Annotated in this window: 58 protein-coding genes and 1 pseudogene (2 of these 59 cut by a window edge); 38 read left to right on the forward strand and 21 right to left on the reverse strand. The window is 58.8% G+C overall.

Annotation, left to right across the window (positions count from 1 at the left end):
• Positions 1-400 carry the final stretch of an HlyD family secretion protein gene (locus CLM58_RS05300; protein WP_095594900.1) on the forward strand. Its footprint begins 842 nt before the window's first position, so the window shows 400 of its 1,242 coding nt (coding positions 843-1,242); its start codon lies beyond the left edge, outside the window; its stop codon occupies positions 398-400.
• An 8-nt stretch (positions 401-408) separates the two neighbouring features.
• On the opposite strand, the gene CLM58_RS05305 is transcribed toward CLM58_RS05300, so the two are convergent.
• Positions 409-948, reverse strand: a complete 540-nt coding sequence (locus CLM58_RS05305) for an adenine phosphoribosyltransferase (RefSeq protein WP_095595207.1) — start codon at positions 946-948, stop codon at positions 409-411.
• A 391-nt stretch (positions 949-1,339) separates the two neighbouring features.
• Between CLM58_RS05305 and CLM58_RS05310 the strand changes: the two genes are divergently transcribed.
• From CLM58_RS05310 to CLM58_RS05325, 4 genes are all read left to right on the forward strand, one after another.
• Positions 1,340-2,926 carry a SulP family inorganic anion transporter gene (locus CLM58_RS05310; protein ID WP_095594901.1) on the forward strand — a complete coding sequence of 529 codons (1,587 nt, stop codon included), beginning with the start codon at positions 1,340-1,342 and terminating at the stop codon, positions 2,924-2,926.
• Positions 2,927-3,056: 130 nt separating this feature from the next.
• Positions 3,057-3,971 carry a DMT family transporter gene (locus CLM58_RS05315; protein ID WP_095594902.1) on the forward strand — a complete coding sequence of 305 codons (915 nt, stop codon included), beginning with the start codon at positions 3,057-3,059 and terminating at the stop codon, positions 3,969-3,971.
• A complete protein-coding gene (locus CLM58_RS05320; RefSeq protein ID WP_095594903.1) occupies positions 3,955-5,088 on the forward strand; it encodes an alpha-D-ribose 1-methylphosphonate 5-triphosphate diphosphatase in 1,134 nt (377 codons plus the stop codon). The genes CLM58_RS05315 and CLM58_RS05320 overlap by 17 nt, the downstream gene beginning before the upstream one ends.
• The gene (locus CLM58_RS05325) at positions 5,085-5,942 is read left to right on the forward strand and encodes a DMT family transporter (RefSeq protein ID WP_095594904.1); all 858 of its coding nucleotides are present in this window, start codon (positions 5,085-5,087) and stop codon (positions 5,940-5,942) included. Before CLM58_RS05320 ends, CLM58_RS05325 begins: the two co-directional genes overlap by 4 nt.
• Here CLM58_RS05325 and CLM58_RS05330 read toward each other — a convergent pair.
• Positions 5,912-6,358, reverse strand: coding sequence for an NUDIX domain-containing protein (locus CLM58_RS05330; RefSeq protein WP_095594905.1), 447 nt, complete (start codon positions 6,356-6,358; stop codon positions 5,912-5,914). The two genes, CLM58_RS05325 and CLM58_RS05330, sit on opposite strands and share 31 nt — an antisense overlap.
• A gap of 89 nt (positions 6,359-6,447) precedes the next feature.
• Here CLM58_RS05330 and CLM58_RS05335 point away from each other — a divergent pair, with 89 nt between their 5' ends.
• Entirely contained in the window at positions 6,448-7,167 is a 720-nt protein-coding gene (locus tag CLM58_RS05335) for an alpha/beta fold hydrolase (RefSeq protein ID WP_095594906.1), read from the forward strand.
• Positions 7,168-7,379: 212 nt separating this feature from the next.
• On the opposite strand, the gene CLM58_RS05345 is transcribed toward CLM58_RS05335, so the two are convergent.
• Positions 7,380-8,123: a DUF1013 domain-containing protein gene (locus CLM58_RS05345; protein WP_095594908.1), complete on the reverse strand. Its 744-nt coding sequence runs from the start codon at positions 8,121-8,123 to the stop codon at positions 7,380-7,382.
• Positions 8,124-8,247: 124 nt separating this feature from the next.
• Here CLM58_RS05345 and CLM58_RS05350 point away from each other — a divergent pair, with 124 nt between their 5' ends.
• Positions 8,248-8,871 (forward strand): ribonuclease T2 family protein, encoded by a 624-nt coding sequence (locus CLM58_RS05350; protein WP_095594909.1) that lies wholly within the window; start codon positions 8,248-8,250, stop codon positions 8,869-8,871.
• Between the two features lie 96 nt (positions 8,872-8,967).
• Here CLM58_RS05350 and CLM58_RS05355 read toward each other — a convergent pair whose 3' ends face one another.
• From CLM58_RS05355 to CLM58_RS05365, 3 genes are all read right to left on the reverse strand, one after another.
• A complete protein-coding gene (locus CLM58_RS05355; RefSeq protein WP_095594910.1) occupies positions 8,968-9,645 on the reverse strand; it encodes a hypothetical protein in 678 nt (225 codons plus the stop codon).
• Positions 9,646-9,949: 304 nt separating this feature from the next.
• Positions 9,950-10,933 (reverse strand): NAD(P)H-quinone oxidoreductase, encoded by a 984-nt coding sequence (locus tag CLM58_RS05360; protein ID WP_095595208.1) that lies wholly within the window; start codon positions 10,931-10,933, stop codon positions 9,950-9,952.
• 8 nt (positions 10,934-10,941) lie between these two features.
• Complete coding sequence (locus CLM58_RS05365; RefSeq protein WP_095594911.1) at positions 10,942-11,643, reverse strand: COQ9 family protein; 702 nt, start codon at positions 11,641-11,643, stop codon at positions 10,942-10,944.
• A 110-nt stretch (positions 11,644-11,753) separates the two neighbouring features.
• On the opposite strand from CLM58_RS05365, the gene rpsU reads away from it, so the two are divergent.
• Together rpsU and CLM58_RS05375 are read left to right on the forward strand one after the other, a co-directional pair.
• Positions 11,754-11,960, forward strand: coding sequence for a 30S ribosomal protein S21 (gene rpsU / locus CLM58_RS05370; protein ID WP_036556662.1), 207 nt, complete (start codon positions 11,754-11,756; stop codon positions 11,958-11,960).
• 100 nt (positions 11,961-12,060) lie between these two features.
• Positions 12,061-12,702 (forward strand): LysE family translocator, encoded by a 642-nt coding sequence (locus CLM58_RS05375; protein WP_095595209.1) that lies wholly within the window; start codon positions 12,061-12,063, stop codon positions 12,700-12,702.
• Here CLM58_RS05375 and CLM58_RS05380 read toward each other — a convergent pair.
• Genes CLM58_RS05380 through CLM58_RS05390 form a run of 3 tightly spaced genes read right to left on the reverse strand, consistent with a single transcriptional unit; the run spans position 12,699 to position 15,000 of the window.
• The gene (locus tag CLM58_RS05380; RefSeq protein ID WP_095594912.1) at positions 12,699-13,439 is read right to left on the reverse strand and encodes a lysophospholipid acyltransferase family protein; all 741 of its coding nucleotides are present in this window, start codon (positions 13,437-13,439) and stop codon (positions 12,699-12,701) included. The genes CLM58_RS05375 and CLM58_RS05380 overlap by 4 nt on opposite strands.
• The gene (locus CLM58_RS05385) at positions 13,436-14,326 is read right to left on the reverse strand and encodes a cell division protein FtsX (RefSeq protein WP_095594913.1); all 891 of its coding nucleotides are present in this window, start codon (positions 14,324-14,326) and stop codon (positions 13,436-13,438) included. The genes CLM58_RS05380 and CLM58_RS05385 overlap by 4 nt, the downstream gene beginning before the upstream one ends.
• Positions 14,323-15,000 (reverse strand): cell division ATP-binding protein FtsE, encoded by a 678-nt coding sequence (locus tag CLM58_RS05390; protein ID WP_095594914.1) that lies wholly within the window; start codon positions 14,998-15,000, stop codon positions 14,323-14,325. The genes CLM58_RS05385 and CLM58_RS05390 overlap by 4 nt, the downstream gene beginning before the upstream one ends.
• 156 nt (positions 15,001-15,156) lie before the next feature.
• Between CLM58_RS05390 and CLM58_RS17465 the strand changes: the two are divergent.
• Positions 15,157-15,252, forward strand: a pseudogene (locus CLM58_RS17465) (DUF7836 family putative zinc-binding protein); the annotation flags it as partial.
• Positions 15,253-15,282: 30 nt separating this feature from the next.
• Positions 15,283-15,927, forward strand: a complete 645-nt coding sequence (locus tag CLM58_RS05395; RefSeq protein WP_233132993.1) for a hypothetical protein — start codon at positions 15,283-15,285, stop codon at positions 15,925-15,927.
• 9 nt (positions 15,928-15,936) lie between these two features.
• Here CLM58_RS05395 and CLM58_RS05400 read toward each other — a convergent pair whose 3' ends face one another.
• From CLM58_RS05400 to argH, 4 genes are all read right to left on the reverse strand, one after another.
• A complete protein-coding gene (locus CLM58_RS05400) occupies positions 15,937-18,426 on the reverse strand; it encodes a DUF4175 domain-containing protein (protein WP_095594916.1) in 2,490 nt (829 codons plus the stop codon).
• A gap of 36 nt (positions 18,427-18,462) precedes the next feature.
• The gene (gene lysA, locus CLM58_RS05405) at positions 18,463-19,728 is read right to left on the reverse strand and encodes a diaminopimelate decarboxylase (protein WP_095594917.1); all 1,266 of its coding nucleotides are present in this window, start codon (positions 19,726-19,728) and stop codon (positions 18,463-18,465) included.
• A 177-nt stretch (positions 19,729-19,905) separates the two neighbouring features.
• On the reverse strand, positions 19,906-20,223 hold the full coding sequence (locus CLM58_RS05410; RefSeq protein WP_095594918.1) for a DUF2834 domain-containing protein: 318 nt from the start codon (positions 20,221-20,223) through the stop codon (positions 19,906-19,908).
• Between the two features lie 97 nt (positions 20,224-20,320).
• Positions 20,321-21,712, reverse strand: coding sequence for an argininosuccinate lyase (gene argH / locus CLM58_RS05415; RefSeq protein ID WP_095595210.1), 1,392 nt, complete (start codon positions 21,710-21,712; stop codon positions 20,321-20,323).
• A 22-nt stretch (positions 21,713-21,734) separates the two neighbouring features.
• Between argH and CLM58_RS05420 the strand changes: the two genes are divergently transcribed.
• From CLM58_RS05420 to phbB, 4 genes are all read left to right on the forward strand, one after another.
• On the forward strand, positions 21,735-22,292 hold the full coding sequence (locus CLM58_RS05420; RefSeq protein ID WP_095594919.1) for a TlpA disulfide reductase family protein: 558 nt from the start codon (positions 21,735-21,737) through the stop codon (positions 22,290-22,292).
• A 91-nt stretch (positions 22,293-22,383) separates the two neighbouring features.
• Positions 22,384-23,214, forward strand: a complete 831-nt coding sequence (locus CLM58_RS05425) for an EAL domain-containing protein (protein WP_095594920.1) — start codon at positions 22,384-22,386, stop codon at positions 23,212-23,214.
• A 150-nt stretch (positions 23,215-23,364) separates the two neighbouring features.
• Positions 23,365-24,540, forward strand: a complete 1,176-nt coding sequence (locus CLM58_RS05430) for an acetyl-CoA C-acetyltransferase (protein WP_095594921.1) — start codon at positions 23,365-23,367, stop codon at positions 24,538-24,540.
• Between the two features lie 173 nt (positions 24,541-24,713).
• Positions 24,714-25,439, forward strand: coding sequence for an acetoacetyl-CoA reductase (gene phbB, locus CLM58_RS05435; protein WP_095594922.1), 726 nt, complete (start codon positions 24,714-24,716; stop codon positions 25,437-25,439).
• 81 nt (positions 25,440-25,520) lie between these two features.
• On the opposite strand, the gene CLM58_RS17115 is transcribed toward phbB, so the two are convergent.
• On the reverse strand, positions 25,521-25,691 hold the full coding sequence (locus CLM58_RS17115; protein WP_158221858.1) for a hypothetical protein: 171 nt from the start codon (positions 25,689-25,691) through the stop codon (positions 25,521-25,523).
• Positions 25,692-25,800: 109 nt separating this feature from the next.
• Between CLM58_RS17115 and CLM58_RS05440 the strand changes: the two genes are divergently transcribed.
• Positions 25,801-26,739 (forward strand): transcriptional regulator GcvA, encoded by a 939-nt coding sequence (locus tag CLM58_RS05440; protein WP_095594923.1) that lies wholly within the window; start codon positions 25,801-25,803, stop codon positions 26,737-26,739.
• Between the two features lie 17 nt (positions 26,740-26,756).
• Here CLM58_RS05440 and CLM58_RS05445 read toward each other — a convergent pair whose 3' ends face one another.
• Together CLM58_RS05445 and CLM58_RS05450 are read right to left on the reverse strand one after the other, a co-directional pair.
• A complete protein-coding gene (locus CLM58_RS05445) occupies positions 26,757-26,984 on the reverse strand; it encodes a DUF1150 family protein (protein WP_095594924.1) in 228 nt (75 codons plus the stop codon).
• A 7-nt stretch (positions 26,985-26,991) separates the two neighbouring features.
• The gene (locus CLM58_RS05450) at positions 26,992-27,405 is read right to left on the reverse strand and encodes an Hsp20 family protein (protein ID WP_095594925.1); all 414 of its coding nucleotides are present in this window, start codon (positions 27,403-27,405) and stop codon (positions 26,992-26,994) included.
• Between the two features lie 191 nt (positions 27,406-27,596).
• Between CLM58_RS05450 and CLM58_RS05455 the strand changes: the two genes are divergently transcribed.
• From CLM58_RS05455 to CLM58_RS05465, 3 genes are read left to right on the forward strand one after another with little or no spacing between them, the layout of a single operon-like run.
• Entirely contained in the window at positions 27,597-27,800 is a 204-nt protein-coding gene (locus CLM58_RS05455) for a YdcH family protein (protein WP_373286808.1), read from the forward strand.
• Between the two features lie 47 nt (positions 27,801-27,847).
• Positions 27,848-28,336 (forward strand): 5-(carboxyamino)imidazole ribonucleotide mutase, encoded by a 489-nt coding sequence (purE, locus tag CLM58_RS05460; RefSeq protein WP_095594927.1) that lies wholly within the window; start codon positions 27,848-27,850, stop codon positions 28,334-28,336.
• Positions 28,329-29,405 (forward strand): 5-(carboxyamino)imidazole ribonucleotide synthase, encoded by a 1,077-nt coding sequence (locus CLM58_RS05465; protein WP_095594928.1) that lies wholly within the window; start codon positions 28,329-28,331, stop codon positions 29,403-29,405. The genes purE and CLM58_RS05465 overlap by 8 nt, the downstream gene beginning before the upstream one ends.
• A 47-nt stretch (positions 29,406-29,452) precedes the next feature.
• On the opposite strand, the gene CLM58_RS05470 is transcribed toward CLM58_RS05465, so the two are convergent.
• Entirely contained in the window at positions 29,453-29,854 is a 402-nt protein-coding gene (locus CLM58_RS05470; RefSeq protein WP_095594929.1) for a DUF6524 family protein, read from the reverse strand.
• A 134-nt stretch (positions 29,855-29,988) separates the two neighbouring features.
• On the opposite strand from CLM58_RS05470, the gene CLM58_RS05475 reads away from it, so the two are divergent.
• On the forward strand, positions 29,989-31,284 hold the full coding sequence (locus CLM58_RS05475; RefSeq protein ID WP_095594930.1) for an adenylosuccinate synthase: 1,296 nt from the start codon (positions 29,989-29,991) through the stop codon (positions 31,282-31,284).
• Entirely contained in the window at positions 31,284-31,517 is a 234-nt protein-coding gene (locus tag CLM58_RS05480) for a DUF2842 domain-containing protein (RefSeq protein ID WP_095594931.1), read from the forward strand. Before CLM58_RS05475 ends, CLM58_RS05480 begins: the two co-directional genes overlap by 1 nt.
• A 9-nt stretch (positions 31,518-31,526) precedes the next feature.
• Here CLM58_RS05480 and CLM58_RS05485 read toward each other — a convergent pair whose 3' ends face one another.
• Positions 31,527-33,032 (reverse strand): hypothetical protein, encoded by a 1,506-nt coding sequence (locus CLM58_RS05485; protein ID WP_158221859.1) that lies wholly within the window; start codon positions 33,030-33,032, stop codon positions 31,527-31,529.
• A gap of 222 nt (positions 33,033-33,254) precedes the next feature.
• Between CLM58_RS05485 and CLM58_RS05490 the strand changes: the two genes are divergently transcribed.
• Positions 33,255-33,923 (forward strand): thiamine diphosphokinase, encoded by a 669-nt coding sequence (locus CLM58_RS05490; RefSeq protein WP_095594933.1) that lies wholly within the window; start codon positions 33,255-33,257, stop codon positions 33,921-33,923.
• A gap of 76 nt (positions 33,924-33,999) precedes the next feature.
• Here CLM58_RS05490 and CLM58_RS05495 read toward each other — a convergent pair whose 3' ends face one another.
• Positions 34,000-35,379: an L-serine ammonia-lyase gene (locus CLM58_RS05495; protein ID WP_095594934.1), complete on the reverse strand. Its 1,380-nt coding sequence runs from the start codon at positions 35,377-35,379 to the stop codon at positions 34,000-34,002.
• Positions 35,380-35,521: 142 nt separating this feature from the next.
• Here CLM58_RS05495 and rpiA point away from each other — a divergent pair, with 142 nt between their 5' ends.
• The 6 genes from rpiA to CLM58_RS05525 all read left to right on the forward strand — a co-directional run bounded on the left by rpiA (position 35,522) and on the right by CLM58_RS05525 (position 41,571).
• On the forward strand, positions 35,522-36,301 hold the full coding sequence (gene rpiA / locus CLM58_RS05500; RefSeq protein ID WP_095594935.1) for a ribose-5-phosphate isomerase RpiA: 780 nt from the start codon (positions 35,522-35,524) through the stop codon (positions 36,299-36,301).
• Positions 36,302-36,316: 15 nt separating this feature from the next.
• Positions 36,317-37,675, forward strand: a complete 1,359-nt coding sequence (gor, locus tag CLM58_RS05505; RefSeq protein WP_095594936.1) for a glutathione-disulfide reductase — start codon at positions 36,317-36,319, stop codon at positions 37,673-37,675.
• Between the two features lie 64 nt (positions 37,676-37,739).
• Positions 37,740-38,867: an FtsH protease activity modulator HflK gene (hflK, locus tag CLM58_RS05510; RefSeq protein ID WP_095594937.1), complete on the forward strand. Its 1,128-nt coding sequence runs from the start codon at positions 37,740-37,742 to the stop codon at positions 38,865-38,867.
• 3 nt (positions 38,868-38,870) lie between these two features.
• Positions 38,871-39,749: a protease modulator HflC gene (gene hflC / locus CLM58_RS05515; protein ID WP_095594938.1), complete on the forward strand. Its 879-nt coding sequence runs from the start codon at positions 38,871-38,873 to the stop codon at positions 39,747-39,749.
• A 1-nt stretch (position 39,750) separates the two neighbouring features.
• The gene (locus CLM58_RS05520) at positions 39,751-39,945 is read left to right on the forward strand and encodes a DUF2065 domain-containing protein (RefSeq protein WP_095594939.1); all 195 of its coding nucleotides are present in this window, start codon (positions 39,751-39,753) and stop codon (positions 39,943-39,945) included.
• A 150-nt stretch (positions 39,946-40,095) separates the two neighbouring features.
• The gene (locus tag CLM58_RS05525) at positions 40,096-41,571 is read left to right on the forward strand and encodes a Do family serine endopeptidase (protein WP_229666157.1); all 1,476 of its coding nucleotides are present in this window, start codon (positions 40,096-40,098) and stop codon (positions 41,569-41,571) included.
• A gap of 36 nt (positions 41,572-41,607) precedes the next feature.
• On the opposite strand, the gene CLM58_RS05530 is transcribed toward CLM58_RS05525, so the two are convergent.
• Entirely contained in the window at positions 41,608-43,080 is a 1,473-nt protein-coding gene (locus CLM58_RS05530) for a hypothetical protein (protein WP_095594940.1), read from the reverse strand.
• Between the two features lie 114 nt (positions 43,081-43,194).
• Here CLM58_RS05530 and CLM58_RS05535 point away from each other — a divergent pair, with 114 nt between their 5' ends.
• The 3 genes from CLM58_RS05535 to CLM58_RS05545 all read left to right on the forward strand — a co-directional run bounded on the left by CLM58_RS05535 (position 43,195) and on the right by CLM58_RS05545 (position 44,814).
• Positions 43,195-43,518, forward strand: coding sequence for a 2Fe-2S iron-sulfur cluster-binding protein (locus CLM58_RS05535; protein WP_095594941.1), 324 nt, complete (start codon positions 43,195-43,197; stop codon positions 43,516-43,518).
• A 107-nt stretch (positions 43,519-43,625) separates the two neighbouring features.
• Entirely contained in the window at positions 43,626-44,393 is a 768-nt protein-coding gene (locus CLM58_RS05540; protein ID WP_229666156.1) for an FG-GAP repeat domain-containing protein, read from the forward strand.
• Between the two features lie 55 nt (positions 44,394-44,448).
• Positions 44,449-44,814, forward strand: a complete 366-nt coding sequence (locus CLM58_RS05545; protein WP_095594942.1) for a cupin domain-containing protein — start codon at positions 44,449-44,451, stop codon at positions 44,812-44,814.
• Between the two features lie 60 nt (positions 44,815-44,874).
• On the opposite strand, the gene purD is transcribed toward CLM58_RS05545, so the two are convergent.
• A complete protein-coding gene (purD, locus tag CLM58_RS05550) occupies positions 44,875-46,137 on the reverse strand; it encodes a phosphoribosylamine--glycine ligase (protein WP_095594943.1) in 1,263 nt (420 codons plus the stop codon).
• A 71-nt stretch (positions 46,138-46,208) separates the two neighbouring features.
• Here purD and xseA point away from each other — a divergent pair, with 71 nt between their 5' ends.
• The 7 genes from xseA to nirB form a co-directional block, all read left to right on the forward strand.
• Complete coding sequence (gene xseA / locus CLM58_RS05555) at positions 46,209-47,687, forward strand: exodeoxyribonuclease VII large subunit (protein WP_095594944.1); 1,479 nt, start codon at positions 46,209-46,211, stop codon at positions 47,685-47,687.
• 148 nt (positions 47,688-47,835) lie between these two features.
• Complete coding sequence (locus tag CLM58_RS05560; RefSeq protein ID WP_095594945.1) at positions 47,836-48,420, forward strand: ANTAR domain-containing response regulator; 585 nt, start codon at positions 47,836-47,838, stop codon at positions 48,418-48,420.
• Complete coding sequence (locus CLM58_RS05565; RefSeq protein WP_095594946.1) at positions 48,417-49,592, forward strand: CmpA/NrtA family ABC transporter substrate-binding protein; 1,176 nt, start codon at positions 48,417-48,419, stop codon at positions 49,590-49,592. The genes CLM58_RS05560 and CLM58_RS05565 overlap by 4 nt, the downstream gene beginning before the upstream one ends.
• Positions 49,593-49,839: 247 nt before the next feature.
• Positions 49,840-51,207 (forward strand): CmpA/NrtA family ABC transporter substrate-binding protein, encoded by a 1,368-nt coding sequence (locus CLM58_RS05570; RefSeq protein ID WP_095594947.1) that lies wholly within the window; start codon positions 49,840-49,842, stop codon positions 51,205-51,207.
• Positions 51,208-51,312: 105 nt separating this feature from the next.
• On the forward strand, positions 51,313-52,398 hold the full coding sequence (locus CLM58_RS05575; protein WP_095594948.1) for an ABC transporter permease: 1,086 nt from the start codon (positions 51,313-51,315) through the stop codon (positions 52,396-52,398).
• Between the two features lie 5 nt (positions 52,399-52,403).
• Entirely contained in the window at positions 52,404-54,080 is a 1,677-nt protein-coding gene (locus CLM58_RS05580) for an ABC transporter ATP-binding protein (protein ID WP_095595213.1), read from the forward strand.
• A gap of 4 nt (positions 54,081-54,084) precedes the next feature.
• A protein-coding gene (gene nirB / locus CLM58_RS05585; RefSeq protein ID WP_095594949.1) for a nitrite reductase large subunit NirB crosses the window boundary here: on the forward strand, positions 54,085-54,622 show its 5' portion. Its footprint extends 1,901 nt past the window's final position; 538 of the gene's 2,439 nt are visible here — the first part of the coding sequence; it begins with the start codon at positions 54,085-54,087; its stop codon lies off the right edge, out of view.

The following is a 54,622-nucleotide window of genomic DNA, read 5'->3' on the forward strand; positions in this document are numbered from 1 at the left end:
TTCGATGACCTTTGCATTTCCCATTCGCCATAGAGATCAAATCGGTCTGGGGGCAAAAGTCAGGGCCTCGTTGTCGGGGTGGGCTGGGCCGGGGCCCGGCCCAGAATTGCAAGGACAAGTGACGGGAATTCTGCCACCGGTTTCGACGCAATCGTCAGACCATCTGATTGCCGAGGTCACGTTAGTTCCCGCCTCGGTTCAGGCGATCGAGGCGGTTGGCCCTCGTTTGGCGTTAGACGGTCCCGGCATGGCGTCTTTGCTTAGGGTTTCCCTTGAGGAAGAAACCCTTGGTCAGGCGCTTGAACGCGTCGTGGCGCAAGACTTTGGGAACGGCGACGGCGTCATTCACCGGATATTCAAAGAGTTTGGCAGGATGCCTTCCGACTTGGAAGAGGGCTAAGCGGGAGCTTAGGTGCCATCGAAGGCGCAGAGCGCGTGTACGTCCATTCCCAAGGCCTCGATGTGTTTGCGCCCGCCCAATTCGGGCAGATCGACAACAAATGCGCAGCCGACGATTTCGCCACCTAGCCGCTCAACCAGTTTGATCCCGGCTTCAGCGGTGCCACCGGTCGCCAAAAGGTCGTCCACGATCAGGATGCGCTCGCCGGGTTGGATTGCGTCGTCATGAATCTCGACAACCGCTTCGCCATATTCCAGTTGGTATTCTTCGCTGATAGTCGTGCCCGGCAGTTTGCCTTTCTTGCGAACTGGCACGAAGCCAACCGTCAACTGATGCGCGATGGCGCCACCGAGGATGAATCCCCGCGCTTCCAGTCCCACGACTTTGTCGATCTGGAGGCCAGCGTAGGGATGCAACAATTGATCAATCGCCATGCGGAACCCGCGAGGATCGGCAAAAAGCGTCGTCACATCGCGAAACATGATCCCTTCATGGGGAAAGTCCACGATGGTTCGGATGTAGTCTTTGACAGAGTTGGAGCGGGTCATCGGCACAGCCTGTTGTTGAAAGCGTGCCTTTTGTGGCTGAACTACCATGTGACCTCAAGAGTGGATCAGGAATATTTGTGGCTGAAAGGGTTCGATGAAGCAGCTTTAGCAACCACGGCGGGTTGGACTTGTCAAAATTCATCCGATCCCACACGTGAAATTCGGGTCTCCACCCGAGAGTTCGAGAAAGAACACCCCGTGATGAAACGGTCATAGCGGTCCAAAACGGTTGTTTCTGGCGTATTTATGCGTCTTTTCCCGTCTTCTTGGGCAATCTCGGGTTACGTTCGGCTGACATTCATGTTAGCGCGCGACAACCCTCGATACCTGATCAAACGCGCGTGGTGCCAAAGTGTCCCAGAACCCCTATTCCGCATTTGCCAAAGGCCTGATGTCGAACGTGACGGGTTTTAACCCTCCGAAGATGACACCGGCCATCTGGAAGACAGAGCTTCTTTCTGGACTGACTGTGGCGCTGGCCTTGGTGCCCGAAGCCGTTGCCTTTGCTTTTGTCGCCGGTGTGCACCCGCTAGTTGGTCTTTATGCGGCCTTTATGGTCGGGCTTATCACCGCGCTGATCGGTGGCCGGCCGGGGATGATCTCGGGCGCAACCGGGGCTTTGGCGGTAGTCATGGTCGCGCTGGTGGCAGAGCACGGCGTTGAATACTTGTTCGCGACGGTCGTTCTTATGGGGATCTTGCAAATTCTGGCCGGGATTTTCCGTTTGGGTCGGTTTATCCGGCTGGTGCCGCACGCGGTTATGCTGGGCTTTGTGAACGGTCTGGCAATCGTAATTTTCCTTGCTCAATTGGGGCAATTCAAGGTGCAGGGCACAGCGGAACCGGGACACGGTTTGGGTGGCGGAGAGTGGCTGTCAGGCGCACCCCTTTACACCATGCTGGGTCTGGTGGTGCTGACCATGGCGATCATCTGGCTGCTGCCGAAGGTCACCAACGTGATCCCGGCGCCCTTGGCTGGTATCGTCGTTGTCGCGCTGATTGTGATCGGGTTGAACCTTGATGTCCCGCGCGTTGGCGACATGGCCGAGATCGCTGGCGGCCTGCCGGCCTTCCATATCCCGATGGTGCCGCTTAACTGGGCCACTTTCGAGATCATCCTGCCCTATGCCTTGATCCTTGCTGCAATCGGCTTGATTGAAAGTCTGCTGACCCTGAACCTAGTTGGTCAGATGACAGACCAGCGCGGCGGAGCGAGCCAGGAGTGCATCGCCCAAGGTGTCGCGAACACCGTGACCGGATTCTTCGGCGGTATGGGTGGTTGCGCGATGATCGGTCAGTCGATGATCAACGTAAAGTCAGGCGGCCGGACCCGTATCGCCGGGATTGCGGCTGCGCTATTCCTGCTAAGCTTCATCCTGTTTGCCTCGCCGCTGATCGAGCAAATCCCGCTGGCAGCGCTTGTTGGTGTGATGTTCATGGTGGTGATCGGGACATTCGCTTGGAACACCTTCCGGATCATGCGTGTGTCGACCAAGTTCGCCAGCTTTGTGACGATCCTTGTGACAGTTGTGACCGTCATGGAAGACCTTGCAATCGCGGTTGTCGTCGGTGTGATTGTCTCGGCCCTGCAATACGCTTGGGTCAACGCGTCACGGATTTCGGCCAAGGCCTATACCACGCCCGAAGGTGGCAAAGTCTATCAGGTACAAGGGCCGCTGTTCTTCGGCTCCGCCGCCGGATTTGGTGAGCTGTTTGATGTCAAAAACGACCCTGCGCTGGTCATTGTCGACTTTGCTGACAGCCGCGTTGCGGATCAGTCCGCCCTGAACGCGATCGAAGAACTGGCGACCAAGTATCACGAGGTCGACAAAGAGATCGAACTGCGACACCTGTCTGCCGACTGCAGAGGCCTGCTGGAACAAACTGGGTTGATTGTCACGGAAAGCGACGACGATCCGGACTACCAGCTGGCCGCGAACTATAAGGTTCAGACCGGTCTGTTTGCTGGCGGACACTAGGTTAAAGTAGGGGCAGGGACCTTCCTTGTCCCGCAAACACTTAGGTGTACCGCGACAAGCCTGATCGGCGCACAGAAGCAGTGCAGCAAGACGTCTTTACTTTTTGAACAGCGCGTGGTCATTCGATCGGATGAAGTTGCCTTTGTCCAAATTCCAGATCGCCATGATGCTTGCGCTGCTTGCCGCTCTTTGCTGGGCAGGAAACCAGGTCATGGGCCGGTTCGTGCGTGACACCATTCCGCCGATCGGGCTGACATTTTGGCGCTGGACCATGTGTGCGACCCTTCTGACGCCGTTTGCCTTGCCGAAACTGCTGAAAGAGTGGCCCATCGTGCGCCGCAACTGGAAGCTTCTTTTTGGACTGGGGTTGTTGGGTAGCGCGATGTTTCAGGCGATGGTTTACATCGGCCTGCATACGACGACTGCGATCAACGGGCTATTGCTGAACTCTACTGGGCCAGTATTCACGCTTTTCATCGCCATGATCGTCTTGAAGGAAAAGGCGACCCTTCGCCAGTTTATCGGTATCGCGGTATCCTTCTGCGGTGTCGCGTGGCTGGTTCTGCGCGGCGATCTGGGTTCTTTGGGGGCTTTGCAATTTACGGTTGGCGACATCTGGATCGTGGGCGCGATGTTCGTCTGGGGCCTGTATTCGGTGCTTTTGCGGTTCCGTCCTAGCGGCCTGTCTGACCTGACGCTCGTCTATATCGTCGCCTTGGTGGCAGCGTTCATGCTGTCGCCGCTGATGGTCTGGGAAGTGTCGCGCGGACAGGTTGTTCCGCTGAATATGCAAGGCATTCTGGCGGTGGGCTATGTCGCTGTTTTCGCCTCGATCGTCGCATTCCTAAGCTTCAATGCAGCGGTCGCGCGTATTGGTCCGACAAAGGCGGTGACCTTCCTGCATTTCATTCCGGTTTTCGGCACAATTCTGGCGATTGTTTTTCTGGGCGAAAGGCTGGCTTCCTATCACCTGACCGGATTTGCCGTTGTCATGGTCGGCGTATATCTTGCGACCATGGGGAAGACGAATGCACCTGACGCTTGAGAACGCCGAGGCGCTGTTGCCCGGCGGGTTGCAACCCACATCGGTCTCTATTGAAAATGGATTGATCGTTATGGGTAAAGGCCGTTCGGTTGATCTGACCGGCTGCCGTATATTTCCCGGAATTGTCGATCTGCATGGCGATGGATTTGAGCGCCATCTTGCCCCGCGTCGTGGCGCGATGATGGATATGTCCGAAGGCCTGTTCGCCGTGGATGCAGAGCTGGCGGCCAACGGGATCACCACGGCGGTTTTGGCGCAGTTCTGGTCCTATGAAGGCGGGATGCGACGGCCAGAGTTTGCGCAGAAACTGGTTAATGCGCTTTTGCAGGTTGGCGATGATCTGTTGACGGATATGCCGCTGCAATTGCGTTTGGAAACCCATCTGATTGATGAATACCCCGACGCCGAGGCTTTGATTGATCGGGCCGGGATCAAATACGTGGTCTTCAACGATCACCTGCCGCACGATGCGCTTGAGAAGGGCAAACGTCCCCCGCGGCTGACCGGGCAGGCGCTGAAAAGCCGCCGGTCGCCAGAGGCGCATTGGGCGCTGCTGCAAGAGCTGCACAATCGCGGGCCAGAGGTTCCAAAGGCCCTAGCCGCTTTGGCCGCGCGTCTGCGTGACAAGGGCGTTCAATTGGGCAGCCATGATGACGCCACGCCGGAAGAGCGCTCTGCCTTCCGCGAGATGGGCGCGCGGATTGCCGAGTTCCCCGAGACCCGAGAGGCAGCAGAGGCGGCGCAGTCTGCTGGCGATCCAATTGTGCTTGGGGCACCAAATGTGATGCGCGGCGGGTCGCATGCGGGCAATGTCGCAGCAGCAGAGCTGATCAAGGATGGGCTATGCGACGCCATCGTCTCGGATTACCATTACCCGTCAGTTCGCCGTGCAGCGGTGCAACTGGCGGATACTCTCGGGTTGGAAGCGGCTTGGCGGTTGGTGTCCGAACGCCCTGCCGAGATTCTGGGCCTGACCGACCGTGGCCGGATTGAGCCGGGGCTGCGGGCGGATCTGGTGGTGCTGGACCCGAAGGGGCGTGTTGGCGCAACATTCAGTGCGGGCCAGCTTGCATTTGCGCGCGGGGCAATCGCGGCTCGGATCATGGGGACAGGGTGAAAGTATTCCTTCTAACAGCGCTGACGATGGTGGCCTTTTCTGCCAACTCGCTGTTGAACCGGGCTGCTTTGACCGACGGTGACATTGGTCCCGGGGCCTTCGCCCTTATCCGCGTGGCTGCCGGGGCGATCGTGCTTATCCTGTTGGTAGCTCTGCGGGACAAAGCACTGCGGGCACCTAAGTTTGATTGGGCCGCTGTCGCTGGGCTGTCGGCCTATATGCTTGGCTTCTCTTACGCCTATATTCAGCTGGATGCAGGTCTGGGCGCATTGATCCTGTTCGCAGGTGTTCAGGTTACCATGTTCGCGGGTGCCGTTCTGGGCGGTGAACGCCCGCACATCGCGCGCTGGGCCGGAATGGTCTTGGCGCTGGCAGGGCTTGCACTGCTTGTTTGGCCCGACGGTCAGATCAACCTGCCCCCGCAAAGCGTGGCTTTGATGTCCGTGGCGGCGATTGGGTGGGGCGTGTATTCGCTGATCGGGCGCGGTATCGCGGACCCGCTGGCCGCGACGGCGGCGAATTTCCTTTATACCTTGCCAGCGGTCTTGCTGATCCCGCTGGTGGCCGGGGGGCTGCTTGAGGCCAACACCAAGGGTGTTCTGCTGGCGATCCTGTCGGGTGGCGTGACCTCTGGGCTGGGTTATGCGCTGTGGTACAGTCTTTTGCCGAAACTGGGTGCAACCCGCGCGGCGCTGGCGCAACTTTCGGCCCCGGTAATTGCCGTGGTGGCAGGCGCGATCCTGTTAGGAGAGGCCGTAACACTGAAGGCTGTTCTGGCCTCGGGCCTGATCCTTGGCGGGATTGCGTTGGGCGTGGTCTGGCCTCAGCTGACGATACGCTCCAAAGGGTCGTAATAGATGCCGTCGCCCCAGGCGATGTCGATCAAGCTGGAAGGTTTGAAGCGGAGAACCGAAAGCTCTTCCCGTGTCACGAATTGGCGATTGTGAACGATGGCTTCGGGGTCCTGCCATTCAGAAGAAAGCTGACCCGATTGCAGGGTACAGCGAAAGAAGACCTCTACCTGATGGAAGCCATGATCGGGTGAATGAAACTCGTTCACCAGACAGGGCAGGCCGACCTTGATGGTCAGGCCGGTTTCCTCGAACACTTCGCGCGCAAGGTTTTCTGGCAGCGAGGATCCGGGTTCAGCCCCGCCTCCGGGGACACACCACAGGTCGCTTTTGTTGCCGGGGTAGGCATTGACGACCAAAAGGCGGTCATCCTGCATCAGTACGGCGCGGGCGGCCAGTCGGATCGGGCGATAGGGCATAGGCGCAGCCTGTCGCAAGCGGTCGGGCCGGGCAAGGGAATTGTATCTGGGGTGTTCCACTGTGGGTGCGGGACGACTATGTCAGAAGGATGCGTCGGATTTTAAGCGTCACTCTCTTGGCTGTCCCCGGTCTTGCACAGGCAGACTGCGTGGTTCTTCTGCACGGCCTTGCCCGGACCGAAGCCTCTTGGACTGTGATGGGCGAGGTGCTGGAGGCGCGTGGATACGATGTCGTACGACAAGGCTATCCGTCGACTGAGAAGACCATACAGGAGCTTGCAAAGTCCGTGGATGATGGGCTGAAGGCATGCGATGGGCCTGCTCATCTGGTCACCCATTCGATGGGAGGCATTCTCGTCCGGCAATGGATGGCTGAAACCAATGACCCACGCGTGCAGCGTGTGGTCATGTTGGGGCCGCCCAATCAGGGCTCTGAACTTGTCGATGAGCTAGGGGAGCTGGCCCCATTCGAATGGATCAACGGGCCTGCAGGAATGCAGCTTGGGACCGGTGAAGAAAGCCTGCCCCGAAGCCTGCCTGCCGTCACGTTCGACCTGGGGGTCATTGCAGGCGACCAAAGCGTCAGCCCGGTCTATTCTCAGCTGATCCCGGGCGATGATGATGGCAAGGTCTCTGTCGCCTCGACCAAGGTCGACGGGATGGCCGATCACATCATCTTGCCCGTGACCCACACCTTCATGATGAACGACCCGCAGGTGATCTGGCAGGTCGAAGCCTTCCTGACCAACGGAAAGTTCAGTGACAACCCGGGATTCTGGGGCGCCATTGGAGAGCTGGCGGGCGACTAGACCTTTTCGGTCAGCTAGATGACACAGCAAGCGACCGGTGTCGAAAGCGGGGTGCAGCTATCGACATCAGTACTTGGAGCGCTGCGATCAGGTCTTCCCTTCCACGAGGACCGGATGCCGTATGTCGGGGCGAAGTCAACTTTGACGTGGCTCGGGGAAGGCACCGACAAGGGCCAAAGAAAAACCCGGCGCGAAGGCCGGGTTTTTTTGGATTAGGGCTGTTCGTCTTCGTCGTCGCCGCCGGGAAGGTTGAAGAAGCTGTCTGCGTCGGGCAGGTCTTCCTCTTTCTCGTCTTCGTCGTTGTCGGACAGCGAGAAGGTTTCCAGACCAGAGATCGCTGTGGGGATCTTGGGCTCGGTGTCCATCTCCAGCGACTGTTCGGTCGACAGCAGTTTGCGGCGCTCATCATCGGACATCGCTTCGCCTTCTGCGGCTTTCTTGGCGGCGGCTTTCTGAACGGCGGCGTCCAGTTCCGACTGTTTACACAGGCCAAGCGCAACCGGGTCGATGGGCTGCATGTTGGCGATGTTCCAGTGGGTACGTTCGCGGATCGACTGGATCGTCGGCTTGGTGGTGCCCACCAGCTTGGCGATCTGACCGTCGGTCAGTTCGGGGTGGAACTTCACCAGCCACAGGATCGAGTTCGGACGGTCCTGACGCTTGGACAGCGGGGTGTAGCGCGGGCCACGGCGTTTTTCTTCGCCCACGGCAGCGGCGTTGAACTTCAGCTTCAGCTTGTACAGCGGATCGGCTTCGGCCTTGTCGATCTCTTCCTGGGTCAGCTGGTTGTTCGCGACCGGGTCAAAACCTTTGACGCCACCGGCGACGTCACCATCGGCGATGCCTTGCACTTCCAGCTCGTGCAGTTCGCAGAAATCGGCGACCTGCTTGAAGGTCAGGGTCGTGTTGTCCACCAGCCAGACGGCGGTTGCCTTTGCCATAATCGGTTTGGCCATTGGATCTCTCCTTTACATACATCTCTCCCGTCGGGTGAAATGGGTGGTCCGGGCTGGACCTTATCCGCAATTTCGGGGAGGTTGCGGCTTATATAGGGACGTTCTGGCAAAGAGGAAAGAGGAAATGCGCTGGTTACTGATGCTGGTCCTGTCAGCGGGCCTTGCCCGGGCTGACGGGGAACGGGCCGGGGATTTCGACTATTACGTCCTGGCGCTCAGCTGGTCACCGACTTTCTGTGCTCTGGAAGGCGAGGCACGCGGCAACCCGCAGTGCGACCGCCCGATGGGCTGGGTTCTGCATGGGCTGTGGCCGCAATATGACGACGGCTGGCCCAGCTATTGCTGGACGTCTTTCCAAGAGGCGACCCGGGCTCAGACCTCTGCGATGGTTGATATCATGGGGTCGTCGGGGTCGGCTTGGCATCAGTGGAAGAAGCACGGACGCTGTTCAGGCCTGTCCGCTGGGGAATATTTCGACGCGGCCCGCACGGCCTATGACACCGTTAACCGTCCCGAGGTCTTTCGCAAACTGGACCGCGATGTGCGCCTGCCGCCTCGGGTGGTTGAAGACGCGTTCTTGAAGGCCAACCCGGAATGGGAGGCCGACATGCTGACGATCACCTGCAAGTCAGGCCGGATCCAAGAGGCGCGGCTGTGTCTGACCAGGGATTTTGAACCTAGAGTGTGCGGTCAGGATGTCGTTCGGGATTGTTCGATGTCCAACGCCTTGTTCGAGGCGATCGACTGATCAAGCTGCTGGCGGCCTCACTTGGATCAAAATAGCCTTTTAAAAGCAAAACGCCCACCGCGGAGGTGGGCGTTTAAATATCGTTGCCAAGGATCGCTATTTATCTTTGCCGCCACCACCGCCGGTGCCGCCGCCGCCGCCCTGACCGTTGCCGCCACCGTTACCGTTGTCGGCACCCTGACCCGGACCATCACCGCTGCCGCCACCGCCGACCTCGCCGGCGAGATCGGAGTCTAGGCTGCCATTGGAGCCGCCATCGCTAATGTTGCCAGTCGTCACGACGCAGTTTTGGCCAGAGTCGCAGACCTCTTGATAATACGACCCGTCTTTGGACAGGGTAACGGTCTTGAAAGAACCATCGGGGTTGAAAAGACGTATCTCTTTTGTCCCGTCTTTTTTGATCTCTTCATAGCGGCTTTCCTTACCTTTCATGAAGGTAATGGTAATGCGCGACCCGTCGGCATTGCGGAACTCTATCTTAACCGGGATCAGGCCGGGGCTGCTTCCCGAAGAGGTTTTTCTGGGGATGTTGAACCGGGCGTCGATCTTGCCGATCCGACCTGACGCGCGCAGGCGGACAGATTTGCTCGAAACCTGCTTTTTCCATGAATACTTCTTATGAGCGCCCTTGGGAGCAAGGGCGACGATCTCGTTCGAGATGGCTCTGTCCAGTACTGCGTTTGATTGCGCGAGGACGGGTGCCGCCGAAACTGCTGCGTAGAATGCGACAGCGGACACTAGTACTTTCAGAACCTTTAACAGAGCCTTATGCATCTCTTGTTCCTCACGGATCCCCCTGTCGGAAATCTACGCGCAAAGCTGTGTTCCAGCGCGGAAACAATGGGGGCGTTAAGGAATAAGTAACCAATCAAACGTGGCTGAAGTGGGGCTCTGTCGGGGAGAGTCTGAAGCAGCAAGGTGACGATTTGTCTGTATCGAGCTGTAAATGTATGGGTTTAGTGGCTATTGGTTGACGTTTGGTCAGCTTAAGTCCGGATTTGGAAACAATGCTCGCCCGGCCAATAAATTGGCCAGGATGACTGAGTCTCTGGTTTCTGTGTTTTGGGAAGCGTTATCGCTAACCGAGGTCGAGCACGATCTTTCCAATGTGGGTAGAGCCTTCCATACGCGCGTGAGCTTCTGCGGCTTCTTCCAATTTAAACCGGCTGTCCATGACTGGGGCGATGCGCCCGTCATTCAACAAGGGCCAGACCTTTTCACGCAATTCGGCGGCAATGGCGGCCTTTGCGGCATCCGACTGGGGGCGCAGGGTCGAACCGGTGATGGTCAGGCGGCGCATCATGACCTGCGCGAAGTTCAGCTCGATCTTGGGACCCTGAAGAAAGGCGATCTGGACGAGGCGACCATCATTGGCCAGTACGCGCACATTGCGGGGCAGGTAGTCGCCACCAACCATGTCCAGGATAAGGTTCGGCCGGCCCTCTGCCTTGAGAACCTCGACGAAGTCTTCCTCGCGGTAGTTGATTGCGCGATCGGCACCCAGTTTCAGGCAAGCCTCGCATTTTTCGGCAGAACCAGCCGTGACGACAACTTTTGCACCACAGGTCTTGGCCAGTTGGATCGCGGTTGTTCCGATCCCGGACGATCCGCCGTGGATCAGGAAGGTTTCTCCTTCTTTCAAGCCGCCGCGCATGAAGACGTTGGACCAGACGGTGAAAAAGGTCTCTGGCAGGCAGGCCGCTTGGTCAAGGGGCATGCCCGTTGGGATCGGCAGGCAATGGGCGGCAGGGGTCGCCACGTATTCGGCATAGCCGCCGCCTGGCAGCAGGGCACAGACCTGATCCCCGACTTTCACACCAGTCACGTCCGAGCCGACGGCGACCACTTCCCCCGCGCCTTCAAGGCCGGGTAGGTCGCTGGCGGTGGGGGGCGGGGCATAGCTGCCGGCGCGTTGCAGAGCGTCGGGGCGGTTCACACCTGCGAAGGCCAGTTTGATGACCACATCTTTCGGCCCCGGGCTGGGCACCGGGCGTTCGCAGATTTGCAGGACCTCGGGTCCGCCGGGTTCAGTTATTTCGACGGCGCGCATGGTTTGGGGCAGGGACATGGTTACTCCGAATTGGTCTTGCGGAAAGTGCCGGGCAGGTTGCTAAGCGGATCCGCACCAGGGGCGCGGATTTTGCTAAGCACGGCATTGGGACCGGCGAAGAGGGTTTTTAGCAGCGGGTTCTCACGCGACTTTGCCTTGAACTTCTCGAACTGCATGACGTTGTCGATGCGGCGGTCAAGAAACTCCCACGTGCGGTGGTGGTCCGGGCTTTCGTCGCCAAGCCAATAAAGGACGGTCGAGCCATAGACGCCTGAAAGCGTCGCGCGCTTCGTATACCAGTTCACGTCATTCGACGTGTCGCCTAAGGCGGTCCAGATGTGATCGCAGGTTTCCCAGATCGCGCGGGCGCCATCGGGGGCGTTGGTGGGCAGAGAGAAGAGCGTTGTTCCGCGCCGAACTAGTTCCTTGTCTTCGACCAGTTCCAAGCGCAGACGGACTGCACGCGCAATCCGGTCGCGAAAGCGCAGCTCTGACAGGTCCTCGGATTTCAGCGCTTCGACCATCGCGGCGTCACCAGAGCGATGATATGCCAGAGCCAGATCAACTGCCCCGCGCGGGTACATTGCCCGGGCCTGATCTATCGATAGGCCCGAATCGGCAGCGGCCTCGCGTAGGGTCAGATCGCTCCACCCATCAAAGGGGACATGTGTCAAAGCGGCCTGTAGCAGCTGGGTTTTGGGGTCTTGGGGCGCGTCGGTCATGGCTTCCTCGTATTCCGTGCCACCATGCTAGACAAGTGCAGAGGGCTTTGCTATATGGCCACCTCCTGCTTTTGACAGCAACTCTAGATTAGAAAGGTGGTGTAAACCACATGCAGGTTAGCGTTCGCGACAATAACGTCGATCAGGCTCTTCGTGCCCTGAAGAAAAAGCTTCAGCGTGAAGGTGTTTTCCGTGAGATGAAACTCCGTCAGCACTTTGAAAAGCCGTCCGAGAAAAAAGCGCGCGAGAAGGCCGAAGCAATTCGCCGTGCTCGTAAGTTGGCTCGTAAGAAGGCACAGCGCGAAGGTATGCTCTAAGCATCTGTTCGACTGCGAACTGGGGCTTTAGGGCCCCCTTGATGACCCCCGCGCGAAGGCTCGGGGGTTTGTCGTTTTTAGGACTGAAGGAATGTTCGGGATGGAACATATTACACCGTTTATTGCCTATATCGTGGCGCTTGGTATCGCTGCTGTCATCCCGGGGCCGGGTGTGGCGGCGCTGGTTGGGCAGGCGCTGGGCGGCAATCGACGAACTTCCTTTGTGTTTCTGGCAGGCATCGCGCTTGGCGACGTGGTGTATCTGACTGTCGCGGTGGTTGGGTTGGCGGCTGTCGCGCAGACCTTTGCCAGCGCCTTCATGCTGATCAAGCTCTTGGGCGGGGCTTATCTGATCTATATGGCGCTGAAGTTCTGGTTCAGCGATACCGGGCTGTCACGGGTGAAGGCCGCGAAAGAGCAATCAGATACAGCCGCATTCATGTCGGGTTTCGCGATTACGCTTGGAAATCCGAAGACCATTGTTTTCTATCTGGCGCTGTTGCCGACGGTGATGGACCTAAACGCGGTTGGGATTGCAGAATGGGCCGTGCTGGCAGTTCTGACGGTTCTCGTACTCTTCGTCGTCCTTGCGCCCTACGTTCTGCTGGCATCCAAAGCGCGCGCGATGATGACCCAGCCCAAAGCGCTGCGCCGTCTTAACCGGGTCGCGGCGACGGCCATTGGCGGGGCGGGTGCAATCCTTGTCAGCGAAGTTGCGATGTCGGCGCTGCGCCGAACTTAGGCTTTGGGTTTCACGTCGAACCCTGCTTCGGCCATCAGCTTGTCCGAGGCGGTTTCTACCACGTCCTCTAGATGCGCCATAAAGGCACCGGTTTCCATGCCGGGTTCGACAGGTTCAAGAAACTCGACAACAGCCAATCCGGGCTTCCGGTAAATCCCCGTGCGGGGCCAAAAGACGCCAACATTGGTCGCAGCGGGAACGCAGGTTTGGTTCAGCTCTGTATACAGAACTCCTGTGCCCACCTTGTAAGGGCGTTCGACCCCGGGCGCGACGCGGGTGCCTTGCGGATAGATGATCAGCTGGCCTGGGCGTTGCCGCCCCGAGGCGACGTCGGCAACCATCTTCCTGACAGCTTCACCCCGCTTGCCGCGGTTGACCGCGACACAGCCGATCCGCGCGGCATAGGCGCCAAGGATCGGTGCCCATTTGAGGGTATGCTTCATGATGAACTTCGGCCGAGGGACGACTGAAACGATCATGATAATGTCGAAGAAGGATTGGTGTTTCGAGGCGATAATCAGCTCGCCTGATGGTACGGTGCCACGAATTTCAGACTTCAGGCCGACCATCCAGCTGGCGGTCCAGCGGACCCAACGGCAATAGGTATGAATGCCGGCGTAGGCGCCGCGACGATCAATGATCATCCAAGGTGTGAACAAAAGGCCCATGATCACCATCATCAGGTACATCTGGCCGACGAAGATCAGGGACCGAAGCCATTGCAGCGCATAGTTCATAGTGTTGTCTCTTTCAGCAATCGCATCACCGTAACCCGTGTTGCCAGATAGGCAACAGCTGCAACCAGCGGTACCACCAAGAATGGCACAAGCCAGCCAAGCCCGTTCGGGGGTAGTGCGGTCAGGAAGCTGCCAGCAGCCGGATCGTTTGGCAGCAGCAGGGTGGCGATAATCCCCAACCCAGTGCCCAGCAATGCACCCGCCACCGCACGTCCGGTGAAACGCCAGACGAAGGCTCGGGCGATAAAGCGGTCCTCGGCCCCGACAAGGTGCAGAACGTCAATTTCCTGCTTGTTCGACGCCAGCGCGGATTGTGTTGACAGCGCGACCATGACGGCCAGCGTCGCAAAGGTCAGGCCAAGCGCAGCCCAGCCCAGATTGCGCATCCGTTTTGCAGCATCAATCAGCGGTGCGCGCCAGCGGCTGTGGTCGTCGAACGTCGCCGATGGGACCTCGGCCTGAAGGCGCAGGTTCAGCCCAAGCGTATCAATCCCGTCAGGGGATAACTCAACCTCGATCAGGCTGGGCAGGGGCAGATCTTGCAACGGCAGGTCGGGGCCCAGCCATGGTGCAAGAAGGGCGGCGTGTTCGTCCTCGGACAAAATGCGGGCAGCGTTGACGCCAGTCGTGGTTTCCAGAATGACCAGCGCGGCCTGAACCTGTTCAGGCTCGTGCGGGGACGCAATGCGAACGGTTGCGGTGCCGGCCAGCGTTTGCCCCCAAAGCGCAGCCTGCCGGTGCGCCGCCATCGTCAGGACCAGCGCAAATACCGCCAGAAAGGACATTGCGGCCGCGGCAGCAAGGGTAAGCCGACCGGTCAGTTTTGAGGGGGGCACGAAACGTCCGTCCCCCTGCGACCCGCGAAGAAAATCCAGCAAAGAGGTCACAAGCTTGCCCCCGCCAGTTGCACCTGCCGGTCGCGAATGCGCAGAACGCGGGCTTCGACCTGTGTTTTGGCCGCGCGGATCAGGTTCAGGTCATGGGTCGCAAGGACAATTGTTTTGCCCATCTTGTTTAGTTCGATCAGCAATTGCAGCAAGCGCTGCGCCATTTCCCAGTCGACATTTCCGGTGGGTTCGTCGGCAAGAATCACTTCGGGGTCGATCATGACAGCGCGGGCAAGGGCGGCGCGTTGGCGCTCCCCACCCGATAGTTCGGCTGGCAAGGCGTCGGACCGGTGCGCGAGGCCTACCCAGACCAAAAGGTCTGCCAGGTTCTGGCGGTCCGCCGGTGTCAGTTGACCCGCGATTTGCAGGGGCAGGGCAATGTTTTCAGCCAGCGATAGGTGATCCAGAAACCGGCAATCCTGATGCACCACACCGATCCGGCGCCGGGTTCGGGCCAATTGGTCGCGTGCCATGTTTGTGCTGGCAATTCCGAAAAGTTGCACATGGCCGCGTGTCGGTCGCAGCTCTCCGTAAAGCAATTTCAGAAGTGTCGATTTGCCCGCCCCTGACGGGCCGGTCAAAAAGTGGAACGATCCCGGCGCGAATTGCACCGACACATCGGTTAGCAGCGCGGAGCCGCCGTAGCTTTGCGTGACATTTTGCAACTCGATCAAGGGTGGGCTCCGATGCAGATCAACAGCTATTTGCCTGACAACCTTCAAGGATTCAATCTTAGGCGTTGGCAAATGTTTTGATTAAAGCTGCTGAATGGTTCACAATAGCCGAAACAATGCCAGATTGGCTCCAAAAAAGGTTGCAGAGGTGAGCAGATGCGCCTGACATGTCCGAATTGCCAAGCCCAGTATGAGGTTGGCGAAGATGCCATTCCAGAAACTGGTCGTGACGTGCAATGTTCCAATTGCAAGACAACTTGGTTTCAAGAGCGCCCAGCACCGGTGGCGCAGCCTACGCCAGCCCCGATTCCCGATCGCCCGATTTCAGAGCCGGTAGTCGCTGAAGATCGTAAACCCAAAGGTGGATCGGTCGAAGATTCCATTCTGGGTATCCTTCGCGAAGAAGCAGAACGCGAGCAGCGCGCCCGCGCCGAAGACCGCGAAGCAGCCAGCAGCGCAGTCAGCAAGCTGTCGGAGGGCCTGCAGGCGCCAAACCCGGATTCGGAAAGGGATGGTCCAAGCGGCCCTGACCTGGGTGAGCGTCCCAAGCCTGATACCACCACCGAAACGGTCGATAACACTGCGACGTCGGAAGATGCCGATCGCCTGCGCGATGGCGGCCTGACCGATGAAGTGCGCATTAGCCAGACGTTGAAAGAAGTGACCGCCAACCTGCCCAATGAAGACGGTGGGGCCGGCGATGCTGCCAAAGGCGGGTCTGGCTTCAGCCGCGGGTTTGCGATGGTTATCGTTCTGTTTGGCTTGGGGATGGTCTGTTATACCTTCGCGTCGACCATCGTCAGTTATGTACCGCAAGCAGAACCTTATCTGCAGCAATACATTGTCTTCGTGGACGAGATGCGGCTCAAACTGGACGAGATGATTATCAACCTCGTCGCCATGATCGAGGCCAAAACCGGATCCTGATCCGCGTGATCAGAACCTCTCTAGCAATCGTCTGAGATAGTCCAGTTCCTGCTCTGGCCGTTCTTGTTCGGAAGAGCGGCGGCGGATTTCTTCCATCAGGCGGCGTGCCCGGTCATAGACATCGTCACCCGGCAAGATCGTGTCTTCGCGGCCCGCAAACTGGCCAGAGTTTCCGTCTTCGCGGCCAAGCGGATCGCGGGGGCTCGCCTCTCCGTTCCTTGCTTGATCTTGACCCTGATCGCCTTGGTTCTGTTGCTGGGCCAAGGCCTCGCCCAAATTGCGCATCCCTTCACGCAGGGCGTCCATGGCATCTGCCTGATCGTCCAAAGCGCCGGCCGTATCGTCATCGCGCAGGGCTTCCTCGGCACGCTCCATCGCGCGGCCAGCACGGTCCAGCGCGTCTCGTGTCGCCTGGCCTAACTCTCCACCCAAGCCGGGCAGGTTGCGTTGCTGCTCGTCCAGTTGGCGTTGCAGGTCGCCCTGGCGGTCTGCCAAGCTGCGGCGCTGACCTTCGCCACCCTGCTGGCCCTCGCCTTCTTGCCCCTGTTGTCCTTGCTCGGAGTTGAAGCGGTCCTGAAGGTCGCGGAAGGCTTCGTCGCTGAGCCCTTGTTGTTCACGCAGTGTCTCGGACAGGCCCTGCAAGGATTGCTGACCTTGGCCCTGACCTCCTTGGCCTTGAGTGACCTGCATGTTCTCCAGCATCTGGCGCAGCTGTTCCAGAAGTTGCATCGCCTCGGCGGTGCGGCCTTGCTGCATCAGCTCTTGAATGCGATCCATCATGGATTGCAGGTCTTGCTGGGTCATCTCCTGTTGCTGACCGTTGTCCGCCGTATCAAGATTCTCCTGCGGCTCTGCCTGTTCAGCAAGCATGCGCAGGTATTCGTCCATTGCCTGACGAAGCTCTTCCATCAACTCTGCGATTTCCTCGTCGGTTGCTCCGTTGCGCATTGCCTCGGACAGGCGATCCTGCGCGCGCTCCAACCGCTCGCGGGCGCTGTCCAGATCGCCATCTTCGATTTCGATGGCCAGATCCCAAAGACGCTTGGCAATCTCATCCCGCTTGGCGCCGTCCAATCCGTCTTTGGCGGCGGCATCCAGATCCCGCCCGATCGAACGCAGACGCAGGTAAATGCCGCTTTGAAGCGATAGATCGTCTGGCTGATATAGAACTGTGCGCAAAAGCTGCGAGGTTCGCTTGGCGTTTTCGCGGCTCCATAGAAGGTCACGGCGCATTTCGATCAGCGCGGCTGCAACCGGATCAAAGAAGCGCCGGCCACCAAGATTACGCAGGACCAGCTCTTCCGCGCTGGTCTGACCGATGGAGTCGTCGACTTCGAACGACAGCGCCACCGGCAGGCGCGCCCAAGCATGTTCCGAGAAGTTTTCGACCAGCAATTCTTCAAACTCTTCCCGATTGCCGCTTAGAGGCATCGGCAGGTCGACAATGATTTCGTCGCGCGGTTCTGGGTCGATCTGCAAGCCATGGCGGCGGTCGACGCCGTCTAGGTCCAGCCGGATTGTAACCCGGCCTGCGACAACACCATAGTCGTCACGCGCGGAAAAGGGTTGCTGAATCTCACCACCGCGCCCACCGCGCATGTTCTCGGTGACTTCGACCTCGGGCAGTTCATCGGGCAGCATCAGCACCTGCCAACTGCGCCCCCCGGGTCCGACAATGGAAAGCTTGCCCTCTTGGGTGACTTCTAGCTGGTGCTGCATCCGCGGATCGCCTTCAGCGGCCGCAGGAAGCGGGCCAGAGATATCCTGTTCCAGCAACAGATCGCCCGGTGTGCCATAGAACCGCAGCGTCACGACTGCACCACGAGGGACGGTCATTTCTTCGGCATCGATATCATTGAGATAGAGGCTGGGCAGCCCGGTGTAGTTGGGCGGCTCGATCCAACCCTCCCATGCGGGCCCTTGCGCCAGTGCGGCACCGGCCGGGTTTGTGGCGTGGGCACCAACCGTGGCGACCCGCCCAAACGATCCAAACAGCAGCGCGACAAGGAAGGCCGTAAAGGCAACGTATCGCAGGCCGAACGGATCGCGGCGCGAGACGCGCAGGTCGGGTTCGACAGCCCGGACGCCTTCCAATCGTGCGGCCATACGCTTTTGGTGTGCTTGCCAGACAGCGCGGGATTGCGTGTCATCCGATCCGATGGCCTGCTGATCATCCAGCGCGGCCAGCGGGCGCCCGGGCAAAGTGGCATCCAAGGCAAGCTGTGCGTCAGATCGGGACGGCCAGTGGAACTGTTTGACCCCACGGGCCAGTGTCCAGATCAGCGCGCCGCCCCCAAGCAGCAGGCCCGCCCACAGGACTTCGAAGCGAAGGACTTCGTGTAGACCAAGAAGAAGCGCTCCGGCGACGACAAACAGAACTGTCCACGTGGGCCAGAAGGCTTTGACCAGCCGTTCAGCGACCAACCCTGCGCGGGTCAGGCCAAGGGCCCGGCGCAGGGATTTCGGTCGTGTAATGTCAGAACTTTGCTGAGTCGCCATGAACCAATCCAAAGGGCTGGCCCGCGGGAATGCGGATTACAGCCACTCTGGAATGGTATCGCGGTTTATCATTTCGTCAAAGGTTGGACGCTGTCGAATAACCGCAAATTGATCTTCGTGGACCAGAACTTCGGGGATCAGGGCCCGAGTGTTGTATTCCGAGGCCATAACGGCGCCATATGCGCCTGCTGAACGGAACGCGATAAGGTCGCCTGCCTGCAAAACAGGCATATTCCGTTGTTTGGCAAAAGTGTCGCCGGTCTCGCACACCGGTCCCACGATGTCGTAAGGCTGCTGTTCTGCGCCTGCGGCAGGCTCGACAACCGGGATAATGTCGTGGTGGGCCGAGTACATCGACGGGCGCACAAGGTCGTTCATTGCCGCATCGACAATCAGGAAATCGCGGCCTTCACCGGATTTCACGAAGATCACATCACTGACCAGAATGCCGGCGTTGCCCGAGATCAGGCGACCCGGTTCAATCTCGATCTCGCAGCCCAGATGGCCTACCTTGTCCTTGATCAGCTGGCCGTATTCGATGGGCAGCGGCGGTGCCTCATTGGAGCGCTCGTACGGGATACCCAGTCCGCCACCCAGATCGAGACGACGAATGTTGTGCCCCTCGGCGCGCAGCACCTCGGTCAGCTCGGCGACTTTCTCAAAGGCAAGGCCAAAGGGCTCCAGTTCGGTCAGCTGGCTGCCGATGTGGACGTCAATGCCGACAACGTCGATGCCGGGCAGGGCGGCGGCTTGGGCATAGACCTCTTTGGCGCGCGCGATCGGAATGCCGAACTTGTTTTCTGATTTGCCGGTGGCGATTTTCTCATGCGTTTTGGCGTCGACATCCGGATTCACGCGGATGGCGATTGGCGCCTCGACACCCATCGACGATGCGACCTCGGACAGCTGGATCAGCTCGGGTTCGGATTCGACGTTGAACTGGCGGATGCCGCCTTCCAGTGCCGCGCGCATTTCCTCGCGGGTTTTGCCGACGCCGGAAAAGACAATGCGGTCGCCCGGAACGCCCGCGGCTTTTGCCCGCGCGTATTCGCCGCCGGATACGACATCCATGCCAGCGCCCAGACCCGCCAGTGTCTTCAGGACCGCTTGGTTCGAGTTTGACTTCATGGCGAAGCAGACCAGATGCTCGGTCCCTTCCAGTGCCTCGTCGAACAGCTTGAAGTGGCGCGCCAGCGTTGCAGTCGAATAGCAGTAGAACGGCGTGCCCACTGCGGCTGCAATCGCGGGAACCGGAACGTCTTCGGCATGCAGAATGCCATCGCGGTAGAGGAAGTGGTCCATTCTGGGCTTTCCTGAATCTTAGTGTCGGGGCGTCATATCAGAGATTTGGGCGAATTCAATTGATAGCCGCGCCTGCCCGAACAAAGTGATGAGGGCGGCGCCTGACCCTGGGTGGGCGAGAAGCGCCCTCCCATGGGGAGGGTCGGGCGCTGCCCGGCGTGTCCGCCGGGCGGAACGCTATTTGATGGGCGCTGTTCGCAGAAACAGATACAGCGGTAAGCCGCAGCTGACGCCGATGCAGAAGGTCGCAGGGATCGCGATCAGGCCGATCCAGTTTTTGCGGACATAGACTTCTGCGACGATCCAAAGGGTCAGTGCGATGGCCGCGATTGTCAGGTCCCAGACCAGACCCGAGGTTGCTTTGTTCACGTACCACGCGTCGATCATGGCCCCCAAGGACCAGCCGTTTTCCATAAACCACCCGATGAAATAGCTCATCGGGTGAATGGCGCCCCAGACGGCAAGCGCTAGATAGGCCAGCCGCAGCGGGGTCATTAATGCAATACCACGTTAGACATGGTCGGGGTGATGGGCTCTCCATCCGCGCCGCAGGCGGCGATCAGCAGGGTCAGGGCGATGGCGGCGGCGCGGATCATGCCAGAATTTCCTTCCAACGAGCGATTTGGGAGCGAACTTGCGACGGCGCGGTGCCGCCATAGCTGGTGCGGCTAGCCACCGAATTGTGGACCCCCAGAACGCCAAAGACGTCTTCGGTAATAGATGTATTCACCGATTGCATCTCGTCCAGAGAAAGATCGGGCAGGTCACAGCCTTTGCCCTCGGCCAGTGCCACCAAAGCGCCGGTTACGTGGTGGGCGTCGCGGAACGGCATGTTCAGCTCGCGCACCAGCCAGTCAGCCAGATCGGTCGCGGTCGAGAACCCGCTGGCGGCGGCGGCCTCTAGCGAGGGGCGGTTGGCGGACATGTCTTTGACCATGCCTTCCATTGCAGCGAGCGCCAGCATCAGGTTGTCGGCGGCGTCAAAGACCTGTTCTTTGTCTTCCTGCATGTCCTTGGAATAGGCCAGCGGCAGGCCCTTCATCACGATCAGAAGCGCGGTGTGCGCCCCGAAGATACGGCCGATCTTGGCGCGGATCAGTTCAGCGGCATCCGGGTTCTTCTTCTGCGGCATGATCGAAGAGCCGGTCGAGAAGCGATCCGACAGGGTCACAAACCGGAACTGGGCCGAAGACCAGATCACCAGCTCTTCGGCCATGCGCGACAGGTGCATCGCGCAGATGGACGACGCGGCAAGGAATTCCAGCGCAAAGTCCCGATCGCTGACTGCGTCCAACGAGTTCGCAGCGGGACGGTCAAAGCCAAGCGCCTCGGCGGTCATGTGGCGGTCGATGGGGAAGCCGGTGCCGGCCAGAGCGGCAGCGCCAAGCGGGCATTCGTTCATCCGGGCGCGGGCGTCTTTGAAACGGCTCAGGTCGCGGGCGAACATTTCGACATAGGCCATCATGTGGTGGCCCCAAGTCACAGGCTGCGCGGTTTGCAGGTGGGTGAAGCCGGGCATGACCCAGTCGGCACCGTCCTCTGCCTGCGTCAGAAGCGCGCGGATCAGGGCGTCGATGCCGGTGATTGCCGCGTCAATCTGGTCGCGGACCCACAGTTTGAAATCGGTCGCAACCTGGTCGTTGCGCGACCGGCCCGTGTGCAGGCGGCCCGCAGGTTCACCGATGACCTCTTTCAAGCGGGCCTCGACATTCATGTGGATGTCTTCCAGCGCGGTCGAGAATTCGAAAGTACCACCTTCAATCTCTGACAAGACTGTGAGCAGGCCTTCCCGAATGGCTTCGGCATCGCTATCTGTCACAATGCCCTGTGCAGCGAGCATCGCCGCATGGGCGCGCGAGCCTTCGATGTCTTGGCGCGCCATCCGCTGATCGTATCCGATCGAGGCGTTGATCGCCTCCATGATCGCGTCCGGCCCGGCGGCAAAGCGTCCGCCCCACATGGCATTCGAGGTCTTGTCGGTCATAAGCATACCCTTCGGAGGGAAGATGAAACTGGTTCGTTTTGCCGTTCTCTATACGGCCCTTGCGCTTGGTGCAAATGCTACCCTTGCCGATATGGCTGCGGTCGAAGCTCTGCGCGAAGGCGATATGAAGAAGCTGAACTTTCATAGTGAGGCAAAACCAGTGGCCGATGTGGGGCTGGTGGATATCGAGGACCAGCCCGTCAGCCTGTCCGAACATGGCGGCAAAATCGTTCTGTTGAACTTCTGGGCGACGTGGTGCGCCCCTTGCCGCAAAGAGATGCCCGCGCTGAACCGTCTGCAACAACAATTGGGCGGGGATGACTTTGCGGTTGTTACGGTCGCGACCGGACATAACCCCGTGCCGGGGATCAACCGGTTCTTCGATCAGAACGAACTGACCGATTTGCCCAAGTGGCGCGACCCGAAACAGCAGTTTGCGCGTGAAATGGGGGTTCTTGGCCTGCCGGTGACAATGGTTCTGGATCGCGATGGTCAAGAGATCGCCCGCCTTATTGGCGACGCAGTATGGGATAGCGAAAGCGCCATCGCGATTCTCGAGGCGCTGATCGCGGGCGACTAGGTCAGGCCGCAGGTCGGACAGGAAACTGCCAACCGTTAGGGCTTTGTTAGCGACTATGCCCGCACTCTCTTGTCAGGGTGCGGAGCTTTGAATGACCTTCGAAACAGACTTCAGGTTTTTGGCCGGGCCGGAAAGCCCACTTTCGGCAGCATTGTCCGGGCGGGACGCGGATATCCACGCGACGGTCCGCTCTGCGGTGAAACGTGGTGACCTCATTCTGGCCTATCAGCCGGTGATGACGACCGGACCCGATTCGCGTCCGGCGTTCTACGAGGCGCTGGCCCGGGTGCGCGACGTTGATGGGCGGATCATCCCGGCCAAAGACTTCATTCACGCGATTGAAGCCACGGAAACCGGGCGCCGTATCGACTGTCTTGCGCTGAAACAGGGGTTGCAGACATTGCGCAACGTGCCTGATCTGCGTTTGTCGGTGAACATGTCTGCACGATCTATTGGCTATCAGCCTTGGATGCGGATCCTGCATAATGCCTTGGCGTCAGACGCCACTCTGGGTGATCGGCTGATCCTTGAGATCACCGAAAGCTCTGCCATGATGGTGCCGGATCTGGTGATCGCCTTTATGCGTGATCTACAGCGGCAGGGGATTGCCTTTGCCTTGGATGATTTCGGGGCGGGCTACACGGCATTCCGATACCTGCGGCAGTTCTATTTTGACATTCTCAAGATCGACGGGCAGTTCATTAAGAACGTGAACCTGAGCGCGGACAATCAGGTTCTTGTGCGCGCGCTGATCTCGATTGGAGAGCATTTTGACATGTTCACAATCGCCGAATCTGTCGAGACATCAGAAGAGGCTGCGTTTCTGCAGGAGGCCGGGATCGACTGTTTGCAGGGCTTTTTTTGCGGCGCCCCGACCCTCAACCCGCCTTGGGTTGAGGCCAATGGTCGCGCGGTGGGCTAAGATTAGGCAAAAAGTCCCATTTCTGACGTGTAGCAGTTGCAGCATTTAGGCAGAGCGCTTACGACTTCCCTAGAGTAAACACTGGGCCAACTTCCCAACGGTTTTTATATTTGGGAGCGCGCCCTGGTCACCTAGGGAAAGGACACCCCCATGACAAATGTAGTGATCGTATCCGCGGGCCGGACTGCTGTTGGCAGCTTTGGCGGCTCTTTCGCAAACACTCCGGCTCACGAAATGGGCGCCGCCGTTCTGGAGGGCATCGTTGCGCGTGCCGGTATCGACAAGGCGGAAGTTTCGGAAACGATCCTCGGTCAGGTTCTGACCGGTGGCCAAGGCCAGAACCCGGCGCGTCAGGCACACGTGAACGCCGGTCTGCCGATCGAGTCGGCGGCTTGGGGTATCAACCAGGTTTGTGGTTCGGGCCTTCGCGCCGTTGCTCTGGGTGCTCAGCACATTCAGCTTGGTGATGCGGCCATCGTTGCTGCAGGCGGTCAAGAGAACATGACCCTGTCGCCCCACGTTGCACACCTGCGTGCCGGCCAGAAGATGGGCGACATGAAAATGATCGACTCGATGATCAAAGATGGTCTGTGGGACGCCTTCAACGGCTATCACATGGGTCAGACTGCGGAAAACGTTGCCGAGCAGTGGCAGATCAGCCGCGACATGCAGGACGAGTTCGCTGTCGGTTCGCAGAACAAAGCCGAAGCCGCACAGAAAGCCGGCAAATTCGTGGACGAGATCATCCCCTTCACCGTGAAAACCCGCAAAGGCGACATCATCGTCGATAGCGACGAGTACATCCGCCACGGTGCGAACCTAGAAGCCATGGCCAAGATGCGCCCGGCCTTCACCCGCGACGGTTCGGTCACCGCGGCAAACGCCTCGGGCCTGAACGACGGTGCAGCGGCTGTTCTGCTGATGTCGGCAGATGAGGCCGAGAAGCGTGGTCTGGAGCCGCTGGCACGTATCGCATCCTACGCAACCGCGGGTCTGGACCCGTCGGTCATGGGTGTCGGCCCGATCTACGCATCGCGCAAAGCGCTGGATAAAGCGGGCTGGAAGGCCGACGATCTGGACCTGATCGAAGCCAACGAAGCTTTTGCTGCGCAGGCTTGCGCCGTGAACAAAGACATGGGCTGGGATACCTCGAAGGTAAACGTCAACGGCGGCGCCATCGCGATCGGTCACCCGATCGGCGCCTCGGGCTGCCGTATCCTGAACACCCTGCTGTTCGAAATGAAGCGTTCGGATGCCAAGAAGGGCCTTGCGACCCTCTGCATCGGTGGCGGCATGGGCGTCGCCATGTGTCTGGAACGCGCCTAAGGAAAAGTTGGGGCAGGGACAACCTGCCCCATTCCTTTGGGGTTTGGCCCTAGACTATTCCCAAAACACATAGCGGACATTCCATAGGCCCACTGCCTCGAGGAGGGCAGGTGCGTTAAGGAAAGGCCCGTAAATACAACAAACTTGTTGACCTATTACGGAGGAGACAGACCATGGCAAAAGTAGCACTCGTCACCGGCGGTTCGCGCGGTATCGGTGAAGCCATTTCGAAAGCCCTGAAAGCGGAGGGCTATCAAGTGGCCGCCACTTACGCAGGCAATGACGAGAAGGCCGCTGCCTTCACCGAAGCAACCGGTATCAAGACCTACAAGTGGGACGTTGCGGACTACGAAGCCAGCGCAGCAGGCATCGCGCAGGTCGAGGCCGATCTGGGCCCGGTCGACGTTGTTGTAGCCAACGCGGGCATCACTTGGGACGGTTTCTTCCACAAGATGACCCCCGAACAGTGGAACAAAGTTGTCGCGACTAACCTGACCGGTGTTTTCAACACCGTGCGTCCGGTATGGCCGGGCATGCGTGAGCGTGGCTTTGGCCGCGTCATCGTGATCTCTTCGATCAACGGCCAGAAAGGCCAAGCGGGTCAGGTGAACTATGCCGCGACCAAAGCGGGCGATCTGGGCATCGTGAAATCGCTGGCGCAGGAAGGCGCTGCGAAAGGCATCACTGCCAACGCAATCTGCCCGGGCTACATCGGCACCGAAATGGTTCGCGCGATCCCCGAGAAAGTTCTGAACGAACGCATCATCCCGCAGATCCCTGCTGGCCGTCTGGGCGAGCCGGAAGAAATCGCACGCTGCGTGACCTTCCTGGCCTCGGACGATGCTGGTTTCATCAACGGTTCGACCATCTCGGCGAACGGCGGTCAGTTCTTCGTCTAAGAACTTCGCACAGAACAGAAGAGGGGCCGCTCGATCGAGCGGCCCTTTCTTTTTGTCGTGACTTATTAGCTCTCTGCGGTGTCAGGCGGTTGGCTGAATGCCCATGCTGGTCGAGTGGCGGCGCGGCAGCACCTTTGCCCAAGACTGCAGGTTGAAGATCGTGCCAAAGACCTTGGCAAAAACACGGGCACGTTCGGCGTGCGCGATGCGGATGGCCTCGGCTTGGCGAGCATTGGTGGGTATTTCGAACATTTGTTAGCCTCGTGGATTAGTATTGTTGAAGTGATTTTAATATGAGGTTTTGTAATTCAGTTAACAAACGAGACTTTTCATCATTTCAATTTAGATATACTTAAGTGAAATGACTGATCGACTTCCCCCTTTGACCGCCTTGCGTGCTTTTGAAGCAGCAGCCCGACACATGTCTTTTGCCAAGGCTGCGGATGAATTGAATGTGACCCCGGCTGCACTGTCCTTCCAGATCAAGTCGCTGGAAGAGTATTTGGGACAGCCTTTGTTCATCCGGCTGAACCGCGCGGTGAAATTGACTGAAGCTGGGCGCGTGTTGTCACCGGGGGTAACCGAAGGCTTTCAGACCCTGACTGCTGCGTGGCGCGCAGCGCGGCGATTGCAGAATGAAACCACGTTGAGTGTCACGGCTGGCCCCGCATTTACGGCCAAGTGGCTGGCGCCTCGGCTATATGAGTTCGCCCGCGCCAATCCAGAGGTCGACCTTCGGTTCACGGCCTCGCTCAGGGTGATGGATTTTGAGTTGGATGAAGTGGATGTCGCCATCCGGTTTGGTTTGCACGAACAGGAGGACCCCTCGCTCTGGTCCCAACCTTTTGCGCGCGAGTGGGTTACGCCGGTGATGTCGCCTGAAATGGCAAAGGACTTTCCTACGCCCGAATCCCTGCGCGATGCGCCGATCCTTTTTGATGACTCGTTGGACTTTCTTGCCAACCCCGTCGGCTGGTCTGCCTGGCTTGAAAAGGCCGGCGTCGATTTCACACCGACCCATGGTCCCCATTTTTCCAATTCCGATCACGCGGTGGATGCCGCCATCGCCGGGGCAGGAGTTGTTTTGGGGCGTCGGTCAATCACCGTGAAGGATTTGCACGAAGGCAAGCTGGTCGCGCCTTATGGTCTCGCAATAGAGACGCGGGCGCATTATCGCTTTGTCTGCCGCAAAGGGACAGAGACCCGTCCCCATATTGCAGCGTTTTTGGATTGGATGCTGTCAGAGGTCGAAAAGACCGCGTCGGTACACGAGCAATTGACCATCGTCCCGGTCGGCTAGGCCGACCGGTCAAAGGTTTAGTGCACGCTTACAGGTGCAAAGTTGTTCTCGCGCGCCATGAAAAAGGCTTCGCGACGGTTGGTGGCCAGCGCCAGAGGTTCGCCCTGTGCGTTGTGGACCGCGAACAGGGTCTTTGCCCCCTCGGCGCGTTCCTGTACCTCTTCTGGCAGATCTTCGACTGCGACTTCGCGGACGTAGACGATGCCGTTTTCCATCTCTTCGGAGAATTCAAAACTCGTATTCATCTGCCTCTTACCCTTGGTTGATCTTGATTGTCTGAACGACGGTTTCCGGAACCGATCGCTTCAGGTCCACATGCAGCAAACCGTGCTCCATCGTGGCGCCTGCGACTTCGACGCCATCCGCCAGCACAAAACTGCGCTGGAACTGGCGCGCGGCAATCCCGCGATGCAGGAACACACGATCATCACCGTCGTCAGAATTGCGACCACGAATCACCAGTTGGCTGTCCTCGACCGTGATCGACAGGTCCTCTTCGCGGAAACCGGCAACGGCAAGCGTAATGCGGTACCCGTGGTCCGAGGTCTGTTCGATATTGAAAGGAGGATAACCTTCGTTCCCGGTTTTTGCAGTGCGTTCCATCAAACGCTCCAGCTGTTCAAACCCAAGAAGATAGGGGTGAGACCCCAAAGTAAGCTTCGTCATTGCAGCAAGTCCTTAACGTCAAGCGACCTGATTGGTGCGGCCCCAAAAGAGGCGACCGCTTCTGTTAGGAAATATGGGGCGGAGAAAGCCGAACTACAAGCCCTGCAAGCTTTGCCTTTCAGTTCGAAGAGGCGTATGATTTCAACAATGTTGTTGGGGTTGAGAGGCAATTCGTGAACATTGCCAGCGAAATGAACAGCGACGAGGTCCTGCGCGTCAAGCTAGAGGTCCTGCGCCGCGAACACCGTGATCTGGACGAAGCCATTCGCGCGCTCGAAGAAAAGGGCGGCGCGTCCTGTCAGTTCACTGTCAAACGTCTGAAAAAGCAAAAGCTGGGCCTGAAGGACCGGATTGCTGTGATCGAGGACCGTTTGACCCCTGATATTATTGCGTAACGTCAGCATCTTTGTATATTGCCGCTTCCGAAACGACGGGGGCTTAAATGTCGCAAGTGAAAGTGGGCATCATCATGGGCAGCCAATCCGATTGGCCGACCATGAAACTGGCAGCAGATATTCTGGATGAACTCGGCGTGGCTTACGAGGCCCGTATCGTCTCGGCCCACCGCACACCCGACCGTCTATGGGACTATGGCAAGACCGCCGTTGATCGCGGTCTAGAGGTGATTATTGCCGGGGCCGGGGGTGCTGCGCACTTGCCCGGCATGATGGCCTCTAAAACCCGCGTGCCCGTGGTTGGCGTGCCTGTGCAGACCAAGGCGCTTTCGGGTGTCGACAGCCTTTATTCGATTGTTCAGATGCCCAAGGGTTTCCCCGTGGCGACCATGGCCATCGGCGCGGCCGGTGCGGCCAACGCGGGGCTGATGGCGGCTGGTATCCTTGCCAATAGCGACGCAGAGCTTGCCGCGCGTCTTGATAAATGGCGCGACGATCTGTCGGCCTCGATCCCCGAGGTGCCAAGCGATGACTGAGGCTCTGCAATCCGGTGCAACCATTGGCATTCTGGGCGGCGGCCAACTGGGTCGCATGCTGTCGGTCGCGGCGTCCCGTCTTGGGTTTAAAACGCATATTTTTGAGCCCGGAGCGAACCCGCCTGCGGGTCAGGTGGCCGATCAGGTGACGACGGCGTCCTATGATGACCTTGATGCGCTGAAGGCCTTTGCTGAAAGCGTGGATGTCATCACCTATGAGTTTGAAAACATCCCCACTGCGGCGCTGGACACGCTGGAAGCCCTGCGCCCCGTGCGCCCGGGCCGCGACGCCCTGCGTGTGTCGCAGGATCGCCTGATCGAAAAGGCGTTCCTGACCGATCTTGGCCTGCAAACCGCGCCTTTCGCGGCTGTGGATGATGAGGTCGATCTGGCCGAAGCGCTGGAAGAAATCGGCGCCCCTGCGATTCTGAAAACCCGTCGCTTTGGCTATGACGGCAAAGGTCAGGCGCGGATCAATGGCCCTGAGGATGCGGAAAAGGCGCTGGCCGATATGGCGGGCGCCCCCGCGATTTATGAAGGCTTTGTCAATTTCTCGCACGAGGTCTCGGTGATTGCAGCGCGCAGCCTTGATGGTCGTGTCGCTTGTTTCGATCCCGGTCAAAACGTCCACAAGGATGGTATCCTGCACACGACCACTGTTCCGGCTCAATTGACCGTCAAACAGCGGACCGACGCGGTGCTGCTGGCGGCGCAGATCCTGAACAAGCTGTCTTATGTCGGCGTCATGGGCGTTGAACTGTTCGTCACGCCAGAGGGCCTGATCGTGAACGAGATCGCCCCGCGGGTGCATAACTCTGGTCACTGGACCCAGAACGGCTGCTCCATCGACCAGTTCGAACAGCACATTCGTGCAGTGGTCGGCTGGCCCTTGGGCGACGGGACGCGGCATTCGGATATCGAAATGTTGAACCTGATTGGTGATGACGTAGACGCGGTTCCTGACTACGCGAAAGACAGCAAGACCGCGATCCACCTTTACGGCAAGGCCGAAGCGCGCCCCGGTCGCAAGATGGGGCACATCAACCGCTATATCGGTGCGGCCAAATAACCAGAGTGAAAAGTTGAAATGAATAAGGGGGCCGCGGCCCCCTTTTCTCATCCTTCGTCGATGTCGTCGATATCGACCTGACCCGACAAGCGGCGGCGGATAAGTGACCAGCTTAGCCCAATACCAAGAACCAGAGAGGTCGCCAAAATGCCGATCCACAGGTTCAGGCTGGGATTATCCAGCGTCAGCCAGCCCCAATCGATCAGCACCCAGATCAACGCGCCGACAACGGCTGCGACAAGCGCCATCCCAAACACACCGATCGACCGTAACGTGGCGCGCAGATAGACGATATAGCCGACCAGAAGGATCAGGCCCAACAACAGCACAATCGGCAAGCTTTCGGAATAATTCGCTTCCGCCCAGGCCACGTAATTCAGGCTGGTTGGGTTGTAGGTCAGGGTCAAAAGAACAAAGGCAAACGCCCAACGCAAAAGGATCTGGGTCATAGGAAACTCCACTATTTGGCAAATTGGTGCCGGATACTGGGGCACCTGTCCAGCCTGAAGTACATTTTCCGGTTTGCGTGCGCCGTCAGGATCGTTATACCGACGCGGGTTTTCCAAGAATTCAAGGATCAGACATGGCCAATGTTGTTGTCGTCGGGGCCCAGTGGGGCGACGAGGGAAAAGGCAAGATCGTAGACTGGCTCTCGGAGCGTGCAGATATCATTGCGCGGTTCCAGGGTGGTCATAACGCAGGGCACACGCTGGTCATTGACGGTAAGGTCTACAAGCTGCACGCGCTGCCCTCGGGTGTGGTGCGTGGCGGCAAGCTGTCGGTCATCGGCAACGGGGTTGTGCTGGATCCGTGGAACCTTGTGAAAGAGATTGCCACGGTCACCGAGCAAGGCGTCGAAATTTCGCCCGAGACCCTGATGATCGCCGAGAACACGCCGCTGATCCTGCCGTTCCACGGCGAATTGGATCGCGCGCGGGAAGAGGCGGCCTCGAAGGGTACCAAGATCGGCACCACCGGTCGCGGTATCGGTCCCTGCTACGAAGACAAAGTCGGCCGCCGCGCCATCCGCGTTGCGGACCTTGCGGATGAGGCGACACTGGAGGCCCGCGTTGACCGCGCCCTTCAGCACCATGATCCGCTGCGCAAAGGTTTGGGTGTTGAACCCATCGACCGCGAAGCGCTGATTGCTCAACTGAAAGAGATCGCACCTGAGATCCTGAAATTTGCCGCTCCGGTTTGGAAAGTGCTGAACGAAAAGCGTAAAGCCGGTAAACGTATCCTGTTCGAGGGTGCGCAAGGCGCGTTGCTGGATATCGACTTCGGAACTTATCCTTTCGTGACCTCGTCCAATGTGATCGCAGGTCAGGCCGCAACCGGTGTCGGCATCGGCCCGGGCTCGATCGACTATGTTCTTGGAATCGTGAAAGCCTATACCACCCGCGTCGGTGAGGGCCCGTTCCCGACCGAGCTGGACGACGAAGACGGCCAGCGTCTGGGCGAGCGCGGCCACGAGTTCGGCACCACCACTGGCCGCAAGCGCCGCTGTGGCTGGTTTGACGCCGCTTTGGTCCGCCAGACCTGCGCGACATCGGGCGTCACCGGTATCTCGTTGACCAAGCTGGACGTGTTGGACGGGTTCGAAACCCTGAAGATCTGCGTGGGCTATGATCTGGACGGCGAACGTCTGGATTATCTGCCAACCGCCGCCGATCAGCAGGCGCGCTGTACCCCCATCTATGAAGAGATGCCGGGTTGGAGCGAATCGACCGAAGGCGCGCGCAGCTGGGCAGATCTGCCCGCCAACGCGATCAAATACGTTCGTCGCGTCGAAGAGCTGATCGATTGCCCGGTCGCGCTTCTGTCGACCTCGCCCGAGCGCGAGGACACCATCCTTGTCACCGATCCCTTCGCTGACTGATGGCGCTGAGCTATAAATTCCGCCGCCGTCTGGCGCTGCTGATTCTTGTGGTCGGGCTGCCCGTCTATATCGTGGCGGCGGTGACGATCTTGAACCTGCTCGGCCGGCCCAGCCTGTTGGTCGAGCTGATCGTCTACATTGCCCTAGGCGTGGCCTGGGCATTCCCGTTCAAGTTCATCTTTCGGGGGGTTGGTCAGGCCGATCCCGACTCGCAGGACAGCGACCAAGACTGACCACGCCGCTTAGGCGTGGTCCCTTAGCGCAGAGTTGGCCGGCACGGTGAACCGCCCTTTGGGCAGCTTTTCAATCCGGCCTTCACGCAACAGCGTACCGAAAACACGCATTGCTTCATCGCGCTCATAGCTGCCGCCAAGGTGCTCGGCCACAAGCTTCATCACTTGCGGGCGCAGTGCTTCGTCCACATCGGACTGCTGCTGTGCAAAGGCCACGGCGGCTTCCAAAAGCTCTGGCAAGGCTTTTGCATTATGCTGTGCTGCAAAATCACCGAAGCTGGCGCCAGTCTGAGAATCGGTTTCTTCGGCAGGTTCAGTTGACGCGACTTCCGCATCAGGTTCTGCAGCCTCAGCCTCAGCCTCAGCCTCAGCCTTGGTAGGCATCGGTTCAGCGGCCTCTTCGACAGCAGGCTCTTCTTCGGCGACCTGCTCTTCCATCAACTCTACTTCCGCCTCGATCTCTTCCGGTTCCTCAACAGGTTCTTCCGGCGTCACAAGAGGTGGCGTGACAGCTTCAGGCACTTCCTCGGCCGTAACAGACGGGGCTTCGGGCGACGCGGGCGCTTCCGGCGTTGAGGGCGTAGGGGCGTCATAGCCGTATTGAAGGTCTGCAGTTGGCGCATAGGCCTCTGCAGCTGTTGCGGAAGCAGAGGCTGCAACTTTCTCAACTGCTTTTGCGACGATCTCTTCTTCGGAAGCAACTTCAACTTCGGAAGCAACCTCAAGGTCTTCTGAGACGCGCTGGTTCGACACAAGCATCAGCGGGACATGCTTCGCGCTTTGGGCTTGGCCGTGGGCTGCCGGATGACGTTCGGCCGCAGAGCTTCTTTCAAGCTCGTCCGACTTTCCAACGGCTCGTGCAAGATCTCGGCGATAGGGGTCTTTCTGACGCTCTTCGCGTATACGCACGCGTTCGGGGCGGCCGTCCTTATCAGCTGCCGAAGCTGCCACAGCAGCCTTAAGGTGTGCGATGGACTGACTGCGACGGCGACTTTCAGCACCGCCGATCTTATTGTCCGCTTCGTCCAAAAGTCTCGAGATCGAATCCTCGCGCATGGAAATCTCTGGCAAAAGGTCTTTCTTGGATCCAGCGGCATCGCCATGCGCGTCGCTGGATTCGTCCTCGGCACTTTCTGCCAGCAACGGATCCAGTTCCTTGCGCAGGGCCATCAGCCGTGCTTTGGCCCGGCGTTCCAACTCTGCCTCTTCGTGCGCGCGCACTTCGTCTTTGGCGTCTACCTCGGGGGCTTCGGCGCCAGCCTCTGCCGCTTCGGAAGCGTCAATATCCAGAGTGGTCACGGTATCTTCTAGTTCGCTGGTCTCCCCGGTGTCATAGACAATACGAGAAGCGCGTAGGATAAGCGTATCCCCCTCGCGAGAGGCATCAATCTGCTCCTCTCCCTGAGATTCGACAAACTGCTTTAACTGGTCTGGAGTCGGCTTTGGCAGCGCAGCCCCAAGTTGAGTGTCTTCAACGCTTAGTTCACGGAAATATTCAGTAATCGCTTTCATCATGGCGAACGGATCTTCAAACCCTTCCAACGTGCAGGAAAAGTTTCCGTATGAAACGGTTAAGATTTTGTTCGAATTAGTCATTCAAAAGCGACTTTCTTACCAGATACAAATACCAAGGTTTACATGCCCCGGTTACCACTGTTCGCACGGCAATTCGAAATAACCGAGAACAATTCGTGGTCACATTGTGGCTTTAGCCTGAATCCTACTAAAGATAGCAGTATGAGTGACGCACTTTTGGAAACAAACTGTTTTGTAACGCTTCTGGGGGCCGGAGACGCCTCGAAAGAAGATATTTCCACGGCTCTGGCGTTGGCGCCAGAGCTTGTGGCTGCTGACGGTGGGGCAAATCGGGCCTTTGAGTATGGAATTCCGCCACGCTGGGTCGTCGGGGATATGGATTCCATCCTGCCAGAAACGCGTTCTTCGCTAGATGATTCGGCTTTCGTGGAGATTCCAGAGCAGGACAGCACCGACTTCGACAAGTGTCTGAGAGTGGTTCAGGCCCCCCTGATCATTGCCGTCGGATTTACTGGGGATCGGCTGGATCACCAGTTGGCGGTGTTCAGTGGTTTGCTGCGACAGCCAGAGCGAAAGTGTATTGTTCTGGGCGCTGGGGACCTGATCTTTCATTGCCCTCATAGGTTGCATCTTGCTTTGCCGGTTGGCACTCGCGTCTCACTCTTTCCTTTGCAAGAGGTGGGTGGGACAAGCCAGGGATTGCAGTGGCCGATAGATGAGCTGCGGCTTTCACCCGGCGGGATGATTGGGACCTCTAACAAAACGACCGAGCCCGTTGTTCAGGTCGCGCCCGATGGCGATGGGTTGCTGGTTATTCTTCCTCGGGAATTTCTGCCACAGGTCGTTAAGGCGCTGCAGGCCGACGACTGAGAATAGTGCAAGGCGAAGGGGCCATGCGATCAGCATGTTTCCCGGAGCAGCTCGGCCCGTGAACTTTCTGAAGACCTCAGCAATTGGGGATGTTGACGGCGAGGCCGCCGAGCGAAGTCTCCTTATACTTCTCGGACATATCGGCCCCGGTCTGGCGCATCGTTTCGATCGCGGCATCCAGCGGCACAAAGTGCGACCCGTCACCACGCAGGGCCAGCGATGCGGCAGAGACAGCCTTGATCGCACCAAGGCCGTTCCGTTCGATGCAAGGCACTTGCACAAGCCCTTTGACCGGGTCGCATGTCATGCCCAAGTGATGCTCCAGCGCGATTTCTGCGGCATTTTCTACTTGCTCGGGCGTGCCGCCCAGAACAGCGGCCAGCCCCGCGGCGGCCATCGCGCTGGCAGAGCCGACCTCGGCCTGACACCCGGCTTCGGCGCCCGAGATCGAGGCGTTGTGTTTTACCAACCCGCCGATCGCGGCAGAGGTCAAAAGGAACTCTGGTACCCGCGCGGTGGTCGCGCCGGGGACGTGGTCCAGCCAGTATCTGATCGTGGCGGGCAAGACGCCAGCCGCGCCATTGGTCGGGGAAGTGACAACCTGTCCACCAGCAGCGTTTTCTTCGTTCACCGCCATGGCGTAGGTGCTGATCCAATCATTGATCACATGCGGGGCCGTCAGGTTCATCCCGCGTTCCGCCTGTAGCGCTGTGTGAATGGCCTTGGCCCGACGGCGCACGCTTAGTCCGCCCGGCAGTGTGCCTTCGGTTGCCAGACCCCTGTCGATACAATCGTTCATGACCTGCCAAAGCTGGTCCATACCAAGGTCGATCTCGGCGACGCTTCGGTAGACCCGCTCGTTTGCGTATTTCATTTCGGCAATGCTTTTTCCGCTTTCCCGGGCCATCGCCAGCATTTCGTTTGCCGACTGGAATGCAAAGGGCACCTTTTTGGTGCCGCTGCCAGAGGGGGGCGTCCCCGAGGTCAGTTCTTCCTCGGTCACCACGAAACCGCCCCCGATCGAGTAATAGGTTTCCTGCAGCAACACGTCGCCCTGCGCATCGGTGGCCATCAGGATCATCCCGTTGGCGTGGCCGGGCAGGGGGTTATCATAGTCGAAGATCAGGTCGGTTTCTGGGTTGAAGTGCAGTGGCTCCAGACCTTCGGGCGACACTTGCTGTGTCTTCGCGATCTCGGCTAGCGCGGCCTGAGCCCTTTCAAAGTCATAGCTGACCGGATCAAACCCGGCCAACCCAAGAATGGTGGCCCGATCGGTCGCATGGCCTACGCCGGTGAAGGCCAGCGACCCGTGCAGCGACGCGCGCAGACCTTTGGCCGCAAAAGGCGAGTTGCGAAGCCGGTCCAGAAACCGTCCGGCCGCTACCATTGGCCCCATCGTGTGGGACGATGACGGGCCTATGCCGACCTTGAAAATCTCAAACACGGAAAGGAACATGTCGCGCCGCCTCCCATCACGGCTGTAGGCCAAGATGTGCTACGACGGCGGGGAAAGCAAATGGAACTGAAAGGGTCAATTGGGCCTCGCAGCCCTTGCAGAACTTTTCTATAAGGCTTGGGACATTTCAGGAGACCGCACCATGTCCAGCGAACTATCCCCGATCGACAAGGCGAAATACGCCTGTGCCGTGAAATCCGTAGACTTTGTGAAAGACGGGATGCGCGTTGGTCTGGGCACCGGATCGACCGCAGCCTGGATGGTAAAACGTCTGGGCGAACGCGTGCGCGACGAAGGGCTGAATATCGTGGCCGTTGCAACCTCGACCCGGACGGCGCAGCTGGCCGAAGAAGTAGGGATCAAAGTGTCCACTCTGAACGAGGTCGAATGGCTGGATCTGACCATCGACGGGGCCGATGAATTTGACCCGGACCTGAACCTTATCAAGGGTGGCGGCGGCGCACATCTGCAGGAAAAGGTGGTGGCCACTGCCAGCGAGCGGATGATCGTTATCGCAGACGCGGCCAAAGACGTGCCGCAGTTGGGGGCTTTCCCGCTGCCGGTCGAGGTTCTGAATTTCGGTTGGAAAACCACGCGCGGCCTGATCGAAGAGGCGCTGGAGGATCTGGATGTCGACGGGCGAGAGATCACCCTGCGCATGTCGGGCGACGAGCCTTTCATCACCGACGAAGGCAATCTGGTGCTGGACCTGCATCTGAAACGCATTGGTGATCCGCGTCGCATGGCGTTGATTCTCAATCAAATCCCCGGGGTCGTCGAGAACGGTCTCTTTATCGACATTTGTGACGTGGTTGTGATCGGCCATGAGGATGGAAAAGTCGAAGTCCGCGGCTTAGGTGGGCAGATCATGGAGGAAGGCACGGTCGATCTGGGCGCGCCGAACTTGTTCAAAGATATCTAAGCCGGGATTTGCGCTATGAGTTTTGATTTCGATCTGTTTGTCATCGGTGGGGGCTCTGGCGGCGTCCGTGCGGCCCGTTTGGCCTCGAGCGAGGCCGGGGCCAAAGTGGGTCTGGCAGAAGAATACCGGATGGGCGGGACCTGCGTGATCCGCGGCTGTGTGCCAAAGAAACTGATGGTCTTTGCATCCGGCTATCCGGGACAGATCGAAGACGCGCAAGCCTACGGCTGGGACGCCTCTGTTGGCGCGTTCAACTGGCCCAAGTTCAAAGAACAACTGCATGCAGAACTGGACCGGCTAGAGAACATCTATCGCACCAACCTTGAAAAAGCCGGTGTGCAGATTTTTGATGCCCGCGCGACCATTGTCGACCCACACACGGTCAAGCTGTCCAGCGGAGTGACCTTCTCGGCGAAGCACATTCTGGTGGCAACAGGCGGTCAGCCATTTATCCCCGATTTCACGGGGTCCGAGCTGGCTGTGACCTCGAACGAAATGTTCCTGCAGGACGAATTGCCCAAGCGCCTTCTGATCGTCGGCGGTGGCTTTATCGCCTGTGAATTCGCCTGCATTATGAATGGCTTGGGTGTTGAGGTGACGCAATACTATCGCGGCGCGCAAATCCTGCGTGGCTTCGATGGTGAGGCGCGCGGACATATTGCCGATCAGATGATCAAAGACGGCGTGAACCTGCATCTGGGCACGAACGTTATGTCGATGGAACAGACCGACGAGGGCATCAAGGTGAAGTCCACCGATGGCCGCGACATGTACTTTGACAAGGTCATGTATGCCACGGGCCGGGTGCCAAACACCAAAGGTCTGGGGCTGGAAGAGCTTGGGCTAGAGCTGGGTCGCAAGGGCGAGGTTCTGGTGGACGAGTATTCCCAGACCAAGATCCCGTCGATCTATGCCGTTGGCGACGTGACCGACCGGATCAACCTGACGCCCGTCGCCATCCGCGAGGGCGCGGCTTTTGTTGAAACCGTCTTTAAGGGCAACCCGACCAAGCCTGACCACGAGCTTGTGGCAAGTGCGGTGTTCACACAGCCAGAGCTTGGCACCGTCGGCCTTTCAGAGGAAGATGCAACGGCGCAGGAACCGATCGAAGTGTATGCCACGGCTTTCCGCCCAATGCAGACGCTCTTTGCTGGACGCGAAGATCGCGTGCTGATGAAGCTGATCGTCAGTCAGGCGACACGCAAGGTTCTTGGGTGCCATATCGTGGCGCCTGATGCCGGTGAAATGATCCAATTGGCGGCTGTTGCCATCAAGATGGGCGCGACGAAAGAGGACTTCGACCGCACTGTGGCCGTTCACCCGGTCATGGCGGAAGAGCTGGTTACATTGAAGAACCCTGTGCGGACTGCTTGATTTCGGGCAGGATGTGACCAACTTACAAGTAACGAATTGCGACACGAAGGGGGAAGACACCTAGATGTCTGGAAATAATGGCGGACCTTGGGGCGGTGGCTCCAATAACAATGGGGGCGGCGGCAACCGCGGCGGAGGCCGTGGGCCGGGCAATGAAGGCCCGCAGATCCCTGAAATTGATGACCTGATGAAAAAGGGTCAGGAACAACTGCGCGTCCTGATGGGCGGCCGCGGCGGCAACAGCAATCGCCCGCCCGCGGATGGCGGCGGTGGCTTCTCGCGCGGGACCTTCCTTGTGGGCGGTCTTGTGGCGATTGGCCTGTGGCTTGGTGCCTCTGTCTATACGGTAAAGCCAGAAGAACAGTCGGTAGAGCTGTTCCTTGGTGAGTATATGCAGACCGGCCAGCCCGGTCTGAACTTCGCGCCTTGGCCTGTTGTGACCGTGGCAGAAATTCTGCCGGTCACCCGCGAACAGACCGAAGACATCGGTGTTGGTCGTTCGGGTGGCGATGCAGGCCTGATGCTGACCGGTGACGAGAACATCGTCGACATCGACTTCCAGGTGGTCTGGAACATCAACGATGCTGCGAAGTTCCTGTTCAACCTGCGCGAACCGCAGCCCACCATCGCGGCTGTGTCTGAATCGGCCATGCGTGAGATTATCGCGCAATCGGAACTGTCGCCGATCCTGAACCGGGATCGTGGCCCGATTGCAGACCGTCTGAAGGATTTGATCCAACTGACGCTCGACAGCTACGATTCTGGCGTGAACATCGTTCGTGTAAACTTCGACAAGGCCGACCCGCCGACCGAAGTTATTGCCGCCTTCCTTGATGTTCAGGCAGCTGAACAGGAACGCGACCAGACCCAGAAGCAAGCTGATGCCTATGCCAACCGCGTTCTTGCGGGGGCTCGTGGTGAAGCCGCGCAGATTCTGGAAGAAGCGGAAGCCTATCGCGCCCAAGTCGTGAACGAGGCCGAAGGTGAAGCCAGCCGTTTCTCGGCCGTTCTGACCGAATACAAGAAGGCGCCGGAAGTGACCCGGAAGCGTCTGTATCTTGAAACGATGGAACAGGTTCTGGGTGAAACCAACATGATCATCCTCGAAGACACAGGGCAGGGGCAGGGCGTCGTGCCATATCTGCCGCTGAACGAGCTTCGTAAGCCAGCCACCAACACGGGAGGGAACTAAGCCATGAAACGTGCAAGCCTTCTACTCCCTATTCTGGTCGTTATCGGTGCGCTTGGGATGTCGTCGATCTTTATCGTGGACGAGCGTGAAAAGGCGCTGGTTCTTCGATTTGGTCGTGTCGTGGACACCAAGGCGGAACCCGGTCTGGCATTCAAAGTGCCGTTCATCGATCAGGTGGCCCGCTATGACTCGCGTATTCTAAGCCGCGATCTGGACCCGATCGAAGTGACACCGCTGGACGACCGTCGTCTGGTTGTTGACGCCTTCGCCCGGTACCGGATCGTTGACGTCAACAAGTTCCGGGAAGCAACCGGTGCTGCGGGCGATCAGGCGATTGCCGTTGCAGGCCGCCGTCTGGACTCGATCCTGCGTGCTGAAACCCGGGAAATTCTGGGTTCGGTTTCGTCGAACGACATCCTGAGCTCGGACCGGGCAGCGTTGATGCTGCGTATCCGAAACGGTGCGATCCAAGAAGCGACGTCCCTTGGCCTTGAGGTTGTCGACGTTCGCCTGAAACGCACCGACCTGCCGCGCGCCAACCTTGATGCGACCTTCGGCCGGATGCGGGCCGAACGTGAGCGGGAAGCTACCGATGAACGCGCCCGTGGTCAGGAAGCCGCGCAGCGTATCCGCGCGCAAGCCGACCGGACCGTGGTCGAGCTTGTCTCGGATGCGAACCGTGAATCCGAGATCATCCGAGGTGAGGCTGATGCCGAGCGGAACGCGATCTTCGCAGAGGCTTTTGGCGCGGATGAAGAGTTCTTCGAATTCTACCGTTCGCTGACCGCCTACCAGCGTTCGATCAAAGGCGACAACTCGACCCTGGTCCTGAGCCCGGATAGCGAGTTCTTCAACTACCTGCGCTCGGACACGGGCCGGTAAAATGTCGACCATCCTGCTTGCCGTAGGATTGGTTCTCGTTGTCGAGGGGCTGGTGTTCGCACTGGCCCCTTCGCGTCTGGACGAGGTGTTAGAGATGTTGCGCAATATGCCCTCTGATACCCGTCGCATGTTGGGGCTATCGGCCTTGGCAGCTGGGGTTCTTCTGATCTGGATCGCCCGTTTGATTGGCGGATAGGTCGGATCTAACGGCCGTTTCACGCCTATGTGACGAAACTTACGCATTTTCCTGCTCGCCAAACCTTTGCGTTTCGCCAAACGCTGCCTAACTTGTGTGCAAAGCCGCGCGAACTGTGCGCTGGCTCAACGAAGACAAGGAGGCAAAGACGTGAAAGCACAATCGCTTGCTTTGACAGAAACCCAAACCATCAACCCGGTTCGTGCACTGGGGGTACTAATCCTTGGGGTGGCGCTTCTTTTGGCGCAGACCCTGATGGCCCACGCACGAGGTGCGCCTGACAGTTTCGCTGATCTGGCAGAGAGCGTCAGCCCGGCCGTAGTTAATATTACGACCTCAACCAGCGTGTCGGCTTCGACCGCCCCTGGACCGCAGGTGCCCGAAGGGTCCCCGTTTGAGGATTTCTTCCGTGACCTGCTACCGGACGGCAATGGGGATGGCGAACGTCGCCAACGGCGCCAAAGCGCGCTTGGGTCTGGTTTCGTGATCTCGGAAGACGGGTTCATCGTGACCAATAACCACGTGATTGAGAAATCCGACGAAATCCTGATCGAGTTCTTCAATGGTGAAGAGCTGGAGGCCGAAGTCATCGGCACCGATCCAAAAACGGATATCGCGCTTCTGAAGGTCGAAAGCGACGAGCCGCTTCCCTTTGTGCCCTTCGGCGACAGTGACATCGTGCGCGTCGGCGATTGGGTTATGGCCGTGGGCAACCCGCTTGGCCAAGGCTTCTCGGTCTCGGCGGGTATCGTATCGGCGCGCAACCGGGCGCTTTCGGGCACCTATGACGACTACATCCAGACCGACGCCGCGATTAACCGTGGTAACTCGGGCGGCCCGCTTTTCAACATGAGCGGTGAGGTTGTCGGCGTAAACACCGCGATCCTGTCTCCAAATGGCGGATCGATCGGGATCGGCTTTGCGATGTCCTCTTCGGTCGTCACCAAGGTGGTGGCGCAGCTGAAGGACTTTGGCGAAACCCGCCGCGGCTGGCTGGGTGTGCGCATCCAGGACGTCAGCAGCGATGTGGCCGAGGCCATCGGTCTGGAAGAAGCCCGTGGCGCGCTGGTCACCGATGTACCTGAAGGTCCGGCAGCCGAAGCGGGTGTCGCATCCGGTGACGTGATCCTGTCGTTCGATGGCAATGACATCGAAGACACGCGGGACCTTGTGCGCCGCGTTGGCGACTCGACCGTTGGCGCCTCTGTGCGCATGGTGGTGTTCCGCGATGGCAAGACCCAGACGTTGAAAGTTGTGCTGGGCCGTCGTGAGACCGCCGAGAACGCAGTACCTGCTGTTGCCACAGCCGAAGCAGAGCCTGAAGTTGCAGAGGTTATGGGCCTGTCCCTGTCCTCGATCACAAGCGAACTGCGGGAAGAGCTTGAGCTGGGCGAGAACGCCAGCGGCCTTGTGGTCGTTGACGTCGACGCTGACAGCGAAGCCTACGAGAAAGGCCTGCGCGCGGGCGATCTGATCACCGAAGCCGGCCAGCAGAAGGTCGCGGATGTGGCTGCGTTCCGCGAACGGATTGAGGCGGCGAAAGAGGGCGGGCGCAAGTCGATCCTTCTTCTGGTCCGCCGCGCCGGAGAGCCGCGTTTCGTGGCCTTGTCTTTGGACAGCGAATAAGTCCGCAAACAAAGAGGGGCGCAATTTGTGCGCCCCTTATTCCCAGGTTGGCTGTACCTCTGCAGCTACGATTTGAAACAAAACGTGGTTTGGAGGCGATCCGCTTGGATGCGGCTCTAGTCGCCATCCGTCTTGTATGAGTAATTCCGTCATGTTGAACGTGTCGTTCCAAGAATTGCTGGCAAGAAAGTAACAGGCTTTCGACTGCACGACCATCTTCGACAGGGCTCTCTGCAGCCCGGGCAGGCCTTTCTGAAAAGCGTAGTCTTCGACAATTGTTTGGGCATATGGGCTCTTCAGGCCAACGATATCAAACAAGACCTGATCGGTTGCGAAAGAAACAAATCCCACATCGTGAAGCATCAGCGTGTCTTCGGCATGCAAATTCTCGTCAATCCAGCGAGCGGTTGCCGCGAGAGAAACAGCCTTTGTCCGAACCTCTTGCAGCGCTCTGGGCCAGGTAAAGGTTGCGAGCACAAGATTGATCGCGATCGCTGCCCAAAGGAAGACTGATCCAACCTTCTGCAAGCGCGGGGTGGAAAGTGCGACGGTTAGATTGAAAAGACCCATCGGGATCACGAAGTAAAGGTAGCGAAAGTAATTTTGATCTGCGATCTCAGAGTATGCACCAAGTATCAGGCATGAAGTGATCACGCCAAAACCCGTAGCGATCAAGGTGGTCCTTCCACAAATCATACCTAAAGCTAAAAGGGGAATGGCGGCCCCGTCCATGGCTAGCCCAGATATTATCTGTATCCCCCTATGCATGATTAGGGCTTGGTCAAATGGATAAAGGCCGAAGAAATGGGCTTTGGCGGAACCGGTCGAGGGCAGAGCTGAGCCAGACAGAATTACCTGCAGGCTGAGCAAGAAGCTGGCCAGTAAAATGAAGATAATTTGGATTAGCTTCCTATTTTGGGCATCGTGTTTGAGATCACCCCATAGGCAAATCATCACTACAAGAGAAAGAAGGCCTAATTCTGGTCTGATGAATGGAAGTGCGGCTGCCAGAGCAGCCAGACTTACAGGGCGCGTCCCGATGTGAAGCAGCACGAGTGCCCATAAGGTTGTGGCCATCATCAAGCCCGTTTCCAAACCATTGAGGTGCACTCTGAAAAGGTCGCCTGTAGTCACCGACACAACAACCAATAAGGTCGTCGTCAAGCTGCTAAGTTGAAGGTGTAAACACAGGTGTAAAACGCCCAACATCAGCACCAAAACCGATGCCCAAGCTGAAACCCAAAGGGCTAACTCCGGCGAAAGGACAACTGAAAGGGCCGTGACGGCGAGGGTATGGATAAGGCTGGTTGAACCCAATAACGGTCGTGCGTCCGGGAAGTTTTTGTCGCCGTGTAGCAGAGCATCTGAGTTGTTCAGAACGATATAGGCATCATCCAAACGGAAGGCGGGACCACCCAAAAGCAAGAGGTGGGCCGAAGCAAACAAAGCTACTGCAACTACGACGTATAACTTTGAGAAATTGTTTTCTTTTGAAAAGCACGAAAGCATTGGTGTTAAGGTTAGGGGCTGTCGCAGAAGTGATAAACACAATTCTGATGCCTATGGCATTTTGGGTGCTCTAGAACTATCTAGGGGCGAGGAAACAAAGCAGCGAATTAAAAAATGGCGAAGATCACTTACATCGAGCACAACGGCACCGAGCACACCGTTGACGTGGCCAGCGGACTGACGGTCATGGAAGGCGCGCGGGACAACAACATTCCCGGCATCGAGGCCGATTGCGGCGGCGCTTGCGCATGTTCGACCTGCCACGCCTATATCGACGCGGATTGGTTCCGCAAGCTGCCCGGCGTAGAGGCGATGGAAGAGGACATGCTGGACTTTGCATGGAACCCTGAACCCGGTAAATCGCGCCTGACCTGCCAAATCAAGGTTACGGACGATCTGGACGGTTTGGTCGTTCGTCTGCCCGAAAAGCAGATTTGATGAAAAAGGCGCGGCGTCAACGATCTTCACTTTGGCGGCCGCGCACCCGCCGCGCATTGCAACGTTTGTGCGTGTGGTTGGCGGCCTGCGCCCTAGCTCCTGCGAGCATGGCCGAGACAACCGCACCGTCGCAGCATTGCTTTCAAAGCAAGGCGTCCCAAGGCTGTTCCCTTGATCCGGTGACAGACGCCACAGGTGTTCTATTGCCCGGGTTTCATGCCTTTTTTGATGCCCCAACCAATCGTTATGGCCATGCCGTCTTGGGCGATACGCCAGAATGGGGTCGGTTGACCTTCGTCCGCCAAGGAAGTCCGGAACATGGGCCCTATTTACAGGCGGAAATCACGCTTCCACAGTCTCGGGTGTTTGAGGACATCCGTCCGCGGCTGGCCGATCTGGATGGGGATGGAACTCCTGAAATCGTTGTCGTTGAAAGCGACATGCAGAGGGGCGCGCAACTCGCTGTCTATTCAGTGGCAGATGACAAGCTCGTCAAGACGACGTCCACCCCGTTCATAGGGCAGCGTAACCGATGGCTGGCCCCGATCGGCATCGCTGACTTGGATGGCGATGGGCAAATCGAGCTTGCCTATATCGACCGCCCCCATCTGGCAAAGCGTTTGCGGATCTGGCGCATTAAGCGCGGTGAGCTTTCGCATGTTGCTGACATGGATGGGCTAACCAACCACCGTATCGGCGACCCGTTCATCACGGGTGGTATCCGTGATTGCGGAGAGGGCCCCGAATTGGTCACGGTCGATGGCAATTGGCAGCGGGTCATGGTCACGCGACTGACAATGACAGCATTGCGCGCGCGGCCTGTTGGCGCGTTTTCCGGACAGAACTCTGTCGAGGCCGCATTGGACTGCCGCTGATCCGTCGCGGCACGCGCTAAAATCTGGTAAGATCACCCCATAGATTGGGGGTTCCATGGAGTATCTGTATCTTACCGAAGACGCCGATGGCGTGTCCTATTTCAAGGATAAAGCATTTCAGTTGTCGCTTGCGGATTTCGCGCCACCGGCACCCGCGATATATCTGTCTGACCCGATCAAGGCAGAGCGTTTTGTACTCGTGACGCTTCCTGCGGGGTGGGGCGGTGCCAAGCATCCTTCGCCGCGCCGACAAATCGCCTTCTGCCTTTCCGGTTCGTTAGAGGTCAAAGCCGGGGATGGTGATGTCCGGCAGATTACATCCGGTGGTATCTGGCACATGGAAGACGTGAACGGGTCTGGTCACACGACCCATGTCGTGGGGTCCGAGAACGTCAACTTGGCGATCGTCCAATTGGACTAGTCTAAAACGCAAAACGGCGGGCTATGCCCGCCGCCTTAAGTCGATCAGATCTGTCGCCATTTACAGCGCGCGCCAACCGATGTCTTTGCGATAGAACCCCTCGGGCCAGTCAATGGCCTCTGCCATTGCATAGGCTCGGTCGCGGGCGTCCTGCAGGCTGTCGCCTCGGGCGGTGACGTTCAGGACGCGCCCACCATTCGCGGTCACTTTGCCATCAACTTCCTTGGTGCCAGCGTGGAAAACCATGTTCATGCTGTCCTCTGGCAAAGCCTCTAGCCCACCAATGACAGAGCCCTTCTCGTAGCTGCCGGGATAGCCGTTCGCCGCCATCACGACGGTCATTGCGTGGTCATCGGCCCATTCGACCTTGGCCTGATCCAACTCGCCACGGGCGCAGTACAGCAACAGGTCCAGAACCTGAGCACCCAGACGCATCATCAGCACCTGACATTCCGGGTCGCCGAACCGGACGTTGTATTCCACCAGTCGCGGTTGGCCGTCTTTGATCATGAAACCCGCGTATAGAACGCCTTGGTAGGGTGTGCCGCGTTTGGCCATCTCGTCCACGGTCGGTTTGACGATCTCGTCCATCGCCTTTTGGGCCACGTCATCGGTCATCACCGGGGCGGGGGAATAGGCGCCCATACCGCCGGTGTTCGGGCCGGTGTCGCCGTCGCCCACGCGTTTGTGGTCCTGCGCGGTCCCGACCGGAAGCACGTTCTTCCCATCGGAGAGAATGAAGTAAGACGCCTCTTCGCCTTCCATGAACTCTTCAATGACAACCTCGGCGCCAGCACCGCCAAAGGCGCCGCTGAACATGTCGTCGATCGCGTCCAAGGCGGTCTGTTCGTCCATCGCTACGATCACGCCTTTGCCCGCAGCCAGACCGTCGGCCTTTACTACGATCGGCGCGCCTTGTTCGCGGATATAGGTCTTGGCGGCCTCGGCCTCGGTGAAATGGGCGTAACCGGCGGTCGGTGCGCCGCAGGCGTCGCAGATTTCCTTGGTAAAGCTTTTCGAGGCTTCCAGCTTGGCGGCGGCTTCTGACGGACCAAAGCACAGGATGCCCGCGTCGCGCAGACGGTCAGCCACACCCGTGGCCAAGGGGGCTTCGGGGCCGATCACGACGAAATCGATGGCGTTTTCTTCGGCAAAGGTTACCACCGCGCCGCCGTCTTCGATGTTCAAGGCTGCGCATTCCGCGATCTCGGCCATGCCGGCATTGCCCGGCGCCGCGATCAACCGATCACACTTGGGGTTCTGCTTGATCGCCCAAGCCAAAGAGTGCTCGCGCCCACCGCTGCCAAGAATAAGAATGTTCATCTGCCGCCTCTGCTTTCCCTTTGATCGCGTGCGTTCTAAGCTGCCGCAAAGCACAACACAAGAAGCAGCCCATGTCCGACCTGATCGAAGACGCCGCCCCCGGTCAAAACGCCCCGGAATTCACGGTTTCCGAAATCTCGGGAGCTGTGAAAAAGACCATTGAGAACGCCTTTGGCCGAATTCGGGTGCGCGGAGAAGTTGGCCGCGTGTTCAAGGCGCGTTCTGGCCACCTGTATTATGACGTCAAGGACGACAATAACGTGTTGGCCTGCACCACGTGGAAAGGTCAGGCTGCGCGCTTGTCTGTGGTGCCCGAAGAAGGTCTGGAGGTCATCGTCACCGGTAAGCTGACCGCCTTTGGCGCCCAGTCCAAATACAACATGAACGTGGACGAGGTCGAAGTCGCTGGCGAAGGCGCGTTGATGGCGATGCTTGAGAAGCGCAAGAAAGCGTTGGCGGCAGAGGGCCTTTTCGCGCCAGAACGCAAGCAACCCTTGCCGTATCTGCCAGAGATCATCGGGGTCATAACCTCGCCCTCTGGTGCGGTGATCCGCGACATCCTGCACCGGTTGCGGGACAGGTTCCCGCGAAAGGTTCTGATTTGGCCCGTGGCCGTTCAGGGGGCGGCTTGCGCGCCCGAAGTGGCCCGCGCGATTGAAGGCTTCAACCGCTTGACCCCCGGCGGGGCCTTGCCGCGACCCGATCTGTTGATCGTGGCACGGGGTGGCGGTTCGATCGAAGACCTTTGGGGCTTTAACGAGGAAATCGTGGTTCGTGCTGCGGCAGCCTCGCAAATCCCGCTGATCTCGGCCGTCGGGCACGAGACCGACACAACCCTGATCGACTTTGCCTCGGATCAACGTGCGCCAACGCCCACGGCGGCGGCAGAGCTGGCGGTGCCGGTGCGGTTGGAATTGCTGGCGTGGGTAGAGCAACAAGGGGCTCGGCTGTCGCAGGGTACGACCCGCGGGCTTGGCCAGCGCTCACAACGATTGGCGGACCTGTCCCGTGCCCTGCCTCACCCGCAAACCCTGACGCAGACCGCGCGTCAACGGTTGGACCTTTGGGGTGAACGGCTTGATCCGGCGTTGATCTCGGCCACCCGCGCGAAACGGTTGGCCCTGTCAGAAGCGGCCGCCAGCTTACGTCCCTCGGCGTTGCGCCGCACGATCCAAACGGCCAAAGATCGCCTGGACGACCGCGCTTCGCGCCTGCAGCCTGAAACACTGGCGCGTGAGAATACCCGACGCAAACAGGCGCTGGATCAATTGTCGGCACGTCTGGTCCAATCAGGCGAAACCCGCAACCGCCGCCTGCGCGACAGGTTGGAAGGGTTGGAGCGTATGCGTCAAACCCTTGGCTATACCGAGACCTTGCGCCGTGGTTATGCGGTTGTGCGGTCGGGTGATGCGGTTTTGACCAGCAAATCCGAGGCCGAAAAAGCGGGGTCTTTGGAAATCGAGTTTCAGGACGGTCGCATGGCGATTGGTGGCGCCCCTCGCAAAAAGAAGGCCGCAACGCCCCCGCCAGAACAGGGCAGTCTGCTATAGTTCCCCAAGTGCCCAATATTGCGGCTGACTTGGCAATTCTGCGCAAAGCCTAAGCAGAGTTGGGACCGATGCCTTCTATCTGGGGCTTGAGCCTTCAAATTGATCTCTGTGGCTTCGTATTGACGGCTGAACGCCGAACGGACTCGCAATGCCCAAGAAAATCTCAATTGTTGTCGTAGAGAAGGATCGCGACCGCGCTCTTCTGATCGTCGACAGCCTGCACGAAGCCGGTGACTTCGATATTTTCGTGATTTCAGAAGAGACCGGACTTGCCCGGCGTATTCAGGAACGCAATCCCGATATCGTTCTGATCGACGTGACCAGCCCAAGCCGGGACATGCTGGAAGAATTGGCGCTGGCCTCTGGTCCGCTAGAGCGGCCTGTGGCGATGTTCGTGGACAAAAGCGACAACAGCCTGACCAAAGCCGCGATCGAGGCCGGGGTGTCGGCCTATGTCGTGGACGGCTTGCGGTCGGATCGCATTCGCCCCGTTCTGGATGCCGCCATCGCGCGCTTTCACATGTTCCAGCAGATTCGCGCCGAACTGGATGCGACGCGCCGAGCCTTGGAAGAGCGTAAAGTGATCGACCGCGCCAAGGGGCTGTTGATGAAGGCGCGCGGGCTGGACGAAGACGCGGCCTATGCCTTGCTGCGAAAGACGGCGATGGATCAGGGCCGCAAGGTTGTGGATGTGGCCGAGGCCTTGGTAACTGCCGCGGGGTTGCTGTCATGACAGTCCAACTGACTGCTGGGTTCATCCCGCTTCTCGACGTGGCACCGCTGGTGATCGCCCGCGAGATCGGGTTCGCCGAAGAAGAAGGGCTGGACCTGCAACTTCAAAGAGCGCCAAGCTGGTCGACCCTGCGCGACATGCTTGCGCTTGGTCAGATCGAGGTGGCGCATATGTTGTCGCCGGTCCCCGTTGCCTCGGCGCTTGGTCTTGGCGGGTCGGCAGCTCAGTTGGATGCGCTTTCCGTTCTTTCCGTGAACGGCAACGTCATCGGCGTTTCACGCGATCTGGCGAAACGTATGAAAGACGCTGGGTTTGGGTTTGACTTTGCGGATGCGTTTGCAGCCGGTAAGGCCCTGATCGCGGCCTCTGGAGACAAGCCTCGGATCGGGGTGCCATTCCCGTTCTCGATGCATGCTGAGTTGCTGTATCATTGGCTGGGTGCGCTTGGCGTGAAGGCCCCGCAAGATTTGCAGGTCAAAACCGTGCCGCCGCCGCTTATGGCGCAAGCCATGGCCGCCGGTGAGATCGACGCTTTCTGTGTGGGCGAACCCTGGGGCTCTATCGCTGTAGAAAACGGGGTCGGAGAGCTTTTGCTTCCAGGCTCTGCCATTTGGTCCTTTGCGCCTGAAAAGGTGCTGGCCGTCCGGCATGAGTGGGCCACGAAAGAGCCTGACCTTTGTCGCCGCTTGATGCGCGCGACTTGGCGTGCAGGGCGCTGGCTGTCCAACATAGAGAACCGGATGATGGCGTCTGAAATTCTGGCGCGGCCCGAATATGTCGATGTCGAAGCGGGTATTCTAGAGCGTGCGCTGTCTGGTCGTCTGGTGATCTCTCCAAGCGGGGATATTCGCCGCCAGGCAGAATACGTGCGCTTCTTTGCGGGGGCGGCGACCTTTCCGTGGCGGTCGCAGGCGGCCTTTATCGGCAGCAGGCTGGCGGCGCGTACAGGGTTGGACCGCGCGCAGGCGATGGACGCCGCCCGAATGGTGTTCCGGGCCGATTTGTATCGCCGGAACCTTGCCGACGTCGGGGCAGAGATGCCCGGAGCGTCTGAAAAGCTGGAGGGGGCGATCGCCCATCCGACGGCTGTGTCGTCGGTTTCGGGAAAGCTAATCCTTGCCCCTGATTCCTTCTTTGACGGCTCAATTTTTGACCCCTCTGCAATAAGCTGATCAAAAAACAGGCAAAGCTGACGCTGCATTGCGGCGAGGTGCGTCGGTCATGTAAAATTATTTGAAAAGCAGACCGTGCACCTGCAGCATGACGGTGTCTCAGGGGCAAAGACGTTCCTGATCAAAGTTTCACCCCAACGATGTGGGTAACCCGGAGCAAAGCCGCTCGACTCTTCGTTTCCTCGCGAAGTTAGTCAGCGGCTTTTTCTGTTTTTGCCCCGGTGGGGGCCAACCAAGGGAACTGAACATGAAACGCATTGCAACGCTTTTGGCAGCCACAACCTGCTTGGCCGGCCCGGCATTTGCTGAACTTCTGGACGTCGAAAAAGACGAACTGAAATTCGGCTTCATCAAACTGACCGACATGGCGCCGCTGGCTGTGGCTTATGAAAAAGGTTACTTCGAAGACGAAGGCCTGTACGTGACCCTTGAAGCGCAAGCCAACTGGAAGGTTCTTCTGGACGGCGTGATCGACGGTCAGCTGGACGGCGCGCACATGCTGGCGGGTCAGCCTCTGGCAGCAACCATCGGCTTCGGGACCGAGGCGCACATCATCACCCCGTTCTCGATGGACCTGAACGGCAACGGCATCACCGTTTCCAACGAAATCTGGGAGCAGATGAAACCCCATGTTCCGCTGATGGATGACGGCCGCCCGCAGCACCCGATCTCGGCTGCCTCGCTGAAGCCGGTCGTTGAAGCCTATAAGGACGAAGGCAAGCCCTTCAACATGGGCATGGTCTTCCCCGTTTCGACCCACAACTATGAACTGCGCTATTGGCTGGCCGCGGGCGGGTTGGAGCCGGGTTTCTACTCGCCTGAAAACATCACCGGTCAAATCGGCGCTGACGTTCTGCTGTCTGTGACCCCACCGCCGCAGATGCCCGCCACCATGGAAGCCGGCACCATCTACGGCTACTGCGTAGGTGAGCCATGGAACCAGCAGGCCGTGTTCAAAGGCATCGGTGTTCCGGTCATCACCGACTATGAATTGTGGAAGAACAACCCCGAGAAAGTCTTCGGCCTGTCCGCCGCGTTCCAGGAAGAGAACCCGAATACCACCATTGCGATCACCAAGGCGCTGATCCGCGCAGCGATGTGGCTGGACGAAAACGACAACGCCAACCGACCTGAGGCCGTCGAAATCCTGAGCCGCTCGGAATATGTGGGCGCGGACTATGACGTTATCGCGAACTCGATGACCGGCACGTTCGAATACGAAAAAGGCGACAAGCGTGAGGTTCCCGACTTCAACGTGTTCTTCCGCTACAACGCGACCTACCCCTACTACTCGGATGCGATCTGGTACCTGACCCAGATGCGCCGTTGGGGCCAAATCGCCGAGTACAAGCCCGATAGCTGGTACGACGAAGTGGCCAAATCGGTCTACAAGCCGGAAATCTATCTGGAAGCTGCGAAAAGCCTGATCGACGACGGCTATGCCTCTGAAGAGATGTTTGACTTCGCCACTGACGGCTACAAGGCGCCGACCCCAGCCGAGGACATTATCGACGGCATCGCCTACGACGGCCGCACCCCGAATGCTTATCTGGAAAGCCTGCCGATCGGCCTGAAAGGCGAACAGAAAGTCATTGGCAACGAAGTCCAAGGCTAACCCCAATCGGTTGCCCCTGATGGGCGCGGGTTCTCTTCCTCCCTCGTGTGAGAACCCAACGCCCCCCGGGGGCAACCTGATCTCTCTCCTCTGAGGACAAAAAAGATGACCGCTATTGATCCCGATGCGCTGAGTGCCGCGCAGGACAAAGAAGCCCGCAAAGCCCGCCTGTTCACCCGTATCAACAAGGCCGACGCCTGGTTTCAGGTTCTTGGCCTAAGCTGGGTAACGCCCGTTCTGAAAGCCGCCGCTGGCGACAACCCCCGCGCCCAGATGAAAGAGATCTGGCGCTTGCTGGCGGTTCCTTTGATCGCGATTGCGGCCTTCCTGATGCTGTGGAGCTTCCTTGCGCCGAAAGTCGTTACCTCTCTGGGCGCGATCCCCGGCCCGGCGCAGGTCTGGGAACAGGTCGAAAACCTGCACGCCGATGCGCAACGTGAGAAAGAGAAGGAAGCGGCCTTTTATGAACGCCAAGAGGTGCGGAACGCCAAGCTGATCGCTGACGGCAAGCCCGAGAAGGTCAAAGAGCGTGCTTATACCGGCAAGCCGACCTACTACGCTCAGATTTGGACCTCGATCCAGACCGTGTTCTTCGGGTTCCTGCTGGCCACCATCGTTGCGGTTCCAACCGGTATTTTGGCGGGCCTGTCGCGGACCGCGAATGCCGCCATCAACCCGCTGGTTCAAATCTTTAAACCGGTCTCGCCGCTGGCGTGGCTGCCGATTGTAACGATGATCGTCTCGGCCACTGTCGCGACCGAGGGCGCGCTGTTCAGCAAATCCTTCCTGATCTCGGCCATCACCGTGACGCTGTGCTCGCTTTGGCCCACGCTGATCAACACCGCGCTAGGTGTATCCTCGATCGACAAAGATCTGGTGTCGGTGTCGAAGGTTCTGAAAATGAACACCTGGACCAAGATCACCAAGCTGGTCTTGCCCTCGGCCCTGCCGCTGATCTTCACCGGTCTGCGTCTAAGCTTGGGCGTTGGCTGGATGGTTCTGATCGCGGCGGAAATGCTGGCGCAGAACCCGGGTCTGGGCAAGTTCGTCTGGGATGAGTTCCAGAACGGATCAAGCCAGTCGCTGGCCAAGATCATGGTTGCAGTCTTCACCATCGGGATCATCGGCTTCATGCTGGACCGCCTGATGTACGCGTTGCAGTCCCTGTTCACCTTCACGAATGACCGGTGATCGACATGGGTGTGATTGAATTCAAGAACGTCAGCAAAGGCTTCGGGGAAGGCACGGCCTATACCCCGGTCCTAAAAGACATCGACCTAAGCGTAGAGGAGGGCGAGTTCCTTGTCCTTCTCGGCTTCTCGGGCACCGGGAAGACCACCCTGATCAACCTGATGGCGGGGCTGGATACCCCCACCAAGGGCGAGGTTACTTTCAAAGGTAAGCCGATCACCGGCCCGGGCCCCGAGCGCGGCGTGATCTTCCAAAGCTATTCGTTGATGCCGTGGCTGACCGTGAATGGAAACGTCAGTCTTGCGGTCGATACGATGTTCCCGAAACTGTCGAAGAAAGAACGTCAGGAAAAGGTCGACCACTACGTCAAGATGGTGGGGCTTTCGCACGCGACCACACGTCGCCCGGCCGAATTGTCGGGGGGTATGCGCCAACGTGTAAACGTGGCCCGTGCTTTGGCGATGAACCCCGAGGTTTTGCTGCTGGACGAGCCTCTGTCCGCACTGGATGCGCTGACCCGCGCCAATCTGGCCGATGAGATCGAACAGATCTGGCAGTCCGACAAGAAAACCTGCGTCCTGATCACCAACGATGTGGATGAGGCGATCATTCTGGCCGACCGGATCATCCCGCTGAACCCGGATGGAACCTTGGGTGATGAATTCAAAGTCGACATCCCGCGGCCCCGCGACCGGATGGAGATGAACCATCACGATGGGTTCAAGAAGCTGCGTGCCGATGTCACGAAATACCTGATGGACGTCGGGATCGAAGCCAAGGTCGAAGGCACCAAGCAACTGCCAGACGTGACCCCGATCCACGGTGTTCCTTCGGCGGTTGCCGAGGCCCAGAAAGGCCTGATCGACCGTAACTTCCTTGATTTCAGCCAGCTGCACAAAGTCTATCCGACGCCCAAGGGTCCGCTGACCGTGGTCGAGGACTTCAACCTCAAGCTCAACCGGGGTGAGTTCATCTCTCTGATCGGTCATTCGGGGTGCGGGAAGTCGACCGTGCTGACCATGGCCGCAGGTCTGAACGAGATCTCGAAAGGGGCCATCAAGTTGGATGGTCGCCATGTGGAAGGCGCAGACCCTGAACGTGCCGTCGTGTTCCAGTCGCCGAACCTGTTTCCTTGGCTGACCGCCAAAGAGAACGTCGCGATCGGTGTGGACAAGGTCTATCCGAAAGCGTCGATGGCAGAGCGTCAGGACGTGATCGAATACTATCTCGAACGCGTTGGTCTGGCCGATGCGATGGACCGCCCGGCGCATTCCATGTCGAACGGCATGAAGCAGCGCGTCGGTATCGCCCGCGCCTTTGCCCTGTCGCCCAAGCTTCTGCTTCTGGATGAACCTTTCGGGATGCTGGACAGCCTAACCCGGTGGGAGTTGCAGGAAGTACTGATGGAGGTCTGGGACCGGACCAAGGTGACTGCAATCTGTGTGACGCACGATGTGGACGAAGCGATCCTTCTGGCGGACCGTGTGGTCATGATGACCAATGGCCCGCAGGCAACGATCGGCAAGATCGTCGATGTCGACCTGCCGCGCCCACGCTCGCGCCAAGCGCTGCTTAGCCACCCGGACTACTACAACTACCGACAGGAGGTTCTCGACTTCCTGGAAGAGTACGAACACGGCGCCAAGCCGAAGTCCAAGCCTAAAGCAATCGCGGCGGAGTAAGCACATGACAAAGAAACTGATTGTAATCGGTGCAGGCATGGCTTCTGGCCGCGCGCTAGAGCACCTTCTGGCCGAGGATCCCAGTTGGGATGTGACGCTGTTCAACGCGGAACCCCGTGGCAACTATGACCGGATCATGCTCAGCCCGGTGCTGGCTGGCGACAAGACCTATCAGGACATCGTCATCCATGACGACGACTGGTACGCCGAAAACAAAGTGACCTGTCGCTTTGGCGAGAAGATCGTTTCGATTGATCGCGCGGCCAAGACCGTCACGGCGGACAACGGCGAGGTTCTGGCCTATGACAAGCTGCTGTTCGGAACCGGCTCTAACCCTTTCATCATCCCGCTGCCCGGCCACGATCTGGAAGGCGTCATCGCTTACCGCGATCTGGAAGACACCGAGCGGATGATGTCCCTGCAAGAAGGTCAGAAAGCGGTCGTTATCGGCGGGGGTCTTCTGGGGCTGGAAGCTGCGGCAGGCATGGCACTGCGCGGCGTGGACGTCACCGTCGTTCACATCATGGGCCACCTGATGGAGC

Source organism: Actibacterium pelagium, from assembly GCF_002285415.1.
GTDB lineage: Bacteria > Pseudomonadota > Alphaproteobacteria > Rhodobacterales > Rhodobacteraceae > Actibacterium_B > Actibacterium_B pelagium.

What these genes read in the sequence shown, in the direction of transcription:
- CLM58_RS05480 (WP_095594931.1), top strand. Translation starts at nt 31,284, where the DNA reads ATGGCGCTGAGCTATAAATTCCGCCGCCGTCTGGCGCTGCTGATTCTT.
- CLM58_RS05570 (WP_095594947.1), top strand. Translation starts at nt 49,840, where the DNA reads ATGAAACGCATTGCAACGCTTTTGGCAGCCACAACCTGCTTGGCCGGC.
- CLM58_RS05440 (WP_095594923.1), top strand. Translation starts at nt 25,801, where the DNA reads ATGACTGATCGACTTCCCCCTTTGACCGCCTTGCGTGCTTTTGAAGCA.
- CLM58_RS05445 (WP_095594924.1), bottom strand. Translation starts at nt 26,984, where the DNA reads ATGAATACGAGTTTTGAATTCTCCGAAGAGATGGAAAACGGCATCGTC.
- xseA (WP_095594944.1), top strand. Translation starts at nt 46,209, where the DNA reads ATGTCCGACCTGATCGAAGACGCCGCCCCCGGTCAAAACGCCCCGGAA.
- CLM58_RS05470 (WP_095594929.1), bottom strand. Translation starts at nt 29,854, where the DNA reads ATGACCCAGATCCTTTTGCGTTGGGCGTTTGCCTTTGTTCTTTTGACC.
- CLM58_RS05315 (WP_095594902.1), top strand. Translation starts at nt 3,057, where the DNA reads ATGAAGTTGCCTTTGTCCAAATTCCAGATCGCCATGATGCTTGCGCTG.
- CLM58_RS05355 (WP_095594910.1), bottom strand. Translation starts at nt 9,645, where the DNA reads ATGCATAAGGCTCTGTTAAAGGTTCTGAAAGTACTAGTGTCCGCTGTC.
- CLM58_RS05305 (WP_095595207.1), bottom strand. Translation starts at nt 948, where the DNA reads ATGACCCGCTCCAACTCTGTCAAAGACTACATCCGAACCATCGTGGAC.
- purD (WP_095594943.1), bottom strand. Translation starts at nt 46,137, where the DNA reads ATGAACATTCTTATTCTTGGCAGCGGTGGGCGCGAGCACTCTTTGGCT.
- CLM58_RS05455 (WP_373286808.1), top strand. Translation starts at nt 27,597, where the DNA reads ATGAACAGCGACGAGGTCCTGCGCGTCAAGCTAGAGGTCCTGCGCCGC.
- CLM58_RS05485 (WP_158221859.1), bottom strand. Translation starts at nt 33,032, where the DNA reads ATGATGAAAGCGATTACTGAATATTTCCGTGAACTAAGCGTTGAAGAC.
- CLM58_RS05490 (WP_095594933.1), top strand. Translation starts at nt 33,255, where the DNA reads ATGAGTGACGCACTTTTGGAAACAAACTGTTTTGTAACGCTTCTGGGG.
- CLM58_RS05425 (WP_095594920.1), top strand. Translation starts at nt 22,384, where the DNA reads ATGACCTTCGAAACAGACTTCAGGTTTTTGGCCGGGCCGGAAAGCCCA.
- CLM58_RS05580 (WP_095595213.1), top strand. Translation starts at nt 52,404, where the DNA reads ATGGGTGTGATTGAATTCAAGAACGTCAGCAAAGGCTTCGGGGAAGGC.
- CLM58_RS05345 (WP_095594908.1), bottom strand. Translation starts at nt 8,123, where the DNA reads ATGGCCAAACCGATTATGGCAAAGGCAACCGCCGTCTGGCTGGTGGAC.
- CLM58_RS05575 (WP_095594948.1), top strand. Translation starts at nt 51,313, where the DNA reads ATGACCGCTATTGATCCCGATGCGCTGAGTGCCGCGCAGGACAAAGAA.
- gor (WP_095594936.1), top strand. Translation starts at nt 36,317, where the DNA reads ATGAGTTTTGATTTCGATCTGTTTGTCATCGGTGGGGGCTCTGGCGGC.
- CLM58_RS05400 (WP_095594916.1), bottom strand. Translation starts at nt 18,426, where the DNA reads ATGGCGACTCAGCAAAGTTCTGACATTACACGACCGAAATCCCTGCGC.
- CLM58_RS05535 (WP_095594941.1), top strand. Translation starts at nt 43,195, where the DNA reads ATGGCGAAGATCACTTACATCGAGCACAACGGCACCGAGCACACCGTT.
- phbB (WP_095594922.1), top strand. Translation starts at nt 24,714, where the DNA reads ATGGCAAAAGTAGCACTCGTCACCGGCGGTTCGCGCGGTATCGGTGAA.
- CLM58_RS05560 (WP_095594945.1), top strand. Translation starts at nt 47,836, where the DNA reads ATGCCCAAGAAAATCTCAATTGTTGTCGTAGAGAAGGATCGCGACCGC.
- CLM58_RS05495 (WP_095594934.1), bottom strand. Translation starts at nt 35,379, where the DNA reads ATGTTCCTTTCCGTGTTTGAGATTTTCAAGGTCGGCATAGGCCCGTCA.
- lysA (WP_095594917.1), bottom strand. Translation starts at nt 19,728, where the DNA reads ATGGACCACTTCCTCTACCGCGATGGCATTCTGCATGCCGAAGACGTT.
- CLM58_RS05310 (WP_095594901.1), top strand. Translation starts at nt 1,340, where the DNA reads ATGTCGAACGTGACGGGTTTTAACCCTCCGAAGATGACACCGGCCATC.
- argH (WP_095595210.1), bottom strand. Translation starts at nt 21,712, where the DNA reads ATGACCGACAAGACCTCGAATGCCATGTGGGGCGGACGCTTTGCCGCC.
- CLM58_RS05465 (WP_095594928.1), top strand. Translation starts at nt 28,329, where the DNA reads ATGACTGAGGCTCTGCAATCCGGTGCAACCATTGGCATTCTGGGCGGC.
- CLM58_RS05545 (WP_095594942.1), top strand. Translation starts at nt 44,449, where the DNA reads ATGGAGTATCTGTATCTTACCGAAGACGCCGATGGCGTGTCCTATTTC.
- hflK (WP_095594937.1), top strand. Translation starts at nt 37,740, where the DNA reads ATGTCTGGAAATAATGGCGGACCTTGGGGCGGTGGCTCCAATAACAAT.
- CLM58_RS05330 (WP_095594905.1), bottom strand. Translation starts at nt 6,358, where the DNA reads ATGCCCTATCGCCCGATCCGACTGGCCGCCCGCGCCGTACTGATGCAG.
- CLM58_RS17115 (WP_158221858.1), bottom strand. Translation starts at nt 25,691, where the DNA reads ATGTTCGAAATACCCACCAATGCTCGCCAAGCCGAGGCCATCCGCATC.
- CLM58_RS05380 (WP_095594912.1), bottom strand. Translation starts at nt 13,439, where the DNA reads ATGAACTATGCGCTGCAATGGCTTCGGTCCCTGATCTTCGTCGGCCAG.
- CLM58_RS05375 (WP_095595209.1), top strand. Translation starts at nt 12,061, where the DNA reads ATGGAACATATTACACCGTTTATTGCCTATATCGTGGCGCTTGGTATC.
- purE (WP_095594927.1), top strand. Translation starts at nt 27,848, where the DNA reads ATGTCGCAAGTGAAAGTGGGCATCATCATGGGCAGCCAATCCGATTGG.
- CLM58_RS05410 (WP_095594918.1), bottom strand. Translation starts at nt 20,223, where the DNA reads ATGACCCCGCTGCGGCTGGCCTATCTAGCGCTTGCCGTCTGGGGCGCC.
- CLM58_RS05565 (WP_095594946.1), top strand. Translation starts at nt 48,417, where the DNA reads ATGACAGTCCAACTGACTGCTGGGTTCATCCCGCTTCTCGACGTGGCA.
- CLM58_RS05530 (WP_095594940.1), bottom strand. Translation starts at nt 43,080, where the DNA reads ATGCTTTCGTGCTTTTCAAAAGAAAACAATTTCTCAAAGTTATACGTC.
- rpsU (WP_036556662.1), top strand. Translation starts at nt 11,754, where the DNA reads ATGCAGGTTAGCGTTCGCGACAATAACGTCGATCAGGCTCTTCGTGCC.
- hflC (WP_095594938.1), top strand. Translation starts at nt 38,871, where the DNA reads ATGAAACGTGCAAGCCTTCTACTCCCTATTCTGGTCGTTATCGGTGCG.
- CLM58_RS05320 (WP_095594903.1), top strand. Translation starts at nt 3,955, where the DNA reads ATGCACCTGACGCTTGAGAACGCCGAGGCGCTGTTGCCCGGCGGGTTG.
- CLM58_RS05350 (WP_095594909.1), top strand. Translation starts at nt 8,248, where the DNA reads ATGCGCTGGTTACTGATGCTGGTCCTGTCAGCGGGCCTTGCCCGGGCT.
- CLM58_RS05520 (WP_095594939.1), top strand. Translation starts at nt 39,751, where the DNA reads ATGTCGACCATCCTGCTTGCCGTAGGATTGGTTCTCGTTGTCGAGGGG.
- CLM58_RS05335 (WP_095594906.1), top strand. Translation starts at nt 6,448, where the DNA reads ATGCGTCGGATTTTAAGCGTCACTCTCTTGGCTGTCCCCGGTCTTGCA.
- rpiA (WP_095594935.1), top strand. Translation starts at nt 35,522, where the DNA reads ATGTCCAGCGAACTATCCCCGATCGACAAGGCGAAATACGCCTGTGCC.
- CLM58_RS05420 (WP_095594919.1), top strand. Translation starts at nt 21,735, where the DNA reads ATGAAACTGGTTCGTTTTGCCGTTCTCTATACGGCCCTTGCGCTTGGT.
- CLM58_RS05475 (WP_095594930.1), top strand. Translation starts at nt 29,989, where the DNA reads ATGGCCAATGTTGTTGTCGTCGGGGCCCAGTGGGGCGACGAGGGAAAA.
- CLM58_RS05430 (WP_095594921.1), top strand. Translation starts at nt 23,365, where the DNA reads ATGACAAATGTAGTGATCGTATCCGCGGGCCGGACTGCTGTTGGCAGC.
- CLM58_RS05450 (WP_095594925.1), bottom strand. Translation starts at nt 27,405, where the DNA reads ATGACGAAGCTTACTTTGGGGTCTCACCCCTATCTTCTTGGGTTTGAA.
- CLM58_RS05540 (WP_229666156.1), top strand. Translation starts at nt 43,626, where the DNA reads ATGGCCGAGACAACCGCACCGTCGCAGCATTGCTTTCAAAGCAAGGCG.
- CLM58_RS05365 (WP_095594911.1), bottom strand. Translation starts at nt 11,643, where the DNA reads ATGACCGACGCGCCCCAAGACCCCAAAACCCAGCTGCTACAGGCCGCT.